General features: G+C 48.0%; 55 protein-coding genes (1 of these 55 only partly in view). 19 read left to right on the top strand and 36 right to left on the bottom strand.

Going from position 1 to position 57671, the window contains the following annotated elements:
- Positions 1-101: 101 nt before the first annotated feature.
- Both ACN08X_RS01305 and ACN08X_RS01310 read right to left on the bottom strand, forming a co-directional pair.
- Positions 102-2756: a sigma-70 family RNA polymerase sigma factor gene (locus ACN08X_RS01305; protein ID WP_419107680.1), complete on the bottom strand. Its 2655-nt coding sequence runs from the start codon at positions 2754-2756 to the stop codon at positions 102-104.
- 462 nt (positions 2757-3218) lie between these two features.
- Positions 3219-3497: a hypothetical protein gene (locus ACN08X_RS01310; RefSeq protein ID WP_419107681.1), complete on the bottom strand. Its 279-nt coding sequence runs from the start codon at positions 3495-3497 to the stop codon at positions 3219-3221.
- A gap of 81 nt (positions 3498-3578) precedes the next feature.
- On the opposite strand from ACN08X_RS01310, the gene ACN08X_RS01315 reads away from it, so the two are divergent.
- Together ACN08X_RS01315 and ACN08X_RS01320 are read left to right on the top strand one after the other, a co-directional pair.
- Positions 3579-4088, top strand: a complete 510-nt coding sequence (locus ACN08X_RS01315; RefSeq protein ID WP_419100927.1) for a Fur family transcriptional regulator — start codon at positions 3579-3581, stop codon at positions 4086-4088.
- A gap of 78 nt (positions 4089-4166) precedes the next feature.
- Entirely contained in the window at positions 4167-5630 is a 1464-nt protein-coding gene (locus tag ACN08X_RS01320; RefSeq protein ID WP_419100928.1) for a catalase, read from the top strand.
- A 220-nt stretch (positions 5631-5850) separates the two neighbouring features.
- Here the strand turns inward: ACN08X_RS01320 and ACN08X_RS01325 are convergent, their stop codons facing one another.
- A complete protein-coding gene (locus ACN08X_RS01325) occupies positions 5851-8259 on the bottom strand; it encodes an MMPL family transporter (protein ID WP_419107682.1) in 2409 nt (802 codons plus the stop codon).
- Positions 8260-8414: 155 nt separating this feature from the next.
- Positions 8415-9740 (bottom strand): SseB family protein, encoded by a 1326-nt coding sequence (locus tag ACN08X_RS01330; RefSeq protein WP_419107683.1) that lies wholly within the window; start codon positions 9738-9740, stop codon positions 8415-8417.
- Positions 9741-10114: 374 nt separating this feature from the next.
- Here ACN08X_RS01330 and ACN08X_RS01335 point away from each other — a divergent pair, with 374 nt between their 5' ends.
- Together ACN08X_RS01335 and rarD are read left to right on the top strand one after the other, a co-directional pair.
- Entirely contained in the window at positions 10115-11386 is a 1272-nt protein-coding gene (locus ACN08X_RS01335; RefSeq protein ID WP_419107684.1) for a DUF6882 domain-containing protein, read from the top strand.
- 101 nt (positions 11387-11487) lie between these two features.
- Positions 11488-12441, top strand: coding sequence for an EamA family transporter RarD (gene rarD, locus ACN08X_RS01340; RefSeq protein WP_419100932.1), 954 nt, complete (start codon positions 11488-11490; stop codon positions 12439-12441).
- Between the two features lie 125 nt (positions 12442-12566).
- Here the strand turns inward: rarD and ACN08X_RS01345 are convergent, their stop codons facing one another.
- From ACN08X_RS01345 to ACN08X_RS01360, 4 genes are all read right to left on the bottom strand, one after another.
- Positions 12567-12683: a methionine/alanine import family NSS transporter small subunit gene (locus ACN08X_RS01345; RefSeq protein WP_419100933.1), complete on the bottom strand. Its 117-nt coding sequence runs from the start codon at positions 12681-12683 to the stop codon at positions 12567-12569.
- A 4-nt stretch (positions 12684-12687) separates the two neighbouring features.
- A complete protein-coding gene (locus ACN08X_RS01350; RefSeq protein WP_419107685.1) occupies positions 12688-14280 on the bottom strand; it encodes a sodium-dependent transporter in 1593 nt (530 codons plus the stop codon).
- Between the two features lie 232 nt (positions 14281-14512).
- Positions 14513-15550, bottom strand: coding sequence for a polyprenyl synthetase family protein (locus tag ACN08X_RS01355; protein ID WP_419107776.1), 1038 nt, complete (start codon positions 15548-15550; stop codon positions 14513-14515).
- A gap of 78 nt (positions 15551-15628) precedes the next feature.
- Positions 15629-16381, bottom strand: a complete 753-nt coding sequence (locus ACN08X_RS01360) for a demethylmenaquinone methyltransferase (RefSeq protein ID WP_419107686.1) — start codon at positions 16379-16381, stop codon at positions 15629-15631.
- Positions 16382-16566: 185 nt separating this feature from the next.
- Here ACN08X_RS01360 and ACN08X_RS01365 point away from each other — a divergent pair, with 185 nt between their 5' ends.
- The 3 genes from ACN08X_RS01365 (at position 16567) to ACN08X_RS01375 (ending at position 19012) form a co-directional block, all read left to right on the top strand.
- Positions 16567-17352, top strand: coding sequence for a transporter substrate-binding domain-containing protein (locus ACN08X_RS01365; protein ID WP_419107687.1), 786 nt, complete (start codon positions 16567-16569; stop codon positions 17350-17352).
- A gap of 75 nt (positions 17353-17427) precedes the next feature.
- On the top strand, positions 17428-18222 hold the full coding sequence (locus tag ACN08X_RS01370; protein WP_419100937.1) for an amino acid ABC transporter permease: 795 nt from the start codon (positions 17428-17430) through the stop codon (positions 18220-18222).
- Positions 18223-18241: 19 nt separating this feature from the next.
- Positions 18242-19012, top strand: coding sequence for an amino acid ABC transporter ATP-binding protein (locus tag ACN08X_RS01375; protein ID WP_419107688.1), 771 nt, complete (start codon positions 18242-18244; stop codon positions 19010-19012).
- Between the two features lie 26 nt (positions 19013-19038).
- On the opposite strand, the gene ACN08X_RS01380 is transcribed toward ACN08X_RS01375, so the two are convergent.
- The 4 genes from ACN08X_RS01380 to ACN08X_RS01395 form a co-directional block, all read right to left on the bottom strand.
- On the bottom strand, positions 19039-19413 hold the full coding sequence (locus ACN08X_RS01380; RefSeq protein WP_419100939.1) for a cupin domain-containing protein: 375 nt from the start codon (positions 19411-19413) through the stop codon (positions 19039-19041).
- Complete coding sequence (gene menD, locus ACN08X_RS01385; RefSeq protein WP_419107689.1) at positions 19368-21143, bottom strand: 2-succinyl-5-enolpyruvyl-6-hydroxy-3-cyclohexene-1-carboxylic-acid synthase; 1776 nt, start codon at positions 21141-21143, stop codon at positions 19368-19370. The genes ACN08X_RS01380 and menD overlap by 46 nt, the downstream gene beginning before the upstream one ends.
- 190 nt (positions 21144-21333) lie before the next feature.
- On the bottom strand, positions 21334-21471 hold the full coding sequence (locus ACN08X_RS01390) for a hypothetical protein (RefSeq protein WP_419100941.1): 138 nt from the start codon (positions 21469-21471) through the stop codon (positions 21334-21336).
- Between the two features lie 487 nt (positions 21472-21958).
- Positions 21959-22996 (bottom strand): o-succinylbenzoate synthase, encoded by a 1038-nt coding sequence (locus ACN08X_RS01395; RefSeq protein WP_419107690.1) that lies wholly within the window; start codon positions 22994-22996, stop codon positions 21959-21961.
- A 168-nt stretch (positions 22997-23164) separates the two neighbouring features.
- On the opposite strand from ACN08X_RS01395, the gene ACN08X_RS01400 reads away from it, so the two are divergent.
- Positions 23165-24229: a phosphatidic acid phosphatase gene (locus ACN08X_RS01400; RefSeq protein WP_419107691.1), complete on the top strand. Its 1065-nt coding sequence runs from the start codon at positions 23165-23167 to the stop codon at positions 24227-24229.
- 71 nt (positions 24230-24300) lie between these two features.
- On the opposite strand, the gene ACN08X_RS01405 is transcribed toward ACN08X_RS01400, so the two are convergent.
- Positions 24301-25215, bottom strand: coding sequence for an MBL fold metallo-hydrolase (locus ACN08X_RS01405; RefSeq protein WP_419107692.1), 915 nt, complete (start codon positions 25213-25215; stop codon positions 24301-24303).
- Positions 25216-25347: 132 nt separating this feature from the next.
- Here ACN08X_RS01405 and gluQRS point away from each other — a divergent pair, with 132 nt between their 5' ends.
- From gluQRS to ACN08X_RS01435, 6 genes are all read left to right on the top strand, one after another.
- Positions 25348-26316 (top strand): tRNA glutamyl-Q(34) synthetase GluQRS, encoded by a 969-nt coding sequence (gene gluQRS, locus ACN08X_RS01410; protein ID WP_419100945.1) that lies wholly within the window; start codon positions 25348-25350, stop codon positions 26314-26316.
- Between the two features lie 5 nt (positions 26317-26321).
- Positions 26322-27302: an EamA family transporter gene (locus tag ACN08X_RS01415; protein WP_419107693.1), complete on the top strand. Its 981-nt coding sequence runs from the start codon at positions 26322-26324 to the stop codon at positions 27300-27302.
- Between the two features lie 214 nt (positions 27303-27516).
- Complete coding sequence (gene putP / locus ACN08X_RS01420; protein WP_419107694.1) at positions 27517-29004, top strand: sodium/proline symporter PutP; 1488 nt, start codon at positions 27517-27519, stop codon at positions 29002-29004.
- 116 nt (positions 29005-29120) lie between these two features.
- On the top strand, positions 29121-30074 hold the full coding sequence (locus tag ACN08X_RS01425; protein WP_419105663.1) for a 1,4-dihydroxy-2-naphthoyl-CoA synthase: 954 nt from the start codon (positions 29121-29123) through the stop codon (positions 30072-30074).
- Positions 30075-30181: 107 nt separating this feature from the next.
- Positions 30182-31381, top strand: coding sequence for an AMP-binding protein (locus tag ACN08X_RS01430; protein WP_419107695.1), 1200 nt, complete (start codon positions 30182-30184; stop codon positions 31379-31381).
- Positions 31382-31501: 120 nt separating this feature from the next.
- On the top strand, positions 31502-32419 hold the full coding sequence (locus ACN08X_RS01435) for a 1,4-dihydroxy-2-naphthoate polyprenyltransferase (protein WP_419107696.1): 918 nt from the start codon (positions 31502-31504) through the stop codon (positions 32417-32419).
- A gap of 21 nt (positions 32420-32440) precedes the next feature.
- On the opposite strand, the gene ACN08X_RS01440 is transcribed toward ACN08X_RS01435, so the two are convergent.
- Positions 32441-32728: a DUF4229 domain-containing protein gene (locus ACN08X_RS01440; RefSeq protein ID WP_419107697.1), complete on the bottom strand. Its 288-nt coding sequence runs from the start codon at positions 32726-32728 to the stop codon at positions 32441-32443.
- Between the two features lie 191 nt (positions 32729-32919).
- Here ACN08X_RS01440 and ACN08X_RS01445 point away from each other — a divergent pair, with 191 nt between their 5' ends.
- On the top strand, positions 32920-33267 hold the full coding sequence (locus ACN08X_RS01445; protein ID WP_419107698.1) for a PLD nuclease N-terminal domain-containing protein: 348 nt from the start codon (positions 32920-32922) through the stop codon (positions 33265-33267).
- 99 nt (positions 33268-33366) lie between these two features.
- Here the strand turns inward: ACN08X_RS01445 and ccsB are convergent, their stop codons facing one another.
- The 9 genes from ccsB to ACN08X_RS01490 all read right to left on the bottom strand — a co-directional run bounded on the left by ccsB (position 33367) and on the right by ACN08X_RS01490 (position 42074).
- Entirely contained in the window at positions 33367-34437 is a 1071-nt protein-coding gene (gene ccsB, locus ACN08X_RS01450) for a c-type cytochrome biogenesis protein CcsB (RefSeq protein ID WP_419100953.1), read from the bottom strand.
- Between the two features lie 38 nt (positions 34438-34475).
- Complete coding sequence (gene resB, locus ACN08X_RS01455) at positions 34476-36083, bottom strand: cytochrome c biogenesis protein ResB (RefSeq protein ID WP_419107699.1); 1608 nt, start codon at positions 36081-36083, stop codon at positions 34476-34478.
- A gap of 16 nt (positions 36084-36099) precedes the next feature.
- Positions 36100-36852: a cytochrome c biogenesis CcdA family protein gene (locus ACN08X_RS01460; RefSeq protein WP_419107777.1), complete on the bottom strand. Its 753-nt coding sequence runs from the start codon at positions 36850-36852 to the stop codon at positions 36100-36102.
- Positions 36849-37463, bottom strand: coding sequence for a TlpA family protein disulfide reductase (locus ACN08X_RS01465; RefSeq protein WP_419100955.1), 615 nt, complete (start codon positions 37461-37463; stop codon positions 36849-36851). Before ACN08X_RS01465 ends, ACN08X_RS01460 begins: the two co-directional genes overlap by 4 nt.
- A 64-nt stretch (positions 37464-37527) precedes the next feature.
- Positions 37528-38208: a histidine phosphatase family protein gene (locus ACN08X_RS01470; protein WP_419100956.1), complete on the bottom strand. Its 681-nt coding sequence runs from the start codon at positions 38206-38208 to the stop codon at positions 37528-37530.
- A 79-nt stretch (positions 38209-38287) separates the two neighbouring features.
- A complete protein-coding gene (locus ACN08X_RS01475; protein ID WP_419107700.1) occupies positions 38288-38575 on the bottom strand; it encodes a glutaredoxin family protein in 288 nt (95 codons plus the stop codon).
- A 106-nt stretch (positions 38576-38681) separates the two neighbouring features.
- Positions 38682-38780: a 30S ribosomal protein bS22 gene (locus ACN08X_RS01480; RefSeq protein WP_005504750.1), complete on the bottom strand. Its 99-nt coding sequence runs from the start codon at positions 38778-38780 to the stop codon at positions 38682-38684.
- 288 nt (positions 38781-39068) lie between these two features.
- Positions 39069-41129: a FadR/GntR family transcriptional regulator gene (locus ACN08X_RS01485; RefSeq protein ID WP_419107701.1), complete on the bottom strand. Its 2061-nt coding sequence runs from the start codon at positions 41127-41129 to the stop codon at positions 39069-39071.
- Positions 41130-41162: 33 nt separating this feature from the next.
- Positions 41163-42074, bottom strand: a complete 912-nt coding sequence (locus tag ACN08X_RS01490; RefSeq protein ID WP_419107702.1) for an ArsR/SmtB family transcription factor — start codon at positions 42072-42074, stop codon at positions 41163-41165.
- Positions 42075-42437: 363 nt separating this feature from the next.
- Between ACN08X_RS01490 and ACN08X_RS01495 the strand changes: the two genes are divergently transcribed.
- From ACN08X_RS01495 to ACN08X_RS01505, 3 genes are all read left to right on the top strand, one after another.
- Entirely contained in the window at positions 42438-43793 is a 1356-nt protein-coding gene (locus tag ACN08X_RS01495; protein ID WP_419105872.1) for a TrkH family potassium uptake protein, read from the top strand.
- Positions 43786-44454 carry a potassium channel family protein gene (locus tag ACN08X_RS01500; protein ID WP_419105671.1) on the top strand — a complete coding sequence of 223 codons (669 nt, stop codon included), beginning with the start codon at positions 43786-43788 and terminating at the stop codon, positions 44452-44454. Before ACN08X_RS01495 ends, ACN08X_RS01500 begins: the two co-directional genes overlap by 8 nt.
- A gap of 602 nt (positions 44455-45056) precedes the next feature.
- Positions 45057-45353: a hypothetical protein gene (locus tag ACN08X_RS01505; protein ID WP_419105672.1), complete on the top strand. Its 297-nt coding sequence runs from the start codon at positions 45057-45059 to the stop codon at positions 45351-45353.
- Positions 45354-45601: 248 nt separating this feature from the next.
- Here ACN08X_RS01505 and proC read toward each other — a convergent pair whose 3' ends face one another.
- The 5 genes from proC to ACN08X_RS01530 all read right to left on the bottom strand — a co-directional run bounded on the left by proC (position 45602) and on the right by ACN08X_RS01530 (position 52478).
- Positions 45602-46447, bottom strand: coding sequence for a pyrroline-5-carboxylate reductase (proC, locus tag ACN08X_RS01510; protein WP_419107703.1), 846 nt, complete (start codon positions 46445-46447; stop codon positions 45602-45604).
- A gap of 160 nt (positions 46448-46607) precedes the next feature.
- Positions 46608-47408, bottom strand: a complete 801-nt coding sequence (locus ACN08X_RS01515; RefSeq protein WP_419107704.1) for a sugar phosphate isomerase/epimerase family protein — start codon at positions 47406-47408, stop codon at positions 46608-46610.
- Positions 47409-47454: 46 nt separating this feature from the next.
- A complete protein-coding gene (gene topA, locus ACN08X_RS01520; protein WP_419107705.1) occupies positions 47455-50286 on the bottom strand; it encodes a type I DNA topoisomerase in 2832 nt (943 codons plus the stop codon).
- A 131-nt stretch (positions 50287-50417) separates the two neighbouring features.
- Positions 50418-50849, bottom strand: a complete 432-nt coding sequence (locus ACN08X_RS01525) for a pyridoxamine 5'-phosphate oxidase family protein (protein WP_419100965.1) — start codon at positions 50847-50849, stop codon at positions 50418-50420.
- A gap of 9 nt (positions 50850-50858) precedes the next feature.
- Positions 50859-52478 (bottom strand): DUF7059 domain-containing protein, encoded by a 1620-nt coding sequence (locus ACN08X_RS01530; protein WP_419107706.1) that lies wholly within the window; start codon positions 52476-52478, stop codon positions 50859-50861.
- A 323-nt stretch (positions 52479-52801) separates the two neighbouring features.
- Between ACN08X_RS01530 and ACN08X_RS01535 the strand changes: the two genes are divergently transcribed.
- Positions 52802-52951 carry a hypothetical protein gene (locus ACN08X_RS01535; RefSeq protein ID WP_419100967.1) on the top strand — a complete coding sequence of 50 codons (150 nt, stop codon included), beginning with the start codon at positions 52802-52804 and terminating at the stop codon, positions 52949-52951.
- A 109-nt stretch (positions 52952-53060) separates the two neighbouring features.
- On the opposite strand, the gene ACN08X_RS01540 is transcribed toward ACN08X_RS01535, so the two are convergent.
- The 8 genes from ACN08X_RS01540 to ACN08X_RS01575 all read right to left on the bottom strand — a co-directional run.
- Entirely contained in the window at positions 53061-53564 is a 504-nt protein-coding gene (locus tag ACN08X_RS01540; RefSeq protein WP_419100968.1) for a GyrI-like domain-containing protein, read from the bottom strand.
- A gap of 118 nt (positions 53565-53682) precedes the next feature.
- Positions 53683-54561: a rhodanese-related sulfurtransferase gene (locus ACN08X_RS01545; RefSeq protein ID WP_419100969.1), complete on the bottom strand. Its 879-nt coding sequence runs from the start codon at positions 54559-54561 to the stop codon at positions 53683-53685.
- Between the two features lie 65 nt (positions 54562-54626).
- Positions 54627-55052: an Rv3654c family TadE-like protein gene (locus ACN08X_RS01550; protein ID WP_419107707.1), complete on the bottom strand. Its 426-nt coding sequence runs from the start codon at positions 55050-55052 to the stop codon at positions 54627-54629.
- A complete protein-coding gene (locus ACN08X_RS01555) occupies positions 55039-55404 on the bottom strand; it encodes a TadE/TadG family type IV pilus assembly protein (protein ID WP_419105678.1) in 366 nt (121 codons plus the stop codon). Before ACN08X_RS01555 ends, ACN08X_RS01550 begins: the two co-directional genes overlap by 14 nt.
- A gap of 112 nt (positions 55405-55516) precedes the next feature.
- Positions 55517-55765, bottom strand: a complete 249-nt coding sequence (locus ACN08X_RS01560; protein ID WP_419107708.1) for a DUF4244 domain-containing protein — start codon at positions 55763-55765, stop codon at positions 55517-55519.
- Positions 55766-55814: 49 nt separating this feature from the next.
- On the bottom strand, positions 55815-56294 hold the full coding sequence (locus ACN08X_RS01565) for a type II secretion system F family protein (RefSeq protein ID WP_419107709.1): 480 nt from the start codon (positions 56292-56294) through the stop codon (positions 55815-55817).
- A gap of 68 nt (positions 56295-56362) precedes the next feature.
- Positions 56363-57091, bottom strand: coding sequence for a type II secretion system F family protein (locus ACN08X_RS01570; protein WP_419107710.1), 729 nt, complete (start codon positions 57089-57091; stop codon positions 56363-56365).
- Positions 57076-57671 carry the final stretch of a CpaF family protein gene (locus ACN08X_RS01575; RefSeq protein WP_419105679.1) on the bottom strand. The gene runs 640 nt beyond the window's last position, so 596 of the gene's 1236 nt are visible here — the last part of the coding sequence; its start codon lies beyond the right edge, outside the window — the gene reads right to left on this strand; its stop codon occupies positions 57076-57078. The genes ACN08X_RS01570 and ACN08X_RS01575 overlap by 16 nt, the downstream gene beginning before the upstream one ends.

Here is a 57671-nt window from a genome sequence, read left to right on the forward strand (position 1 = left end):
TTCAAAGAATATATGGAAATCCTGAATATTTTATTGATTTTTCTCAAAAGATGGCGGTGTTCCCTGCAAGCGCAAGAGAACACCGCCATCTGATTAAGACGTTAAATTCTTGAGCCGACGCTCGTTCCGTTATCGATACAAGAGATTGATTCAATCTCACGGACGTTATAGAACGCAGCAAGGACGTAATAGGTGTATTCGGAATTTAGGACGGCAGAAGGCATCCATACGATATCTGTATAAATGTTTTCTTCTGGGTCGCCGAATACTGTGTAGTTTAGAACGCATTGAACGTTTGTTGGAACGTCAGTTCTTCCAAAGTCATCCCACGGAATGCTACGACTCCATTGCCTGTATTCTTCAGTGTTGTACCATCCTGGAACAAAGGTTTCTTCACCTTCATCTTCGCCTATTTCAGGCTGAGGGTTTTCTTCAGGTGTTCCGGTATCTTCACTGATAGGTTCGGGAATAAGACCATAATACGGAGGCGGTACGGTGTCATCTGGTTGTGTCGGGGTGTCATTATCTTCGTTGTCATCCCAGAAACTGTCGCCTGCTTCGGGGCGCCAGTAGCCCTCAGCTTCACCGTCTGTTCCGTTATCACCTTCATCTGGTGTGCCAGGTTCTGTTGGGTCGACTGGTTGTGTTGGGTCAGCTGGTTGTGTTGGGTCGGCCGGTTCTGTTGGGTCGGCCGGTTGTGTTGGGTCGACTGGTTGTGTCGGGTCGGCCGGTTGTGTCGGGTCGGCCGGTTGTGTCGGGTCGGCCGGTTGTGTCGGGTCAGCTGGTTGTGTCGGGTCAGCTGGTTGTGTCGGGTCAGCTGGTTGTGTCGGGTCAGCTGGTTGTGTCGGGTCGGCCGGTTGTGTCGGGTCGACTGGTTGTGTCGGGTCGACTGGTTGTGTCGGGTCGACTGGTTGTGTCGGGTCGACTGGTTCTGTTGGGTCGGCCGGTTGTGTCGGGTCAGCTGGTTGTGTCGGGTCGACTGGTTCTGTTGGGTCGGCCGGCATCATAGGATCTGATACCCCGCCACTTCTAGCAGAGCGAACAGCCCACTCATCATTACCAGCGACAGTACCTGATTCATCAGCATCCTGAGAATCTGCCGGAGTAGGAAGGACTACCTCCTCACTACGGTCTCCTCCAACAGGAGAAGGAACATTATCCTCCAAAGCAGGCTCAACAGAATGCGGTTGAAGAGTACCTGCCATTTCAGTAGTGTCTACAGTTTTAGGCTCCGAAACAGGAGAAGCGGTAGAAACAACCTCCGGTACCTTCTTGACCGGCTCACGAGGAGCTTCGGAAACAGCAGAAGAGCTCCCCCCACTACGAACTGAAATAACAGGAGCTGAATTATCGACAAAAACAGATGGCTCATCGTCTTGTTTCTGCACAGGAGCAGGCGCTTCAATCACGGGGAGTTCAACAACTCGCGGAGTCGGTGGGGTCTGCACAGCTTCCTGAACAGAGGCAGATTTTTGAGGTGTAGATGGTGCCGATACTGGTTGAGATATTGTTGCGGTACTAGCAGGAGCAGCATCAGATGTTTTTTGCTCAGTATTTGGAGACGGCGTTGAACCCCCAGCAGAAGAGGGCGATTCGTCGTTCTTTTCAGCGGAAGATTCGGGGGATGTTATTGGTTCTGCAGGTTTTGCTGGAGGTTCAGAAACATCGGGTATTGGTGTTGGTGCTGGAGCAGACGAAATTCCTTCAGCACTGATAACAGGCTCTTGAGAATCACGAGAAGTTGATTGGCTCGAGACAATAATGCCCCCACTAATCGCAACTGCGGCTACCGTTGCAGCAGCAACACCTGCCACAGCTTGCCCTTTGGTCCCCCACGTTTTAGGAGAGAGAAAGCTAAGAGTTCCAGCGCCGGAGGCTCCACTGCTATTGGCTACCGCAGCGGAGGTTCCCATAAGTCCAGCGCCGGCAGCCGTACCGCCGGCAGCAGCGGTAAAGGTTGGAGCGATAATCGCAAGACCATCGGTTCCCCAGACAGAGAGACCGGCGAGAACAGGGAAGACCCAGCTACGCATGGACTTGCTGACGTCAACAAGTGATAGATATTCACCAGTACAGTGAGAACAACCTTCAAGATGTAGGCGTAGAGCATCACTACGTTTTTGGGTTAATGAGCCGAGAACGTACGGGCTAATATGGCTTGAAAAACGTTTACAGTCTGGTGTTTGAGGAGTGTTTTGATGTGCACGTAGGAAGCCTTCTTTGAGGCTAGTTTTAGCGCGAAGAGATAGAGCAGAGACTGCGTTCGGGGACAGGTTCATCGCAGAAGCAATTTCTTGAGGTTTTTTTGCTTCGATTTCGGTTAACCATAAGACAGTCTGCCAGCGTTCCGGCAAAGAGGTGAAAGCAGAAATCACTTCGTCAGAATCATGGAGTTTAACGACGGTTTCGTCGAGGGTTCCCATAGCTTCAAGGTGTTCTTCTTCGCTAGGAATCTCACGTTGAGAGAGCAACCCGAATTCGCCAGCTAGGTGGGCGATAGTTGTGGCAAGGTAGCCTCCCATATAGGAGTGAGGTCCTTTTCCGCTCTCGAGTGCATGCAAGATCCGAGTAAAACTCTCAGAGACGATATCATCTACGCGGTGGGCATCTGAAGTATGTTTAAAAGCAATAGCTCTCGCCATGGGGTGATAACGATTATAGAGCTTGCTATAAGCTTCAACGTCTCCATCGCGAACGAGCGATAGAAGAAACTCGTCAGTTTCTTCTGGGTTGCTAAAAGTATGTTGCTTTTGCATGTTCAGTTTCCTGCATTTCAGTGCAGCGCAGACACGCCAAGTCTTGTTGCGCTGAGAACGATGGTTCTTTTCCACCACTTCTTTGAGGTATCTATTGGGGAAATAAACCGTATGTGAAGTTTCCACTTTAGATAAAGTATCTAGATTATACCTAAATATTACGGCAAATACAGCGTAAGTAACACAACCACCGGCAAGCGCATCACTCCCTAATGTGATGCTTAAGCTTGCCGGTGGCGTTTTACAGTGTTGATGAAGGAACTTTTCATAGTTCTCTCACCATATGAGTAGGTATTCCCTAAACTACATGCCCTACCATGCAGATACCTACTATTTGTTATGTGATAGACAATCTCGGTTCCCTAAAGATATTCCGACATTGCAGCCCTTTTCTTTTGCAAAGACTCTAGCTTGCGTGCAGCGTCTTTACTGTTTTCAGCAAAGTTTTAGCAAGTGGCTTCCCTAAGTTATTCCACTCTGAATCGATTCGTAACCGCCGGTGCGTACAGGCTCTGTGCCTGCTGCGATCCGAACATCGTTCTTTGCTGATTCAACGGTTTTTACGCCGTCACTTATTAAGAGCGGAAGAACGGCAAATCGTGACGCGAAAAAATAAAAAACTTTCCAAAAAAATTCTTCCCCACTAAAATAGTGCTTTTGGCTAGGCGTAATAGAGAAAAAAGTTTTTTGGATTTTCTTGTTTTCGGCGGAAAACTTCGCGCTGGAAAACTTTTTTCTCATTCTGCTATTATGAGTAAGTCATATCTGCTATTATGAAATAGTCAGAATAAAACACTCCGGTGGACCATGAAAGGTGACCTTATGCATCACACCATGCAGACCCTCGACAGAGAGTCACTCACACAAGCATGGACAGCAACGCTACGCACCAAAGGCCGTCGCGTCACAAAGCAACGCCTAGCGGTACTCGTAGCAGCACATAAGCACCCGCATGCTACCGCAGAAGATATTGTTGCAGCCGTCCGAGAAGAGCTACCAACTATCACTGTCCAGTCTGTATACGTCATCCTTGCAGACCTCGTCAGTATCAACATGCTCCGCAAATTCGAACCGCCTGGAACACCTGCACTCTACGAAACACGTACTGCAGACAATCACCACCACGCCTTCTGCATCCGATGCGGAAAAGTTCAAGATGTTGATTGCGCAATAGGTGCTTCCCCGTGCCTCACGCCCAGTGACCACCACGGGATGGCGTTAATCTCAGCAGACGTCCTCTACCAAGGAATCTGCCAAGACTGCCAAACAGAGCAAGAACGCTCCGTGGCACAAGAACAACAACGCCAAGCAGCAGAACTTCACACACACTAATCACACAACAGGAACAGAGAGGGCCTTCCCCACATATGGTCCTCTCAACACCTCACAAAAAATAAAGGAAGAAAAGTCATGACCGAAACCATCGGAACTTTTACCACCACAACCACAGGCACACCCGTCGCCTCCGACAACAACTCCCTCACCGTAGGCAACAACGGCCCGATCGTTCTTCACGATGCATACACCGTAGAAAAGCTCGCACAATTCAACCGCGAGCGCGTACCCGAACGTGTTGTCCACGCTAAAGGAACCGGCGCATACGGTGTTTTCAAAACAACTGAAGACGTCTCCGCATACACCCGTGCAGCACTCTTCCAGCCCGGCGTAGAAACCGAAACTCTCGTACGTTTCTCCACGGTTGCAGGAGAGCAAGGCTCACCTGATACCTGGCGTGACCCTCGCGGTTTTGCCGTTAAGTTCTACACCACTGAGGGTAACTACGACATCGTCGGCAACAACACCCCCATCTTCTTCATCCGTGACGCTATCAAGTTCCCAGATTTCATTCACTCTCAGAAGCGTCTACCCCAAACCGGTCTACGCGATAACGACATGCAGTGGGATTTCTGGTCACTTCGCACCGAATCAGCACACCAAGTCACATGGTTGATGGGCGACCGCGGTATCCCCAAGACCCTACGCCACATGGACGGGTTCGGCTCCCACACCTTCCAGTGGATTAACGCTGAAGGTGAACGCTTCTGGGTGAAGTACCACTTCAAGACCAACCAAGGCAACGACTTCCTCACTGCTCAAGAAGCAGAAGAACTCGCAGGTAAAGACGCTGACTACCACCGTCGTGACCTCTTCGAGTCTATTGACCGGGGCGAATTCCCTTCATGGACTTTGCATGTTCAGATCATGCCTTATGAAGATGCTAAGAACTACCGTTTCAACCCCTTCGACTTGACTAAGGTATGGCCACACTCTGACTACCCGCTGATTAAGGTTGGTACTCTTACTCTCAACCGCAACCCACAGAATTTCTTCGCTGAAATTGAGCAGGCTGCATTCTCCCCTTCAAACTTCGTTCCCGGTATCGCAGCATCTCCCGACAAGATGTTGCTCGGACGTATCTTCTCTTACCCAGATGCGCACCGTTACCGTGTTGGCACCAACTTTGCTCAGCTACCTGTTAACTCTGCAAAGGCGGCACCCGTCAATAACTATTCTCAAGATGGAACTATGCGTTACAGCTTCAACGATCCATCAGTACCTTCTTACGCGCCAAACAGCCTAGGTGGTCCTCACGCTGATGCTGAGCGTGCAGGCGAAGGTTCTTGGGAAGCAGATGGTGAGCTTGTTCGTGCGGCAGCATCCTTGCATGCAGAAGACGATGATTTCGGTCAGGCACGCTCTTTGTACGCTGTAACCATGAACGATGAGGAACGTGCACGTCTCGTTTCTAACATCGCTGGACACGTTGGCGCAGTTCGCAATGACGATATCCGCGAACGTGCGTTGAAGTACTGGGATTCTGTTCATGAGGAACTTGGAGCACGCGTTCGTGAAGCGATTGCTCAGATGAGCTAAGCTCGTGTACTCACCCTAACCGTTTAGGGTAAAAGGAGTGGCTGTCACAAGATGATTCCTTGTGACAGCCACTCCTTAGTTTAACTTGTAGTTTTGGTAGTTCTTGTTGACGTTAGATAGCTGTTTTTGTTTTCGCAACCAAGACGTTTGAGCATGCAGTAAGAGCCAAGGGCCTTGTCGTTGGCACAATCTATCGGCAGGCTAAACTTCTTCCGGTAATCTAGCCCTTGAGATGTCGAGGTTTATTTTCTCGTACGTATTCGTCGAGATTCTCAAAGCTCTGTGACGTAACTTCTGCCGTTCCCAGAACCTTCTTGAGAGATGCTGGTAGCCACCATGCTTTTTCACCCAGCAGATGCATTGTTGCGGGGATGAAGGTTGTGCGTACCAAGAATGCGTCCATTGCCACGCCAATAGCTAGAGCAAAACCGATAGGACGAACAACCGTCAGGTGAGAGAAGACGAAACCTGCGAATACAGAAATCATAATAATTCCGCAAGCCGTAACAACTTTGCCGCCTTGAGTGTAACCAACTTTGACAGCTTCACGAGCGGTGAAGCCCTCACGATAAGCGTCTCTCATTCCTGAAACAATAAAAATTTGGTAGTCCACAGAGAGCCCAAAAAGTACGCCCACCAGAAGAATCGGTAAAAAGGCAAGAATTGGCCCAGGATGTGTAACACCGAAAAGCATTCCAAGCCAGCCCCATTGGTAGACCAACACGACTGCCCCAAAAGCAGCCAAGGTAGACATTAAAAATCCGACGGTTGCCATTAGCGGTATGAGTAAGGATTTAAACACTACCGTCATGATGATCAGACACAATAACAAGACAACTGTCAGATATAGGGGTACTGCCTGAGAAATACGATCAGATATTTCGATGTTGGCAACGGTCTGCCCGCTTAAACCGATTTGTGTTCGAGTCAGGTTCTCTACCTGTGGTAAATCCTTATGTAGCTGATGAACTGTTGAGACTGTTTGTTCATCGGCAGGGCCAGTTTCAGGAGTCAATGCCACTACGACAACTGAAGAGTCTTTACTAATGGCTGATACTGCTGCGGAGCGAATACCAGATATTTTGAGGTGTTCGGCAACGTCAACGCCAATAGCATGAGCACCAGCCGCATCTGTGCCTACAGGCGTTGTTGCCACAGCATAGATTCTTCCATTTGCGCCAGGGCCAAAAGTGTCAGCAATTTTTTCGTAGCTTCGGTATGCGGTGCTATCTTGACTCTGATATGAGCCGTCCGGCAGCCCAAGGCGCAACGTCCCCATGGGAATAATAGCTAGAGCAAGCAGAGTCAATGATAAGACGGTCATCATAACAGGGTGTCGAGTCACGAATGCGCCCCATCCGCGCTCAGCTTTCACGAGTTTTTCTTCTTTATTATCGTGAGGCTGGCCCTGCCCTAAGGTCTTTTGTTGTTGTGCAGAGAGAATACGCACACCAACAAGAGCTAACAGTGCGGGGGTAAGAGTAATTGCTACCAGTACGGTAACGCCTACGGTAAAAGCACCAGCTAGCCCCATAATGCTCAAGAAAGGGATACCTGTCAGGCTCAACGCAGATAGAGCAACGATATTCGTTGCACCAGCAAATACGACGGAATGCCCAGCGGTCATATTAGCTTTAACAGCTGAAATGATGAGTGTGTTTCCTTCAGTGAGGAATTCTCGATGTCGATGAATGATCAACAATGCGTAGTCGATACCAACACCTAGCCCGAGCATTAACGCGAGAACGGGGTCTGTTGAGGTCATGGGGATGATGAGTGTGCTGGCAAAGACTAGTAGCACTCCAACACCACAACCTACTAGCGCAATGAGAACAGGAAGACCAGCAGCAATAACAGACGCTAAGGTGGCGAGTAGGACAATAGCAGCAACAACTAAGCCAATAGTTTCTGAGGCACCAAAGACCCCAGAGACGTCTTGTGCTAGTTCGTTGCTGTAGTCGACATCAATTCCATAGTTTTCTAGGGTGTTGAAGATGTCGAAGATTTTTTGACGTTGTTTGCTAGAGAGCGCTTGGACGTCTTCGGTAAAGGTGAGGGTGATAAGTGCAATATTGCCTTCTTTGGAGAGAACTCGTTCGCCGTTGGCAAGGTTGAGTTCTCGTTGAGCTTCAGCAAGTTTTTGTTCTTCTGTTTTGATACGGTCACGGCTTTGTTCTAGCTGTTGCTGCTGTTGAGCAAGCTCAGGGGCATTTTGTGTCACCCATTCGGGTGATGAGTCAGGAAGCTGTGAGAGCGCTCCGGCAAGGGCTTGTTGTCCTTGTGCTAGTTCTTCTTTAGCGTGTGTGAGCTGTTGTGTGCCTTGGGCTAGTAGTTCAGCGCCATCGTCTAAACTTTCTTGCTGTTCGAAGGGGTTTGAGGCTGAAGCGACTTCAGGGAGGTCTGTTACTTCAAGAGAGAGTTGGCGAATCTTCCGACGTTCTTGATAATCAATGGGTTTGCCGTCGCGTCGAGAGAGCACGATAGAAGCAGAGCTGGTGCCAGCTTCTGGTATTGCATGGTGAAGTTTTTCGTTAACTTTTTCGAATGTGGCACCGGGGATAGCGTAGTTACTTTGAGCGCCTTGAGAGAAAGTCGCCGCAAAAATACCGGCCACACCTAAGATGAGCACCCAAACAATGATAACTAGTTTTGAGTGGCGAAAACATGTTATGCCTAGCCACCTTAGTATACTTTCCACAAACCGCCCCTAATAGTTTTTAACTGCCATTTTTTGGCCTAGCATGATGGTATATGTTTTTGTCCCCAAAAGAGCGGTATCACGCGCTAATTACTGATATGTTGAGCCGAACGTACAATCTCGAGCAACTCTTGAATCTGAGACATCGGCAACGTAGCTGACGGACTCAACGCGTTAATACGAACACCATCAGCACCCAGAGATTGAGCAAATTCCAAAACCTCCATCGCAGGAGCAGAACGCACCTGTAATTGAGGGTCGACTGAAGCCACCTCCGCAGCCGAGGTAAATACCAACATTGTCTGAGGTTCTTGCCCTTCAGGAACAGGAACGAAGAGAGGGGCTTCTTCTCCGGCTCTTACCCCCATCAAAAGGACAGAGCTGGGTGCGGTGAGCGCCGCCAATAGACGTTGCATATCACCATCTAACAGAGCACTTTTGACGTGAATGTTGTGAGGAGTACTCAGTACCCACGCAACCTGTGGTTTCTCAATAAATGTCTCGTGTTCAGTGCCCGGATCAATCACAACCACATCACAGGTTTTATCAGCTAAAAAGTCAAGATATACCTTGAAAGCGTGTTCTCGAAGAATCTCGGGCTCAGAAGAGGATTCAGTGAAGTGAGTATGGAATTCCTTAACATATTTAGAGCTGGAATAAAGGCATAAAGCACGCATATCGTTTGCAAGGCGTAGCACACGATAACGGATTGTAGAACGTGGCCCTATTTTCTGTGACCCAGCAGGAACAAAAGTTGAGTCACTAATATCTAGCAGGAAGTCCCCGCCTAAAGATGCGCGGAGGACGTTGACCACAATAGCGTCGCTACGTTCTTTGCCTCGAACTTGAGACAGAGCTTCGCTCAGGTAAGGGTTAGGAACCTCACAAGAGTCCGTGTTGGGTTCGTGGTCTCTTTTAAGTCGTCCTGATAAGCGCAATTGTGCCCATTGTGGAATCTGGCTTGCGTGCCGAGGGAAGTGTTCGAGGTGATATCGCACGTCTTGGCGAGACATGCGCCCCTCCCCCTCCCAGTCTTGAGGCTCATCTTGACGATTATAGGCCGCCCCTATCTGATAGTCAGGTTCGGGCCAGTTCTCTGCAGTCACAATAACGGTGGCAGTAAACCATGTACCTTCGTGTTCATCATAGGCAGCGTGTTGCAGGTTCTCAATTTCAGGGATAACGATGGAGCCTTCTTTAATGGGCCCAACACTGCCGACGTAATCTTGTTCGTCACGAGTTTCTGTAATACGAGCAAAGATGGTTCCGCTCAAGGGTTTGAGTTCAAAGACAAGTTCATTCCACCCTGGCTCAGTTTTAACCGTGTTCAGAAGCCAGCTACCAATACGGGTGAGAGCTTCTTGAACTTTCGCAGGGCGTTCTTCTCTGCGAAAACGAGGTGTGTTCGTCATAGGTGGTCTTTCTTGCTCAGTGCGCAGGTGATACCGATAGGGGAAGTTCGTATTCCTTGCCTTTAAAGTTTCTCTATCTCATTTATTAAAGCAATGTTTTGAGTAGTTTTTCTCTTTTTGACGGAATCTACTCATTGTTGAGTCTTCATAAGATTTTTAAAATGGGGACAATTCCCCTCATAATGGAGTGTTCTTGCGTACTCTTTCAGCATGGGGCGGTGGTGGTGATACCCCGTAGGTGTTTATCCATATATGTCAGATATTCTTCATAATTGTGTTTCTCTTTCTAAAAAATGATGAAAACACTGGTTCTTGCAGAGATAAATACCAAAAATAGGGGCTCAGTAGACACAATTTTTGCTAGCCTTAAGCACATGACTAAAACACTGCAGGATTTGATTGACGAATCAATCTTTATTTCCACCGAATACCAGGCACGCCTAGCCGAGCTCAGTGGCGGATCTGAGTGGTCTGTGGACTTTTCAGCACCGTCTTTCACCCTCCAGTCTGATAGCTCGGTCAAACTCACACCATATCTTTTAGGAACTGAATCAGAAAACCGCGGTTCTTGGATTTGGTCATGGCAAGAACTGGGACATTTCCCCGATTCTGTAGTTTCGGCAGCTATTCAGGCACGAGAGTCGGGAGCGCAGCACTCTATAGGTGAGCTGACCACAGATGAACTTCCACTCGCTGACGGCATTGCACGCCAAGTAACTCTTGCTGCCAAGGCCCTCACCGGTATCTACGCACACTACCCCGTCACCGCTGGTGCAGGTGTTAAGGCGTGGATTCTTCTCGATGGTGATGCTTTAGAGCTCGAAGCGCCAACGATTAACCGTATGGGACGAGTCATGGCTCAAGCTCTCCAAACAAATACCGCTGTTAATCATCAGCGTGCCGTAGACTCCTATGCTCGTCTACGCGGTGCTCATATCGCGTGGGATACCGAGGCTACCGCTGTCATCACCACCACCGATGGGGCGCTCCGCCTCTGGTTTGACGGCCAAAAAATCTCAGGTATTGAAGCAGCTGAGCCAGTTGTCGATTCTGCAGAGCTTAACCGTTGCGCAGCTCAAGCAATTGCATTACGTGAACAGGCTGCAGCAGAACGCCAAGAAGTTGAGCGTATTGCCGCTTCTGAAGCAGCTGCTCAAATTGCTGCTCGTGAAGCAGAACAGCAACAAGCGGTTCAAGAACAAGCAGAACGCGAGGCTCAAGAACAGCTGGCACAGTCCACTCAGACACAAGAAGTTCCTCAAAACCTTGAAGAATCTTCTGAGCAGGTTGTTGAAGAAACTCTCGAAGAGGTGGAAGGCGTTGTCACTACTGACCGCGTTTACCCTCATACCGAGAAGCCTTACGACCAAGATCCGAAAGAGGACGCTCAGCCTGGTCGCGTTACAACTTCTGCAATTGCAGAAGAAGAAATTATCAGCGACGTAGAAGAAGAACGTCCTGTGGCAGCAGAACCTATCGACGATAACGATGCTGACACCGCAGAGCATGAAGAACGTCCAAGTGCATTCCGTGTTGCAGGTTCTGCTCCAGACCTTGAAGAAGAACAACACGAAGAAGCACGTCGTCCACGACGTAAAGAACAGCAGGAGAAAAAAGGTTTCTTCTCTCGTTTCTTCGGGCTCTAGTCTTTTTCTTCTTTGTACAGTACCCCCGGCTCATATTTATGAGTCGGGGGAACTTTTTCCCCGTTTCTATTCACCCTCTTTTATAGAAATACGCACCTTTTATGTCTTCTCCTTCGATGCAGCAGGTTTCCTCTGCTTCTCATACTTCAAGAACTCGTTCTGGTTTAGTCTCTGCAATTAGTGCATATCTTATCTGGGGTACGTTTCCGCTGTACTTCGCATTGACATTGCCAGCTACCCCCTACGAGATTGTTTCAATCCGTGTTATTTTTTCTTTGCTTTTATGCGCGGTCATTCTATGTTTTATACCGCGCGGGTACCAGAAATTTTGGCAGGTTCTTAGTAACCCTAAAACGCTTCTTGTGCTTTCTATTGCTGCGGTGTTGATTGGTGCCAATTGGTTGTTCTACGTTATTGCCACGACCACCGGACATACGCTGGATGCTTCTCTGGGGTATTTTATTAATCCGCTGGTTAACGTTCTTCTAGGGGTGTTCTTTTTACAGGAGAGGTTGCGTTTACTTCAATGGGTTGCAGTGGCTATCGCAGCTGTTGCAGTGCTGGTGATGAGTGTACTTTATGGGCAGATTCCGTGGTTGGGGTTGGGCCTTGCTTTTAGTTTTGCGTTCTATGGTCTTGTCAAAAATAAGTTGGGTGGGAAAGTTCCACCTATTGCAGCATTTACTGTTGAAACGTTAGCTTTAGCTCCCGTAGCTGTTGTGGTGTTATCTGTTCTATGGAAGCAACATCATTTGACGTTATTTTCAGAAGGTATTACTCACTTTTGGGTTCTTGCCGCTTCAGGTGTTTTGACGACGCTGCCCCTTTTGCTCTTTGCTGATGCTGCATCAAAACTGCCGTTGAGTCTTGTTGGCATTATTCAGTATATGACTCCTACTATTCAGTTCTTCCTTGCAATTTTGGTATTTCATGAGCAGCTCACGGCAGAGCGCTGGATTGGTTTTATGTTGGTGTGGATCGCAGTTGCGTTGTTTACTGTTGACGCAATTCGGTATTCACGGGTGAGAAGGCGTGCTGTTCTTAAAGCTGCATAGAGAGTGTTAAAAGTGGCAGAAGCTGTGCGTATTTAGTGTTCTTTTGCTTGTCATAATGGTGTGGGTGGGCTCTCTGTAGAGAGCCCACCCACACCATTTAATGTGCGTTGAATTCGCGATGATAATTAGATGTTATCTTCTTCTTCCTCGGGGTGACGAGAGAGGTTAATTGCTGCGGCAACGAGTCCTCCCCAAATCATGAGGATTGAAGTTGTCATCATCATAACGGCGCTAGTTTCCATTATTTTAGGCCTCTTTCTGTGCGTTGGTACGGGTGGGGTCGACGTATTCGGTCATGACCGCACCACCACTAACAGGCTGAGCTGGTGGCTGTAGCGCAGCTCGTGAGCTATTCGACCAGGGCAGACGAGAGATAACGACAGCAACGACGACGAGCAAGATGGACATGACCCACCCGAAAGGAATCAGTAGTGAGTCGGGGTAGCCTTCGTAGGGGGTATTGATGAGTTTGATGACGGTAGTAATCAACGCGTATCCCAGCACTAGCGGGGTAATGACTGCTAGTAGTGCCATCCATAGTCCACCAACTTTGATAGAACCGTGTTGGTTGAGGTGGTCACGCAAAGTCGGCAATCCACGAACGAAGTAGGCGACCGTAACGATCGCGACAAGACCTGCAGCAAGAATGCCGAAAGTGTTGACGAAGTTATCGAGGATGTCGAGCACGTATAACGCGGAGGTTGTAGACATGAAGACGGTGGAGATGAGCGCAAGAGGCACGATAACTAATGCGGTAGCGTTGCGTCGAGCCATTCCGAATTTATCTTGAACACCAGCAACAATCACTTCCACAATGGAAATCATGGAGGTGAAACCGGCGAAAAGAAGCGAACCGAAGAATAGCAGTCCAATGATGGTTCCGCCAGGTGCTTGAGAGATGATGGTGGGGAAAGCAATAAATGCAAGTCCGATGCCTGATGTCGCTACCTCAGATACGGCAGTTCCTGCAGCATTTGCCATAAAACCTAATGCCGCGAATACGCCGATGCCGGCTAGAAGTTCAAAGCCAGAGTTTGAGAATCCCACAACAGCGCCAGAGCCGGTGAGGTCAGCTTTAGGTTTGAGGTAAGAAGAGTAGGTAATCATAATGCCGAAACCTACAGAGAGGGAGAAGAAAATCTGCCCGTATGCGGCAACCCATACTTGGGGGTCTGCCAATGCTGCCCAGTTCGGAGTGAAGAGTGCGTTAAGTCCTTGGAAAGCTCCTTCAAGGGTGAGAGAGTATGCGACAAGGACAACGAACATGATGATCAGTAGCGGGATGAAGAGAACGTTTGCTGCTCCGACACCTTTTTGAACGCCGAGGGACATCACCATCAGTAGAACAGCCCAAATGAGTGCTAAAGGAATGAGAATTCCTGGAACGAAGTCAAAGGATAGGGCGGGGTCTCCTACGTGGAGGAATTCTCCCGTAAAGAATGAGGCTGGGTCCTCTCCCCAACTGCTGTTGAGGGAGAAGAGCATATAGCGCAAAGACCATGCGAGAATAGCTGCATAGTAGATGGCGATGATGAAGTTGATACCCATATGCCACCAACCAATGAACTCGGTTTTGCGATTGAGTCGGCGGAAAGCGAGTGGGGAGGATGCGCGTCCGCGGTGGCCGATAGAGTAGTCGAAGAAGAGGAAGGGCAGACCCGCCGTAAGTAGTGCTACGAGGTATGGAATCATAAATGCGCCGCCGCCGTGATCGTAGGCGACGTAGGGGAAACGCCAAATATTGCCCAGTCCAACTGCTGAGCCGATAGCGGCGAAGATAAATACTTTTCGGCTAGAGAAACTTTCGCGTTTCTTTGGTGCCTTTGCGGTTGCTCCCATGGAGTAATCCTCAAGTCGTTGTGTCAATGTGTGTATGTGTGTTTTACGTGAGGTTGCCTGAAGATGACGCGCTTACGTAAAAAATTTACTCTTTACAATGCCAGATTTATTGTCAAAATAACGACAATCTACGGTATTTCTCATTATTTGAGACTTCAGGGGATGGTACACACCAAAGACTCCCCTCATCCGCGAATGAGAGGAGTCTGAGTATTAGAGGTTTGGTATTCGTTTAAGAATCACGGCGAACAACAGCGTGAGCGAAGGAGATGAGCGCTTCTTTTGCTGTCGAATCAGGTAAGGATTTAAGCACCTGAACAGCGTCGTCAGCCCATTGGCACGCGATGCTCCACGCTCGCGCCGTTACAGGATGAGCAGATAATGCTTGTACCGCCCGTTCTAAGGCTTCGTCACTCGAGAGATCTCCACGAATCATCTCAAGGATTTCTTGTGCTGAGCTGTCTTGACGTTCAGCTTCTTGCTCTAGAAGAATAGTCGGCAATGTGGGAACGCCTTCTCGCAGGTCTGTTCCTGGAGTTTTACCAGATTTTTTACCTTCGCCGGTAATGTCGAGTACGTCATCAGCTAGTTGGAAAGCTACACCGACAAGCTCTCCGTATCGTGCAAGAGTTTGAATGGTAGATTCTGGCGCTTCTGAGAGGATACCGCCATAAGAACCGGCGGCAGCGATGAGAGAACCAGTTTTACCCTCAATAACTTTGATGTAATGGCTGAGGATATCTTCATCTGGTTCGGGGCCTAAAGTCTCGAATAGTTGCCCAAGGACGAGGCGTTCAAAGGTTTGAGATTGAACAGACATGGGGCGAGAGCCAAGGTCGCTGACAATCAGAGAGGCACGGGAGAAGATGAGGTCTCCGGTGAGAATAGCTACAGAGTTACCCCAGATGTTTTGTGCAGTATCTACACCACGGCGTTTGGGTGCGTCGTCCATGACGTCGTCGTGGTAGAGGGTTGCAAGATGTGTGAGCTCAACGACGACTGCGGCATCAAGGACTTTGTCGTTGATTCCACCACCTGCGGCAGCTGCCAGTAGTGTCAGTAGGGGTCTGATGCGTTTTCCGCCGGCGTTAAGTAGGTGTCGCGAGGTGACATCTGCGATACGGGAGGTTTGTGTTACGGCTTTGGAGAGGCGTTGTTCGATTTCGCTGAGGGATTCGAGAATCTGAGGCCCGAGATTCTCATCTTGAGCGATGATGTCGAAGCCTTTAGGGAGGTTGTAGGAGATGTCATTGAATAGTTCGTTTACCATGCTAGGCTCACAGGTGTTCGTCTCAGGGGACTTATTTTGGTCTGTCACGGTAGATAGTCTCTTTTTTCTCACGGAGTGTTATTTCTCAATAGTAAAGCCTCGACCAGGTTTAAAACCACGGTGTATGGCCACGATGCCACCGCTGAGGTTGCGGTATTTTACGTTTTCCCATCCGGCTGTTACAAATTCTTGTGCTAGTTGGTCTTGTGTGGGCCATGCCAAGATGGATTCTGCAAGGTAGACGTAGGATTCTGGGTTAGATGAGATGACTCGCGCTACCGGCGGAATGGCTCGCATAATGTATTTTTGGTAGATGGTGCGGAATGGCTTCCACGTGGGTGTTGAGAATTCGAGGAGTACGATTCTGCCCCCGGGTTTGGTGACTCGGTAGAGTTCTTGTAGTGCACGCTGGTATTCGGCGACGTTGCGTAATCCGTATGACATGGTAACGGCGTCGAAGGATTCGTCGTCGAAGGGTAGTTGGGTGACGTCTGCTTGCATAAAGCAGATGTCGGGTCGGCGGCGACGTCCGACTGCGAGCATTCCTTCGGAGAGGTCTGCCGCGATGACTTCTGCACCGCGGTCGGCGAGGGGTTCAGAGGAAGTTCCGGTACCTGCTGCGATATCGAGTATTTTTTGTCCTGGTGCAACGTTGAGTGCAGCGACGGCTTGTTTTCGCCAGTAGATGTGTTGACCTAGGGATGCGATGCCGTTCATGAGGTCGTAGCGGTCGGCAACGTCATCGAACATTGCGGCAATATCTGCTGTTTTCTTATCAAGATCTGCTCGGTTCACATCTGCTATTGTTTCATGGTTTCGTTGAAAGCTCATCTCGGCACTCGTATGTTCTTGCTAAAGGGCTGAAAAACCTTATGATTACGTTATCCTCGACACACCCCTCACTATTGCATGTTTTTACACTACTATGCATATTTTTGCGCTAGGATGTTTAATACCGTTGAGCACACACCATGCATAACGCGTCAAACAACATAACCCGTCGCAAGGAACACACCATGAAAAAGACCCTCTCTAGCACAGCCGCCATCCTCACACTCAGTGCTCTAGCACTCACCGGATGCCAATCCACAAACTCAACTACTGCAGAAGGCAGCCCAAAGCTCATCACGAACGGCGAGCTCACGGTGTGCACCAACAGCCCCTACAAACCCTTTGAGTTCGAACAAGACGGAAAAATTGTTGGCTATGACATGGACATTGCACAAGCTATCGCCGACAAACTCAAACTTAAACTCAACATCTCCAACACCGGCTTTGAAGGACTCGACTCCGGAGTAGCTCTCTCTTCTGGACAATGTGACATCGCCATTTCCGGCATTACTAAAACCGAAGAACGAGCCACCAAAATGAGCTTCACCGAACCGTATCTCAACGATAATCTCGGCATTCTCGTACCTAAAGATTCAACAATCGCCAACGCCGACAACCTCAAAGATCAAAAAGTTGCAGTACAACAAGCAACCTCTGGAGAAAAATACGCTACAGAACATCACGCAGACACCGTCCAATACGAAGACGCAGCGCTGATGATTCAAGCTCTACAAACAGGTCAGGCACAAGCTGTCATCGCCAATATCTCCGTGATTTCTCAAGCACTCACCTCAGATGATTCCTTGAAACTTGCAGAAGAAATTAACACGCACGAAGAAATTGCTGCAGCGGTCGCCACCGATAACCAAAAACTTCTCGACGAAGCGAACAACGTTATCACCACCCTCAAAGAAGACGGCGAATTAGCAAAGCTTCAAGAAAAATGGCTCGGAGTCTCCACACAAAAGTAGCCCGCGAACCACACCATTTTCAGATTGGTGTGCTCACGCACCTCACTCTTACGCACGGGGAATAAAGGACATTCCATGGCATTGACCTTACGTCAAAAACAGACCTACAGCAGATACGCTCAATATGCAGCACTAGCAATCATTATCTTAGTGCTCGCTGCCCTAGCAGACTGGCATACCCTCTACAAACAGGTTTTCAACCCAACTGTTATCGCAGAGCAATTCCCATCGGTCATCACCATCGCGCTCAAAAATACTATTATTTATACGGCGTTAGGATTTAGCTTAGGACTGTCATTAGGTGTGGTCTTGGCCTTGATGAAAATATCATCTATCGCGCCCTACCGTTGGATAGCATCAATTTATATTGAACTTTTCCGCGGAATACCAGCACTATTAGTATTCCTCGCGTTCGGATACGGCATTCCCCTTGCATTCCACGTAAGGTTCAATAGCTATATCACTATCATGCTGGCGTTGGGTATTGTCTCTGCCGCATACATTGGCGAAGTGCTCAGAGCAGGGCTACAAGCAGTACCTAGTGGACAATATGAAGCAGCGCGCTCACTTGGAATGTCCCACCCCCGTGCAATGGTAACCATTATCATCCCTCAGGCCTTCCGCATCGTGCTACCACCGTTAACAAACGAAATTATCCTCCTGACCAAAGATTCTTCACTGGTCTATCTATTGGGGATGTCTATTTCCGAATACGAATTAGCCAAGTTTGGCAGAGAAGGGCTCTCCGCCGCAAATGCGGGGCTGACACCTCTTGTCGTAGCAGGGTTCTGCTATCTGCTCATTACTATTCCTTTAGGCTTCCTCGCCCGCTATTTTGAATCTCGTTTCAAGACCACCACACGACGCTAACTCGTATCGGAAAAATACTATGACGACTCAATACCCTGCATCCTCAGTTCATATTTCTAATCTGCATAAATCCTATGGTGCTGTAGAAGTGCTCAAAGGTATCAACCTCGACGTTCAGCCCGGAGAAGTCCTTTGTCTTATTGGACCTTCAGGCTCTGGTAAATCAACACTCCTACGGTGCGTCAACCTTCTCGAAACTCCTGAACAAGGAGAGATTGTTGTCGCCGGACATAATGTGTTAAGCCCAGATGTTGATATCAACGCGCTACGGCAAACGGTGGGGATGGTTTTTCAGCAATTCAACCTCTTTCCTCATCTGACAGTCCTTGAAAATTGCACTGTTGCACAACAAAAAGTTCTTAAACGAGACAAACAACAAGCCAAAGATATCACGCTTAAAAATCTTCAGAAAGTCGGTCTGGCAGATAAAGCACAGCGATACCCAGAACAGCTATCTGGCGGACAACAACAACGAGTGGCTATTGCTAGGGCGCTCTCGATGAACCCTCAGCTTATGCTTTTTGATGAGCCAACCTCAGCGCTAGACCCCGAAACAGTTGGTGAAGTACTCACCATCATGCGAGAACTTGCTGAAGAGGGTATGACCATGATTGTGGTAACCCACGAGATGGACTTTGCACGAGATGTAGCAGACCGCGTCATTTTTATGGATCAAGGCGTCGTTGTCGAAGAAGGTCCAGCTTCACAAGTCATTGGTTCCCCACAACAAGAGAGAACTCAAGACTTTTTATCTCGTGTTCTACACCCAACGCAGACTCGAGCTCAATAGTATTCTTGAACAGCTATCAGCAATGGTTATAGTTGCTCAGCAGGAACCTGAATTTTGGGGTCAGGGTTCTCGCCCGTAAGCATAATAACCATCACCGTCGCTGGTGTATCAGCGTCTACTTGGTGAAGAAGGTGGTCTGTTAGATGAATTATCTGCCCAGGAATCAAGGTGCGGCTCTGCCCGCGAACGGTCAACCGCACTTTTCCTTTGAGCACTTGCACAATAATGGGGTGAATACTGTGATGTTCTTTCCAGCTTTGTCCTTGTGCTAGTTCAAGAAGCGTCACGCTAGCGCCCTGAGCATCCACAATTTTTTGTGCTCTACCCTTATGTTCTAATGGTTGCAGTAATTCTGTTAATCCTTTGAAGATGAGGGCTTGCCCTTGATGTGTTCCTGCCATGAGTCCTCCACGTGATGGATTGTAACGCTCATTCCCTCAGGGAGCTGATAAGCATGAGCAAGGTCTTCGAGTCGAACACGATGAGGTGTTCTAAAGAATCGTTCTACGGTGTGAGTATAGGCAGGGTCTTGCGCAAGTTCTCCGTGTTCAAGCGTTGAGAAGATACCGCCTCCGCAATCGTCAAGAACATCAATATGCAGTTGAGGAGTCAGCTCGTATGCGCCGATGTTCAAAGAAGACACATCATAAAGATACGTTAAATCTCCGCAGATAAGGTGCACGGGGTCAGCAGATTCAGCGGTAGAGAATTCTGTTTCTCTCCCATATCCGCCCAAAGAAATGCCACTTGCGGTAGCTATCATCCCATCAATTCCAGCTAATCCACGAGATGCATAAACTCTCGGTGTTTTTGAAGCGCTGGGGGCAATAAGGTCAAGGTCACGGATGATGTTTGATGATCCGCATACAAGAATTTCATGATGTTCAAGAGCCTTATTCCATGCTTCAAGAGCTAAAGACATTCCGCTTAAGCGTTCGTGAGTTTCTCCATTATTGCGGTAGTTTTCGAGAGAATTCAGCAATTGTTGGCGAGATTCTCTACCTGAGTCTTTCCAACGTTGTAGCCAGCTTTTAGCCGATTGAGCAGTTTCTGTTACTCCATGCCCTGAGAATTCTGCTAGTTCGACGAGAGTGGTGTATATTGTTTCGTCTCGTTTTGAGGTTTCACACCAGCTAGCAGGTTTTTCCATATATATGGCTTTGCGGATGTCTTGACGCTGAAGTAAAGAACTAATTTGGCGAGTGAGAGTCGGGTGCCCAAAGAGCACGACCCGTTCTATTTCTTCGCTCAAAGAGGTGTCAAGCACTTTCGGGTATGCCTCGATAGCGGTTTCTCCGTAGCGAGCGTGCGAGGATGGTTCAGCAAGAAGAGGTAAAGAAAGTTTTCGCGCAAATTTTTCAGCGATTGAGCCGGCTCCGTCTCCTGCAATAACAACTGTTTTATAGGAGTTTTGGGGGCGGTATTCTTCAGCTAAAAAGGATTCTGCTGTTGTATCGACGCGAGAAATAGGAGAGTATTCTTGGCGGTTTTTAAGGGTGTTAGCCCATTGGTTCAGCAATGGTGCGCTGCCGGCAGGCGGTGTTAGCGGAGTGTCAAAAGAAAGATTGATATGTGCAGGCCCGATGGGTGTTTGAGAGGGCTGATTCCAATTTTGTGGGTCGCGTCCACTGAGGGCTGCAAGGACTTCTGAAAAATATTGAGTTTGTTCTCCAGCCGGTGATTCTGGGTATTGCGTGAGATCAGCTTGAGCACGTACAAATGCAGTAAAAATACCAGGTTGGTAGGTGGTTTGGTTAGCGCCAGTTCCGCGGAGGCGTTGAGGACGGTCTGCGGTTAAGGCGAGGAGAGGGATTCCGCTGTGGAAGGCTTCCATCATTGCAGGCAGTAGTTCACCGACGGCAGTTCCTGATGTGGTGACTACGGCGACAGGGCGTTGCGTGGCTTTGGCTATTCCGAGCGCAAGGAAACTGGCACTTCTTTCGTCGAGACGGACGTGTGCGTGCAGAATATTTGCTTGTTCAAGGGCAGCAATGGCGTAGGCGAGGGGTGCGCTACGTGAGCCGGGGCAAAGTACGATATGTTCCATACCAGTACGAACGAGCGAGTCGAGAACGGAGATTGCGCTGATAAGCGATTCTGGGATGGGAGCATTTTCGTCGGCTGAAGTCACGTTGCTATTCTACTGTCTCTGGTGAGAGTGCGCGAAAAGTTGAGTTTTTCTTAAGAACTATTGTGGGTTAGTTCATATGTAAAAAATGTTTTTAATCTACGTTAGGGGTGCTTTATTAAAGTTTCTTTACTTTAATAAAGCACCCCTAATCATGGATTAAAGTGCTAGTGATAATGTTGCCAGTCCTGCCTTATGAAGAAGCAGTTTTGGCAGTTACCGCAGAGTAGTCGTAATAGAGGTTCCAGCGTTCTTCTTCAGTGAGTTCGGGAGTCATGAAAATCTGTTTGAAGTTCTTGACAATCTTGGTGCTTACTGAGTGTGATTTCATAGTTTTAGGGGAAGATTGCAGTAGAAACATTTTCTTTACCTCTAATATCGTGGTTGACGCATTGGCGCTGGTATTTGGGGGCATCCAACTTCGAATGCGTCCAAGACCTCTTTGCCGTGAAGCATTTATCTTGCGAAAACCACAGTAACACAGTTATGCGTCCACCTGTAGACCTCTATGGGGACAAAAATACCAAAAAAGCGGAGCGTAAGGCGACATTTGTCCCCTATTCATAAGAAACTTATGCAAGTTTAAATAAAACAAAAGTCCTCAAGACACTAAATATCACCATAAAACCTTTCGAATTAGAGCTAAAAACTCAACATCAAAACATTTCAATGAAAAATAATAGACAAATACATAAAACAATGTAGCTATCAAAAAAGATTGAAAAACTACCCTTTTACGCGGGCACAAAAAGCACCACACCAATAAAAGTGATTTTATTCACACAAGCGGTGTCGTGGTGCTACCGCGCGAGACAATGTCACAAACGTTCTTCTAACACCCGATAACAACGACGCACCCTCTCATGCCACCAACGACGTACATCTTCGTCCACCGACAAAGAAGAAACTAACGCTTTATCCACCTCAACATCACGCACAGGAATCACCCCATCGCGAGCGCACAGCGAATCTCGTGTCACGTCCGAAGACATCAAAGAGACCGTCCCCAGACCACAGCCAAAAGGAAGCTCCGGTAAAGAGGCCGCCAAAGCAATACCCGAACGAATGCCAACCGAACTTTCCAAAGCAGAAGAAACGACCACCGGCAGTCCGGCTTGCTCACACACCTCAAGAGCGCGTCTGACACCGCCTAAGGGCGCCGCTTTAAGAATCAATACATCGGCAGCGCCACGCTCAGCCACTTGCAAAGGATCTTGCGCTTTACGCACCGATTCATCCGCAGCGATAAGCGTACCGACACCTTGCTCACGTAACTTCGCGTGCAAACGCGCCATCTCATCGACCGATTGAACAGGTTGCTCTACATACAACACGTCAAACTCTTCAAGACGTTGTATTGCCTCAAACGCTTCATCCGTACTCCAGCCTCCGTTAGCGTCAACTTTTAAACGCGCATCAGGAACATACCGGTGTACAGCACTAATTCGTGCAATGTCCTCGGCTAAGCTCTGCCCTCGCTCCGCAACCTTAATCTTCACCTCGCGGATTTTCCCCTGATAACGGCCAAGAACCGCAGGAACCTGCCCAGCGTCCACCGCTGGCAACGTTGAATTGACAGGAATGGTAGAACGTATCGGTTCGGGGAACCCTAGCCATGCAGATTCTAAAGCTGATGACAACCAATACGCAGCTTCTTCCGGTGGATACTCAAGAAACGGAGCAAATTCACCCCAGCCAGATTCTCCTTCAAACAACATCGTCTGGCGAAAGTGAACCCCTCTAAACTTCACTCGCATTGGTATTTGCACCACAACGCTATGAGCAAGCACCTCCGATAGTTGTGGCAAAGTACCTGTCTTCCAGATAGAGGACGCAGAAGGTTCCATGAGACTCATTTCGTACACCAAAGAGAGAATAGTTCCGTATCCCCATCATAACTAATCGCCGAAAAACTAAAATTTCCGTTAAATACAGTACCTAGGAGCAGGGTTCGTGAAACGCACACCATTTTGTCAGGAAAACTTCAAAACTTTCTGCAACAATAATGATGGCTCTCAAACACAATGACCACAACCGTAGACCAGCAGAAAGGCAGTTCGTACGCTCTTATGTACAGAGAAGAACAGCCCCGCCAATCCCATCATGGCGACCAGACAACTCAGGTTCTACCCACCACACCAACAGCGCGTTTTCCCACAGAGCACACATCTGCCCTGAGCACGTCAGCACTTAAAGAACTGACGCCAAGTCACCTTCGACGGACACGGCCCACCTTCTGGGCAATGGTGCAACACGTATTTGTTTTTCTTCTTCTCAGCACTGCGTTGACTGGCTCTTTTTATTTCTTCGTTAAAACAAGTATTGGCCAACGTCTCGACGAAATCGCTTTTACAGAGTTTTCTTACCAACTCACCGATTATCAACAACCTACCGAGAGAATACTCAACTTCATTCCAGCTGTCGCTGTAATAAGTGCTATCATCGGACTGATTTTTGTCGTTATCTGGAAACATCGTTTTGTGCCTTCACTCATAGGCCTCGGTATTGCGATGTGCTCCTATCTCTCAGCCTATCTACTCAAATACCATCTCATTACCAAACCTAACTACGGTATCCAAGAAGCCGTTCTGAACTCTGCACCGTCGGGGCACACCACCGTGGCAGCAGCTGCAGGCTCTGCACTTTTTCTAGCAGCTCCTAAAAAACTTCGGCCTCTAGTCGCTCTGATTTCTGCAATTCTTACCGCAGCGACAGGGTTTTCTACTATCGTCAATGGGTGGCACCGCCCAGCGGACGTTATCACGGCAGTTCTCTTAGTGTCCCTCTGGACTGTTATTGGCCTTGCCATTCTACGTTTTGTGCGTTCTGAGGAACTCGATATGAGTAACACTCAACGGAGCGGTTTAATTCTTATCCCCCTGTTAAGCATTGCTGGTTCTTTTCTTGGGTTCTGTTCTTTAGCGCTCTACGCCATTACGATTTATTCGCCTTTTCCCGGTTGTGCTCTTAGCGCAGCAACCTGCATGATTCTTACGGTTATCTCGTTTAGCACATCATGGCTTGTTACTCTTTTGAGACCACAGAATAAGATACGTTCCCCCTATTACACGAAGGTGTGGACCTACTAAAAAACATGGGGTGGGATAGAACAAGAATGTTCTATCCCACCCCATGCGCATTAACAGCTCAAGAGCTCACGCTATAAGCTACGTCCTGTGGTGATAGGTCCGGTAAGTCCACTCGGATAATCGTCAAAAGTCGTCTGGCTCAAGCCTTGGCCTTTATGTTCCTGATTCTCTAACCACTTCATGCGGTCTAGAAGAATACGGGTTGCTCCACCAGAGTACGGTAATTGGTACATTGCAGCGGTGGTTACGCCGGCACTTGTATTGAGAGCAGAACCTTTAATACGGTCAATTGCATCTTGCATCGTATCTGCCATACGAACAATAAAAGTACGTTCTACGGGGATACCATGTCCCGGAACAAAAACCCGATATCTATCAAGCTCAGCTAAATGACGCAGAGTCGATACCCATAGTTGCGGGTAAGAGTCGTCAAAAGCGGGGTCAGAACCTTGTTCTACGACGTCTCCGGTGAAGAGAACGTCATCTACACCGACCAACACGTCCGAATCGGTATGTGCCAGTCCCAGATAGAAGAGTGTTACCGCACGATCCCCTAACTCAACTCGAGTAAATGAAGCGCGGGTTCCGTCTCCCGGTAAGAGTCGTTGAGGAACAACAAGGTGTGTATTAGGGCCTTCTTGATGGGCCATCTCTGGTTCAAGAACTTCAACATATGAACGCTGTAGATTGCCATAAAGCTCAATAGCTCGTGCAGCTCGAGGGTGCGCCCAAAAATCTTGTGCACCATCAGCTTCAAAAACAGCATTTCCCATAAAACGGTCAAAATGAGCGTGTGTGCTCACAATCGTCAGAGGAAGTTCAGTAATGCGTCGAACAGCACGCAGAATCTCTGCTCCCTGACGGGGCCCTGCTCCCGTATCGACGAGCATAGCTTTTTCCGCACCGACAATGAGACCCGAGTTCAGCCGGTAATTATCCGTGCTAATGAGGTACACACCGTCTGATATTTCATTTGTACGTGCCATGTGTTCTACGGTACTTGCATTAGGTGGTATATGTTGTGTTCTATACCCATAAAAGACCATGTCGCAATACATCTCACAGCATTTTATGAGGCTTTACCGCCAATTATTCATAAGACCGATACCATATAGACCGTGATAGACTTCGGCAATTTTCCTTCAACAGATACAACATCGACGCCCCCTATACGAGGACGATACGCTCCTTCCCCCTCTGGAGATTTACATTTAGGGAACTTGCGAACCGCTCTTTTAGCGTGGCTTATGGCTCATAGCCAAGGCGGAGATATGGTCATGCGTGTCGAAGACCTTGATCGTGTTCGTGAAGGAGCTGCACAACGACAATTACAAGACCTCACCCAATTAGGTATTACCTATACCGGTGAGGTGCTTTACCAGTCCACACGCCAAGAAGCCTATCTTCAAGCAGTCGAAAAGCTTAAAGAACAGCATATGGTCTATGAGTGTTTTTGTACTCGTAAAGAAATTCAGCAAGCAACCACGGCACCTCATGCTGCCCCAGGTGCTTACCCTGGAACGTGTCGCTCCATCTCAGATGATGAGCGTGCTGCCCGACGAGAGGTTCGCACCCCGGCTTTAAGGTTACGTTCTCAATGCTCTCAATACACGGTTCATGACTTTTTTTACGGAGAATACACAGGTGTAGTTGATGATTTCGTCTTAGTGCGCAACGATGGAACTATTGCATATAACCTAGCGGTAGTAATTGACGATGATTTTCAAGGGGTCACGCAGGTTGTTCGAGGTGATGATTTACTTCCTTCAGCCCCACGACAGGCGTATCTTGCGCAGCTTTTGGGATGTTCTCCGGTGCAGTACGCGCACGTTCCTTTAGCGCTCAATAGTGCCGGTCAGCGCCTTGCAAAACGAGATGGTGCTGTTACTATCCCCGAGTTGTATCGTCAAGGTGTGAGCATTGATGAGATTGGACGGCTTATTGCTTCTTCTATTCCGCTTCCACGGTTAGAGCCTCAGCATGGGGGCCTTTTACCAAAGAATGCTTCAGAGATGCTCACAGTATTTTCTCCCCAGCTGATACGTCAGCAGCCCTGGGTTGTTATTGACCCGTTTGTGAAAGGATAGTGGTATTGGCTAAGTTCACCGTAGATGCCCTAGCAGCAAAAATCCCCTCTGAGCACCGCGGAACTGCTGCTCTAGCTCTCGTGATGCTCGGCTCAATCAGTCTGCAGGTGTCTACTGCTTTCGCCTCAGACCTCTTTCAGCAGTTCACTCCCATTGCGGTCACGGGAATGCGTATGGCAGTTGCGGCAGTTATCCTCTTTTTGATTGTTCGCCCTAATCCGTTCGCACTTAAAGCTTCTGACTGGCCGCAGGTGTTGCTTTATGGTCTTGTTGTGTCTCTTATGACCGGCAGTTTTTATATGGCTGTTAGTTATATCCCGTTAGGAATTGCGGTCACTGTTGAGTATCTGGGTGCTTTTGCTATTTCTCTGTTAGGTGTCAAACGTGTTCGAGATAGTTTCATCTCGTTAGGTGCTTTAATCGGTGTTGCCCTCATTGCTGGGCCGACTTTTGAAAGTAGCCATCTTATTGGCTATCTTTTTGCGGTGATGAGTGCAACATGTATGGGTGGATATACGTTCTTGTCAGCTCACCTTGGCACTAAAGGCTCTCCGGCTGTGAGTGGGCTCAAGGGTCTGTCACTCTCGATTTGTTTTTCAGCATTGTTGCTGACCCCGTGGTCTGCACCGTCATTTCCGAGAGTGGACTTCAACGGTTGGTTCTTATTAGTCATGGTTGGTTTCTTAGGCGTTGTCGTAACATATTCTTTTGACGCGATTGCTGGCCGTATTACCTCGCCTGCTGTTATCGGAGTGTTGTTTAGTTTGGATCCGGTGAACGGCGCAATTATTGGGACGCTTCTTTTGGGTCAGGTACTCTCTATTTGGTCCTATGTTGGCATCGTATTGATTGCATGTTCCGGCGCATTATTGGTCTGGCAGACGAACAAATCGGCTATTAAGATTTCTGCTAATACGGCGATACTTGATGTGGTGGTTTCTACACGTACTCAGCAGTTACCAATCATTAGTAAGGACCTCAAATAGTTCTAGGTCGAAGAAGAATGAAGCAAACGCGCTGACTTATAGAAAGAGTGTCAGCGCGTTTCTCATATACTAGAATTAAGTTTTTCTTAAATATCATGCTCGGTTATTCTTAACAGTAAAATTGACCCGAACACCTATTGGTGAACTGTTAACCACTCAGGTCTAGCGCTATTATTACGTACATCACATACCCAATTCTCTAGGGGGCTCCTCAATGAGCAATACTACATTCCAGATTGCCGCGCTGGTCATCTACTTTGCCGGCATGATAGCCATCGGACTCTGGGCAAAAACTAAAAACAACAATCTCGACGACTACGTCCTCGGTGGCAGGTCACTCTCCCCCACCACCGCCGCACTCTCTGCAGGTGCGTCTGATATGTCAGGATGGCTCCTCATGGGCCTCCCCGGCGCACTATATATCTCCGGACTAGCAGAAGCATGGATTGCCGTCGGGCTCACCATCGGTGCGTGGATCAACTGGAAAGTTGTCGCTCCACGACTACGCAGCTACACCGAAATTTCCCGAAATTCCGTCACTGTACCAGTCTTTTTCCACAACAGGCTACGCGATAACACTAAACTCCTGCGGATCTTTTCATCCCTCATCATCCTCATTTTCTTTACCTTCTACGCATCCTCCGGCATGGTAGCCGGCGGAAAATTCTTCGCATCCTCCTTCAACTTAGATTTCCACGTCGGAATGCTACTCATCGCAGGAATTACCGTCCTCTACACTCTCTTTGGTGGGTTCCTCGGCGCATCCTACACCGACATGGTTCAAGGATTCCTCATGTTAGGTGCGCTCATCCTCATGCCTATCTTGGCGCTGTTCTACGTGGGTGGGCCCAGCGGTGCATACGAAACTATTTCAGCGGTCAACCCCACCGCGCTCTCACTGTTCGCAGGAACATCTTTCATCGGGATTCTCTCTGCATCAGCATGGGGCTTAGGGTACTTTGGGCAGCCACACATTATCGTGCGCTTCATGGCACTACGCACCCCTAAAGACGCAATCGCAGGACGACGTATCGGCATCGGCTGGATGGTTCTCACCGTTATCGGAGCTTGCTCATCCGGATTAATCGGCATCGCATACTTTGCAAAACACCCCGATGCGGCACTCACCGACACAAAAAACGCAGAATCCGTATTCCTCGACATGTCACAGATACTGCTACCTTCTTTCGTGTCAGGTTTCATTCTTGCAGCCGTTCTTGCCGCAATTATGTCCACGCTCTCTTCACAGCTCGTTGTCTGCTCTTCAGCCCTTGCCGAAGACCTCTACGGAGTTGTCACACAAAAACCACTCGAAGCAGCAAAAGGACTATGGCTCGGACGCATGGGCGTGCTCGTAGTCTCCATCATTGCAGCAGTACTAGCATGGAACCCCAATAGCTCTATCCTCGAGTTAGTGTCCTTCGCATGGGCAGGATTCGGTGCAGCCTTCGGCCCCATCGTTTTGCTATCCCTCTTCTGGAAAAAACTCACCAACTGGGGAGCTATCGCCGGACTCATTGCAGGAACAATTACCGTATTTGTCTGGGGAAATAACGAAGCTCTCTCTAGCACTTTCTACGAAATTGCACCAGGGTTCATCGTTAACCTTGTATTTGCTGTAACCATCTCTTATGCAACATACTCACCCAACCCAGAGATTGAAGAAGAGTTCGAAGCAGCAGCGCTAGCGGCAAAGAACTAAAACTTCTCATAATACAGCTCAGGCGGTTACCACTAAACACCAGTGGTAACCGCCTGAGCTGTTCTTTATCCTTCATCTTCCAGCCAAGATACAGAACGCAACGGTACACTAAACCCATGACCTATACACTGCCCGAAACTGTATCTGATATTTTTGACCCTCAACAATGGCGTACCGTCGAAGGGTTTGAAGAATACACCGACATCACCTACCACCGGCAAGTACTCCGCGACGAAAACGGCAACTACATCAAAGACCTCCCCGCTGTACGTATCGCGTTCAACCGCCCAGAAGTACGCAACGCCTTCCGCCCACACACCGTTGATGAGCTCTACCGTGCACTCGACCACGCTCGAATGACCTCCAACGTCGGAACAGTGCTGCTCACCGGTAACGGGCCCTCCCCCAAAGATGGTGGATGGGCATTCTGCTCCGGCGGAGACCAGCGCATCCGAGGACGTGACGGCTACCATTACGCAGACGGAGACACCGCAGAAAGCATCGACCCTGCACGCGCCGGACGACTCCACATCCTCGAAGTTCAACGGCTTATTCGCACCATGCCCAAAGTCGTTATCGCCCTCGTCTCGGGGTGGGCTGCCGGCGGAGGACATTCCCTCCACGTCGTCGCAGACCTCACGATCGCGTCCGAAGAATACGGCAAGTTCAAACAGACTGATGCCACCGTCGGTTCCTTCGACGCCGGTTACGGCTCTGCCCTATTAGCACGTCAAATCGGCCAAAAAAATGCTCGTGAAATATTCTTCCTCGCACGCGAATATGACGCTCAACGCATGTATGAAATGGGTGCTGTTAATGAAGTTGTCCCACACCAAGAACTAGAGCATAAAGGACTAGAATACGCGGCACATATTGCACGACAATCCCCCCAAGCTATCCGCATGCTCAAATTTGCTTTCAACCTTCCCGATGACGGTCTACTCGGACAACAAGTCTTTGCAGGAGAAGCAACCCGCCTAGCCTATATGACAGATGAGGCTGTAGAAGGACGAGATGCATTCCTCCAAAAACGTGAACCCCGCTGGGAAGAGTACCCTTACTACTTCTAAAAGAACGAAACCTTAACGGCAGTCTCCACCGCTAAACGTTGGAAAAGACTGCCGTTGAGGTCTTCTTCTATCAACACGTCTAGAAAAACATTGCAGAAAAACACTCTATGACTGTCTCTTTTGACCCATCACAACTGCAGCCTTTTAGGCTACCAACCCCCGATATTTCACGAGCATTGCGTTTAGAGGCACAACATCCACGCGCGTATTCGCCAACAGACGTCCTACACTTTTTTGACAGATATTTCGCCGCAACACCTCACACCTCAGAAGATATTGCGCTTTTAGTGGGCACATCAGGCTCTACAGGCGCACCTAAAATAACGGTTCTTAGTCGTTCAGCATTAGTCCATTCTGCTCAAGCGACAGCTCAAGCAACAGGCTCTCGGCAATCACAATGGTTGTTATGTTTGCCCGTGCACTATATTGCCGGAGCACAGGTGCTCATTCGATCGGTACTCAACGGCACCACCCCCGTCATCACTGGTGCCATCATGCACAACAGACACTTTAGTAGTGAAGATTTTCTACAAAGTGCTCGCACTATGACAGCCAAGACGAAAATGGTGTCACTTGTACCAACCCAGTTACAACAGCTTCTTGATGATGCACAACGGTTTCCAGAGCTCCTTGAACTCTTACAAGAGTTCTGCGGCATTCTTCTAGGCGGGGCACCAGCTTCGCGCTCATTACGTGAAAAAGCGCAAAAGTATCAGCTTAAGATATTTACCACCTATGGAAGTGCAGAAACAGCAGGCGGTTGCGTCTATAACGGTCTCCCGCTGTCCTCGACTCAACTTCGTATTGAAACACAGCATCCAGAAGATACAACAGGAAGAATCTGGTTAGGTGGAGAACACGTTGCCCACGGATATCTTGATCAGCCGCAGCGTACCGCTGAACATTTTTGGTACGAGAACAACGGGACACGATGGTATCGTACCGACGATATTGGTTCTTTATCACAAGGGTTTTTAGAGGTTCACGGTCGAGCCGATGACATCATCATTAGCGGTGGAGTAAAAATTGCTCCCGCCCCTATTGCACAATGTTTAGAAGCTCATCCTGCGGTCGTTTCTGCTTTTGTCTTTCCAGTTCCTCACCGACGATGGGGGCAAGCGGTAGGGTGCGTCGTCTACGCCCCTGAAGAATCGCCGGCACGATTATCTCCCCAATTACAGCAGTTATGCCAGAATCTAGAACCTGCACAGCGTCCTAAATATCTCCGAGTTATCAGCACTTTGCCTCTACTTTCCACAGGAAAACCAGATCGAGAAGCGCTCCATACGCTATTGCGTGAAGGATGAGGTCAATAAACTTTTTCTTCATCAAGGATTGCAGAAGAACAACTCCTGTTTCGTTCAGTATGAGAGAATGAGAGGTGCTCTAGCACCACTAGATGTTGTACCGCAAGAAAGGAATAATACGTGGCTACTCCGGCTCAATGGATTGAGGGGGCGCGTCTACGCACCTTGCCACTAGCTGTGGCACCCATTATTGCCGGTTCAGTTGCAGCTTTTGAATTAGGAAAGTTTAACCCGTTCAGAGCTTTTCTCGCTTTTCTTGTCGCCTTTTTTCTCCAAGTAGGCGTCAACTATGCCAATGATTATTCAGACGGTATCAAAGGAACAGATGAAGTAAGAGTTGGCCCATTACGTCTGGTAGGTTCAGGTGTAGCGAAACCGAGCCATGTTAAATACGCGGCTTTTAGTTGTTTTGCGTTATCTATGGTTGCTGGATTCTACCTTGTCTTCCTTGCGCAACAATGGTGGTTTTTAGCTATTGGAGCGTCAGCTGTCTTTGCAGCATGGGGATATACCGGAGGTAAACGCCCCTACGGGTATATGGGGTTAGGGGACCTCTACGTTTTTATCTATTTTGGTCTTGTTGCTACAGTTGGTACGCTCTTTACCCAAAGCGCACATTTAAGTACTACCGGCTGGGTGAGCGCAATATCTATTGGATTATTCTCTTGCGCATTATTGATGGCCAATAATATCCGAGATATCCCAACCGATAAAGAAAGCGGAAAATATACTCTAGCTGTACGTCTTGGGCAGAAGTGGTCGCGCAGAATCTATGTTCTTGAAATGCTCTGTGCCTTAGCTATCACTCTCATACTTGTTCCAGAGAATCCTTGGTACATGTTAGTTTTTGTACTGATAGGGCCCGTACTTCACTCATGTTTTGTGGTATTAGCTCCGACTCATGGCAAAGAGCTCATCCCTGTACTCAAACAAGCTGGGCTCGTCACCCTTGCATATAGCCTGCTTCTGGTACTTGCTGCTTATTTAGGAACTCTCGATATATTCATCGTAGAGGCACCCACCTTTAACGGTTTCTAATACGAGGGGCATCATACGAGACTAAAAATCTAGTCCCTGTGATTTTTTCATCTGCTCTACATACTCGTCTTCAACGAGAGTATCTTCATGTTTAATGTTCTTTGTTGGAAAGAGTTTCCTCCACAGTTGTGCAACCTCAACCCCTGCGGCTTCACGAAGTTTCGGGAAAAACAGATACGACAACGATAAAGACATAAGAAGCGCAAAAATAATAGAGAGCAGCACCGCAATTTTAAGGACCCAAACACAAATCAGGCTGATACTAAAAACGAGTGCAAGACGGAGAAAAGTGTATTTGAGCAGATTCATAGATACTAGTCTAACGGAGAACGCTAACGGTTCGATAAGCACCAAATTTTGCACTGCTCACACTCATACAGGTGTCAAGATTCATGAGAATACCCTTACAAAAGGCACTATTCTGAGTTCATCCTGTTCTTCCAGAAATTTACGTCCCATAAAGTAGATATTATTCAGTTATCCATGGAACACTAATATCTATGGTTCGCGCAATAATGATTATCGGCTCTATCGCCCTGCTCATCGGCATCATCATCTATTCCTTCATAGATTGCATCCGTACAGACAACGAACGAGTCAAAGTATTCCCTAAACCCGTATGGTTTTTAGCTATCCTTATCTTCCCTCTTGCTGGAGCCTTATTATGGTTGTTCTTTGGAAAACATGCCAGTTCACCGGTTTCTTCTAACGCCCCCGATAACGATGAGGAATTCCTCAAATATCTTGAAGCGCGTGCCAAACGTCAGATGAGAGAAAAAGACGACAAGACTACTCCCCCAGAAGATACGAATGGTGAAGACACTCACGAGGATTCTGCTGAGCAGTAGCCTCATCAAGACCTTCAGTTAAAGCTGTTGGGCTACCACTTACATCAGTGGTAGCCCAACAGCTTTAAACACGGATAAAAACCCTATAGGTAGTACCAGTTATAGGCCGGAATAGCTGTGCAAACCGGAGAAGAAAATATTGACTACCGTAAAGTTAAAGATGATGCATAGATAGCCCACGATAGAGAGCCATGCAGAAGGTGCACCAGACCAGCCGCGTGTTGCTCGAGCATGCAAATAGGCGGCATAGACAACCCAGATCACGAAGGTCCATACTTCTTTAACGTCCCAGCCCCAATAACGGCTCCACGCTTTCTGCGCCCAAATAGCGCCAGCTGCCAGAGTAAACGTCCACATCACAAAACCAACAGTGTTAAGACGAAACGCAAAATTCTCTAGCGTCTGAGACGAAGGAACCATCGTCATAAACGGCATCGAAGGCTTCTTCCCAGCAATAATTTCTTTTTCGCGACGAGACTGCAGAAGCTGAAGAATAGCCATCGCAAAGGTAATAGTAAAAATACCCGAAGCAAGAACAGCAATAGAAACGTGAATAACAAGCCAATACGACTGCAAAGCAGGTTTGAGATGTCCAACAGGAGTAGGGAACGCAATCGTTGCCGCGCACATCATAATAAGGGCAAGACCCGACACTAACATTCCCACAAAACGTACGTCACGGAAAATCAGAAGAATCAAAAAGACGGTAGAAACAACTAACGCACCAGTTGTGCAGAACTCATACATGTTTCCCCACGGAACACGATCAGCAGCAATACCACGAGTCACTACACCAACAGCATGAACTAATGCACCGATAATCATGATGGCAACTGCGATACGAGCGGCACGGCGGGGGCTCGTATCAGTACCCCAACGCATTGAACTATCGGCAACTTTACCTTCAAGTTTGCGTTCTGCAGCGCGCTTATAGCCAAGTCCGCGAGCGCCCGTGCCTTTCTCACTGCTGTCAATATAGGAGGCACGTTTGTGCGCTGTTGTGGCAGCTTCGAGAGGTTTATCTGCGGTGTTGTCCTGTTGTTCTAGTTGTCGGACAGTACGCGAATGAGAGGCAATATCTGCGGTGAATAGGATAAACGCTATCATGTAGATAATTGCTGAGATGTACATGAACAGCTCGCTCCATTGAGCGAGGGATGCGTTAATCATCTGCTAGTTCTTCCTTCAGGTATGGGGTGTGAAGTGTTTTATGCTTCGGTGTCTTCTGCTTCACTAAATTCTAGTTCCCAACAGTGAGCGAAAGCTTCTGTGAGCTTATCAGCTTCCGGTAGGAGTCGTGGGTCTTCTCCTCGTGCTAGTAGAGCATATTCTACGGTGAGGTTCTGGCCGTCTCGATAAGCACGTACCCAGACACGACGTCTAGGAACGAATAACGAGATAATCAGTCCGGTGAAGGCTAGAACAAATGACCAGAAAACAATACCTTTTCCAGGGTCATAGTGAATGTCTACACCAATATAACGCTTATACCCCTCAAAACTGATTTTTCCTCGTCCATCTGGCAGATTTTCTTCGGTGTGCGTAGCTGTGAGGATAATACCGTTTTGTTGGGCCATCGAGTTCATTTCGGTCAGTTTTGAGGTATCGAGAATATACACGTTCTGTGGGGTGCCGTTATCTAGCCCTAAGTCGCCATAGTAAGACTGCAGGACGAGTGTAGGGTTATAGGGTCCGGCGTCAAGAGAGACGGGAACTCCAGAGCTGTTGTATCCACCTGTGGGGAGGAACATTCCGACGAAACCGAGCTGGTCGGGATGTGCGTCAGGAACTTTAAGCACAATAGATGAGTTGTATTTAGGGTCAGTGGTTAGGCCTACAACGGGACCTTCAAAAGCGATGGTTCCATCGGGGTTTGTCACTTTGATAACGGGTGCATAACCGTTACCGGCAAGGTTAATATCGGTACCGTCGACGGAGAGTGGTTCGTTCACTTCGAGTGTTTCATTCCGGTGTTCTCCAGAGCGGTCGGTAACGCTGAAGGTTGCTTTGTACCCAATATCAGAGCCGTAGCTAGCAGATTCATGTTGTCTATCGTATTGAACTTCAAATTTTTTAAGTGTTATCGAGTAGGGTGTAAGCCAGTCTGGGTTGTAGTTTGTTCCAGGTGTGAAAGAGTCATAGCTGATGAGGGAGTTGACGAAGGTGTCTCCTTCAACCAAGATTTTTTGTCCTCGGTATCCCAGGAGAGATCCAATAGCGACACCGATGAGAATACCAATCATCGATAGGTGGAAGAGAATATTTCCGACTTCGCGTAAGTACCCGCGTTCTGCTGCGACAGAGTAGTACCCGTTCTCTTCAAGATGGGTTTCTACTCTGTATCCGCGTCGTGAGAGGACGCGGGAAGCATCGTTGATTGCTTCTTCTGCGGTAAATTCTTCGAGGGATACGGGTATTTCTAAGGTGCGGTGTACGGGTAGTCGTGAGAGGTTCTTGGGTGTACGTACTGGGGGTTTACGCCACATCTGGTAGTGTTTTTTGGCTCGTGGTAGGACGCATCCGATGAGGGAAATAAAGAGCAAGAGGTATATTGCGGAAAACCATGCGGAGCTGAAGACGTCAAAGAGCTGAATTTTATCTGCGATAGGTCCCCACGTGGGGTGGTTTTCGATGTAGTCGTTAACTTTAACGGGGTCTTGTATTCGTTGTGGGAAGAGTGATCCTGGAACTGCAGCTACTGCTAAAAGAAGGAGCAGAAATAGTGCGGTATTCATTTTTGTGAGCTGTGTCCACGCCCATTTTGTCATTCCCCAAACTCCAAGAGCTGGTGCTTGAGATGTTGTTTGTTCTCCCATAGTGTGCCCTTAGCTTTTAGATTGGTAGTTCGTAGGTAGGTAGTGTGGCTTGTATCCATGTGATGATGGAGTTCCATAGACCAGTTATCATGAGCGTTCCGATAAGAATCAGTAGTATGGATCCGCATTGTTGTATGCGTCGATGATGTTTTTTAAGCCACCGTAGGCGTTGTGTTCCGCGAAGAATGCCTAATGCAACGATAAAGAATGGGATACCTAAACCTAGGCAATAGGCGAAGGTGAGAGTTATTGCTTTTGCAGTATTAGCTCCGTCAAGGTAGACCAGTGTTTGTACTGCGGCGAAGGTTGGGCCGATACATGGTGCCCACCCTAGACCAAAGGTTATTCCCAAAAGTGGTGCACCCCAAAACCCTGAGGGGGCTTGTGTATGGATGAGTTTGCGTTCTCTTTGTAGCCAAGGAATTTTGCCCCAGAAGACCAGCCCGAGCAGGATGACAAACATACCAAGGAGTATTTCAACCCAGCGTTGCCCTCGAATCCAGGGGGCTGCACCTAGTTGTGCGAAAACCACGCTCAAGAGAATGAAAATTGTTGAGAAGCCAAGGATGAACAGGGCGACGGCGCCTAGTGCGTATCGGGTACTGGTGTTTTTGGTGTGTCCAGATAATCCTGTTACGTACCCGATGTACCCTGGCACGAGGGGTAGCACGCAAGGGGAGGCGAAGGATACCAGACCTGCTAATACGGCTAGGGGTATGGCTAACCATAGCGACCCGTCAATAATGATTTCTCCGAAAGTGTTCACTATTTTTGGGCGTCCTCGAGGAGTGTTCTCACGATGGATTCGTCAATTTGTCCTAACACTCGTGAGGTGACATGTCCTTGTGCGTCAATGATGAGCGTGGTGGGAACAGCTTGTGCGGGGACAACTTGTGATAGTTCGTAGAGGACGTGACCGGTTGAGTCTTCAAAACTTGGGTATTCAATGGAGAAGCGACGTTCGAAGGCCTCTGCTGTTGCTTTTTCGTCTCGGACGTTGACACCATAGAAATGTACTTTGTCCGCAAATTTTTTGTGAAGTTTAGCTAAGGTGGGGGCTTCTGCTCGGCAAGGAGCGCATCCGGCATACCAGAAGTTCAGTAGTAGGGGTTTTCCGCGTAATGATTCTGCGGTGATTTCGGTGCCGTCGTAGAGTGTTCCGGTAAAGTGTACCGGTTCTGTTCGTTTTTCTGGAGGAAACTCTGTGACCGACCCATCTCCTGCAATGTATCCTTTGGAGTCCCCCGCATCTGCTTGGGCAGAAAGAGAATCAGACGATGAGCATGCACTTAAGCTTAGGAGGCTGGCGGCGGCTCCTAAGCTCAGCAGATGACGGCGTGACAGTCGCTGTTCATATGGTCTTTGGTAGGGGTCTAGCATGGTGTTCTTTCGGGTGTGCTCAAGGTCTTAGGCTTCGGGGAAAAACGAGGTAAGGTTTTTTCTGTCACGTTCCAGGTAGCTGTATAACACCGTTGTAGAGTGCTGCGGCGGGTTCGCTATAGCTAATCCGTGGGCGTTCTTTGCCGTCTAAATCACTAAATGTGCAGGTTGTGAGTGAGGCAAGGTTGCATTCTCGAGTTCTGGGGTCGTGAGGGAGCATTTTCCCTTCGATGCTACGTCGTACTAGCCAGATGGGAAGTTGATGAGAGACGATGACAGCTTCGGCGTTCTCTCCCCCGATATCGTAGGCGTGCTGAGCAGTTTGGCGTACGGCTTGTGCCATACGTTTGACTTGTTCTCGGTAAGGTTCTCCCCAAGAGGGACGTAATGGGTTAAAGAGTTTAGACCAGTGTTTTGGGTGAGTGATCAATTCTTGGGCGTTGACGTGGAGCCCCTCAAAATAGTTTTCTGCTTCGATTACGCGAGGGTCATGGTGTGCTTCTAGCCCGAGGAGTTCGGTAATCGGTTCAGCTGATTCTTGGGTACGTGTTAGTGGTGAGCAGGCAAGGTAGACGATATTCGCGCCGTTGTGTGCTTGGCGTGCGAGTTCTTCGGCAGTTAGACGAACCATGTGGCGTCCACGTTGACTCAAATGGTAATTGGGTAGACGCCCGTAGACGATACGTTGAGGGTTTTCGACTTCCCCGTGACGCATAAGGTGGACTTTAACCTGAAGTGAGCTCATTGTTCTAGTCTCTCAAATAGTTTGTCTCATTCCCAATTCTGCAACCTGTGAATTGTCAGAACAAGTGGTGAGTTATTTCTTAACGTTGGTGATTTTGGGTAATTTTTTGGTGCAGTATTTTCTCTAGGCGTCGTGGATTAATCTGCCAGAAGTCTTTAACTTCTCCGTCGACGAGAACTACCGGTATTTCGATGGCGTGGCGGGCTTTGAGTTCTGGAAAGTTTTCGATGTTGAGTTCGGTGAAAGTGAGCCCGAGGCGTGCGGTGACGTCATGAACGACGTGACGAGCTTTATCGCAGAGGTGACAGCCTGGTTTGGTGAGTAAGGTGATGTCAATCGGTGTTTTAGCGGGTTGTTGTTCGCTCATCTGGGGTCTTTTCTGGGCATGGGTTTGTCATAAGAGGTGTGTTAAAAACAGTGCCTCGCCCCTACTGTTAGCAGTTGAGGACGAGGCACATAAAGCTCATAAGAACTTACTTCTTATTGCGACGCTGGTGGCGGGTCTTACGAAGCAACTTACGGTGCTTCTTCTTGGACATGCGCTTACGACGCTTTTTGATAACTGAACCCATAGGATTCACCTCACTTACATTCGATACCCGGCATCTCTACCCATCGTAGATATGAGATGTTAGCTATCCGGGCGCGGTTTATACCGGTATAAACGCTTCTTAAAGACCAATTCAGGCATAAAAATGCCTGAACGGAAGAAAACGCTCTCTGTATAGAGTACAAGCATTCTCGAGATTTTCCGCATTCTGAACCAGATTCATGAACATTTTCTCGGATAAAAAGCTAAAATCTGGGTCTGCACCTTCAAGAATGAGATGCAGACCTCAGATTTTAGGGAAGCTGAGATGTTATCGTTTCTTCTTCTTTTTCTTTTGAATTTTTTTGTTAATGGTGTACACCTTGGTGCTCAGCTCTGGTTCTTCAGTATGCGTTGTTGAGCTCTGCGGTTCGTGAGGCTCTTCAGAGCTGGAGTCCGCGGAAGAAGAATAATGTTCTTCTTCTAGGGCACGCTGTTCTTTTCGTGATAGACGCGGTGTCTCATCAATAATTTGAGGCTCTTTAGCGTCGTCAAGTGCTAGCTCATATCCTTCGGGTGCTAGCATCTGAGGGTCAGCATCAGCAGATAATGATTCTGCTTTTTCTTCGATTTCATCAATAGCTGCGACGTGTTTGCGCCCCTTTCTCAAAGTGAGCTTTGTGAAAATACTCTTTTTTTCGGCAGAGACGACATCCGTTGCACATTGTTCAGATGTTTGTTCTTGAGTTTGAGTTTTCTGTAGTTGAGGCTGGGTATCTGCAGTCTGCGTGTCAGCAGATGGTGTTGCGCTATTGTCTTTAGCTTGTTCTGTTATTTTTTGTTCAACAGCGAGTTGAACCTGTTGAGTGCGCACACCGAAACCTAGCCAACGACCGATGGCATTTCCTTTTTTCTCTGGTTCAGAAGAAGACAGATACTGCGAAGTTGACTCTTGAGGTTCTTCAACTCTCGGATGTGATCCGGGTACAACTTTTCGTGCCGCCGGTTTTGCCCTTAAAGTGTCTGACGAGGGCTGCGTCCAAGACGTATCGCCATTTTTACGTATTTTTATGGGCGTTTCACCGTGTGGGGTGCGATAAATAGGTTTGATAACCGTCGCATGGACAGGAACGCTTACTGTTCCTCGTACTTTACGTGTACGTCCTGCTGTTGGAGCACGCAAAACATTGTGAACAGGTGGTTGAGGCTCGTTCTGGACAACAGATTTCTCCTCCGATACAGCGGCAGAAGAGTGCTCAGAGCTGTGTTCAGCGGTTGAGGTGTTATCTGCTTCAGATGTTTTGCTAGGGGAGGGAGTTTCTTCTTGCGCAGAAGTCTCTGAGCTGTTTTCTTCACCGGTACTTATTGAGGTGTGCTCTTCAGTTGAGGTTCCCAGTTCTTGTTCTTCGGCAGAAACCTCATCTTTGCGTTGTTCCTTAGCGTACTCTTGTGCAAGAGTCCACCTTTGAACTTTCGGCCGTTCAGAGGAAGGTTCGCTCTCAAGATTCTCTGAAGCAGTATCCCCCTGTGGACTCGTTGTTTCTGCAGTAGTTGCCGGTGTAGTTCCAACATTTTCAAGAGCTTCGATGAGCGAAGGCGCGATAGCTTCTTCCCAGTGATCGGGAATCAGGTCGTCATCATCAATTTCGATAGGTTCCATTGCTACCACTGTTCCTGGCAGTTCATGAGCAACAGCGGTTTCTTCATTGAGGTCAAGACTTGCCTCAGTGTATTGGCGTTCGATATTGGCGATGAGTAGTTGTTTCGCTAGCGTTGTGTCACGGTATCGGATAGCTTCAAGTAGCGCACGGTATTCTGCGCGTAGTCGAGTTGCTGTTGCGCTCCAAAGAGGGACACGTCCCATAATCGAGAGTAGATAGTCCGTAAGCGAAGTTCTCAGAGCCGTCATAAGCCCTGTTATGAGCTGGTTACCAGAGAGTTTCGTGAGAGCGATATGAAAATCTACTTCTAGTTGATGGAAGGTGTGAGGCGTGGTCCCCTCGTATTGCATCTTTTCGAGGATGCGTTCTAGCTCGTCCATCGCTGGGTTTGTAGGGTCTGCGTTCTCAACGGCGAATGTTTCAAGCAGAATACGTGCTTGAATGAGGTCACGAACCGGATAGCGAGAGCTTGCCATATGTAGACGTAGAGCGGGGGTGACGGAGGCTGCAGGCTCGCTGACGAGGTGAGCAATGATAGTTTTTCGCTTTCCCTCATAGAGTCTCAAAACCCCCATTGTTTCAAGGTATTTGAGTGCTTCACGGGTACTTGAGTGACTTGCACGAATGATATCGGCAAGTTTTCTATCATCGGGCAAGCTTTGCCCAAGGTGCAGTCTTCCTTCAAAAAGCTCTGCTTCAAGCCAGTTAAGAATTTTCTGGTACACAGACATGGATAGCTTCTACGTATTCTTTCAATAGTGATTCTAGTGAGGACGGCGACGACCCCAACGGGTCAAGGTTGCGAATAATCCGCGCGAGTCCTGTGCGGAGTTATTCTGCGTTTCTGAAGAAATCTCAGCGGCGGTGGGGAGCGCTGGAAGAACCTGCACCTGAGAATCTTCTGTTTCAGATTCTGTGAGGTGTTCTGATTCTTGTTGTTTCCAAGCTGGAGGATGTTCTTCGGTGGTTTCTTCTAAGGTGTTAGAAGATGCATACTCCGTGGAGGTGGGTTGTTCTTCGTTCTTCTCTGGTTCGTCAAGATCCTCAGGTGGAGGGTCTAGTGGACGCGGAACAAAGGGCATTAACGGAGTAAAACTAATAGCGCTATGAGATTCTGATGTGCGTACCCGTTGTCGGGGGTCTCCAGGTTCACCGAATTCAAAAATATCAGGTGTGCACTCTTCATCAGGTGTTTGCTGTTCGTGTGATACGTCAGAGGACGCTAAATCTTGTTCTGTTTTCTCAAAGGGAGTCTTTTCATCAGCTGAGGCTACTGGTTCGGGGTCAGATTGTTGATCTGTATGCTCACTATTATTTGTAGCTGTTTGCGCTGGTTCAACAGTGTTTGAGACCTCATCGGTTTGCTCTTTGTCTGTTGTTTTATTCCAAGGGGTCAGAATGTTCAGTGTTTGGGTGTGGCATTGGTTGAGGCTTCTAATCCATTCCAAAACATTTTCAAGTGGCTCCGGTGTGAGCGAGTAAAAACGTTTCTGCCCCACAGCTTGGGTATCAACGAGTCCAGCATTTCTTAGGACTTTGAGGTGCTTAGAGACCGTAGGCTGACTTACGCCTAACTCATCTACCAGATCCCCAACTGGGCGTTTGCCTGCGGCAAGAACTCGTAGGATCTGACGACGGGTAGGGTCTGCGATTACAGCAAAAACGTCATCAATCATACATACATCATGACATATATACCTGTGGGCGAATGTATCGACACTAAGAGAGTGAGAATTCTCAGCAGGATTCAGCATATTTTGAGCTTAAAACCATGTATTCCACCCTATAAATATAGGCTTTGACCAGTGTTATTAGCAGATTTCCACTCGTGTTTTTACCCCTCGAGGTTCTCAAACTCAGAAAGAAAAGCATCTATTGTTTTGCAGGTTCTTAGCCTATATCACAAGGATAATCCGGCTGAGTGAAAACATTACGACTAAGCTACATATAGTCCCTTCATCCGAAGAAAGAGAGCAGCGTTGCGAGAATCAACATCTGCACACCCTAAAGAGACCGAGGGTACACACACTTTATCGGCAATGCTCATTCGTCTACGTGACCTTGTCGACGCCCTCATTGGTACCTCTCCTTCGCGCGTAGCGATTCTTGCCTTCGCATTGGTTATTGTATTTTTTAGCGCAATGCTCGCGTTGCCTATCTCTTCTCAAGACGGTCATAGTGTAGCCATTCACCACGCAATTTTTACCGCAACGTCTGCGGTGACCGTGACGGGACTCACCACAGTATCAACCGCTGATCAATGGTCATTTTTTGGTCAGTTAATGATTCTTCTGGCGTTCCAAATTGGTGGTCTAGGAACATTAACAATGACCTCTCTGCTAGCTATGGCAGTCGGTAAAAAACTGGGCTTACGTTCTAAACTCATCGCCCAAGAAGCAATGAATATCGGAAAGCTCGGAGAACTCGGCTCCGTATTACGCACCGTAGCCGTGACCTCAATTTTTATTGAGGCAACTATCGCGCTCATTCTTTTACCGCGTTTTATCTTGTTGGGAGAATCAGTTAAGAACAGTATCTGGCATAGCATTTTTTATTCTGTCTCAGCGTTCAACAATGCCGGTTTTACCGCACACTCTCAAGGTCTTGTCCCGTATTCTCACGATTTATGGATTCTTATTCCCATTTGTGTGGGAGTTTTTATTGGCTCTCTAGGCTTCCCCGTTATTTTGATTATGCAACAGAATCCTCTCGCCTTTAGCCGATGGAACCTCACCACCAAGTTGACCATCATCGGAACCGTCGCATTATTTTTTATTGGCGCTTTATTGTGGGGTTTCTTCGAATGGTCTAATGATAAGACCATCGGTGAGATGTCTCTGGGCGGAAAAATTATTAACGCCATATTTGCTTCAGTCATGACACGTTCTGGAGGGTTTAACCTCGTAGAGATGAGCGATACGAACCCTATTACATTGCTCATTAGTGATGCATTGATGTTTATCGGTGGGGGCCCCGCTTCTACCGCTGGTGGCATCAAAATTACAACAATTACCGTGGTAATTCTGGCAGTTCTTGCAGAAGCGCGCGGCGACCAATTTGTGATTGCATTCAACCGCACCATTCCGGATTCAGTACTTCGTATCGCGATTTCTGTGATTATGATGAGCTTCATCATTGTTTTCTTAGGCACCTCTATTATCGTGTTTCTCACGGAGGAGCCTCTCGATATGGTAATTTTTGAAGTAATTTCTGCTTATGCAACCTGCGGGTTATCGGTGGGGCTATCAGCGAGACTCCCTCCGGCTGGCATCTATGTTCTGTCTGTACTGATGTTCATTGGGCGCATAGGTATTATTACTGTGGCAACCGGCTTAGCTTTGCGCTCTCGCCGTCGACTCTATAAGTACCCAGAAGAAAGACCGATCATTGGCTAAACGCACCATTCATAATGCACCCGTATTAGTAATTGGGCTAGGGCGTTTTGGTGCCTCTACCGCTGCCCAGCTAAGACGTCAGAATAAAGAAGTTTTGGCGGTCGAAAAAGATGCTGTCAAAGTTCAAAAATGGGCGGGTCTGCTCACTCACGTCGTTGAAGCTGACGCCACAGATATTGATGCCCTCCGACAGCTTGGCGCTGGCGACTTTACGTCAGCTGTTGTTGGGGTGGGCACTTCTGTTGAAGCATCGGTGTTGATTACCGCTAATCTTGTTGATTTAGGAATTGAACGTATTTGGGCTAAGGCCATTACCCCAGCGCACGGCAAGATTCTTTCTCGTATCGGGGCGCATAACGTGGTGTTCCCTGAGGCTGATGCTGGTCGACGGGCTGCACATCTTGTCTCGGGTCGTCTTTTGGATTACATCGAATTTGATGATGACTTCGCGATTGTGAAAATGTATCCACCGAAGGAGACTCAAGGGTTTACCTTGGCAGAATCTGATGTACGCGGAAAATACGGTGTCACGATTGTGGGTGTGAAGTCCCCTGGAGAAGATTTCACGTATGCAACGCCGGAGACAAAAGTTACCTCTAGAGACCTTTTAATTGTGTCGGGGCAGGTAGATCTTATTGAGCGTTTTGCGGCTCGTCCGTAACCGAAAAATAGGCATTTATGGGCTTTTACTAGGAGTTTTATTTAAATAATCTACAGCTAGAAGACATTTTATTTGGTAATCGTCACATTTTTGCGGGTTGAGGTTGGCATATTTAAGGAAACATGCTTATGATAGTGTCACCTCTAAAGGTGCGAGTGATTACTGGACGGATTGCGAACCCGTTCAAAACAGCTTGCGCATTTAGCAACAAGGTGGTCCCCCCTAAACCACCAGCTAAGTGAGCGTGCTGATAATACTAATATCTCTAAGATATTGGTGTTCTGGAAAACGCCGGCTGATTCCCTACAGCCGGCGTTTTTCTGTTAAGTTTTTCAACTCACCACATTTTCTGATATCCAGTGCAACGACACCAACGCCATCATCAGAATAAAGTGAAGCAACCTGTTCAAGATATCTTTCGTCATGAACGATTACAGAAAAAGCACAAAAGAAAGAGGTATTGCAAATATCTAGTACGCTGTAACTAGGTGCTTTACCCCTCCCTCCCGTTAGCGAAGTCGTAACTGGAATAATTCTCGCTATCGGCGGTACGTGGCACTGATAGATATTACGTTCAGACAATCCACGATTTAGAGGTCATCATGAGGAACCTATACAACGCTATCTGCCGTTTCGATACACAACGCGTCAGAATATTGAGCCTATCCATCATTCTTTCCTTCAACGGACTATTCCTTTTGATATCATCCGTTAAAACAGGCCTACCCATCATTGCAGTCATCTCCGGACTCATGATGGGCACAGGTCTAGGCCTGTGCTATCTAGTTGCCCAATGGGACAAGAAAACAACAACCAATATAGTTTTGAGTGTATTCATAGCCAGCTCATCGACCGCAGTCATCTCGCTATTATTCCTTGCAACGCAAGGGAATCTATAAAGGCTGGTTCAAAAAGCCCTCTCGACACCCAAATATTATTCCTATAACTGTTGCAAATCATCGACTCGTCAAAAGGTCAAAGCACTCATGTTGGTATTCTTGTTAGCGCAAACTTAGCTTCATCTAACTATTCTACTAACGTGTAAACGTTCTTCTTAAGACAGAAAAGATTCACAACGCCCTCAAAACAACTTGTTATCAACCGGTAATACGCGTTTTCTTTGACCGCACAACGTTGTTTTACGCTTCTACGAATAATCACGAGTCATCTGAGCCGATTTTTGAGCACAAGCACGCATCGCCTGCTCAGTCATTTCTTCCAGCCCATTCTGACAAAAACTCTCAATAGCCTGCTCCGTCGTACCGCCGGGGCTCGTTACCGCACGGCGTAAAGCCACAGGATCCCCGTGCGCACCCAGAAGCTCACCAGCACCACGAGCAGTCTGCACCGCTAGCTGTTCAGCCAGCTCAGCGTCAAGACCGAGTTGCACCCCAGCTTTCATCATCATCTCAGCTAACAAGAAAAAATACGCGGGGCCAGAACCAGATACAGCCGTCACCGCGTCCATCTGATGCTCAGCAACCTCAAAAACTTTCCCTACCGAACCTAAAATTTTCAACGTCAGCTCACGTTGCGGTTCAGAGACAGAAGCACCACAAGAGACCGCAAGCACCCCACAACCTACCTGAGAAGGGGTGTTCGGCATACAACGAATCACCGGCTGACCCACAGGCAACACAGCAGATAGCGCATCCAAAGATACACCTGCCGCCACCGAAATCACCAAAGTATCAGGCTCTAAAGCAGGAGCAATCTCACGCGCCATATCTAATATCGCATAAGGCTTCACACCAAGAATGACCACCTGCGCACCAGTAACAGCCCGAAGATTAGCCTGAGGATCTTCAGCCACCGAAAAAACTCTAATCCCCTCAGAACCCTCTACTCCCCATGCTGACGAAAGACGCTGGGCACTGTCCTGAGAATATACGGTTACTCGTACCGATGAAGAATCATAGCCACCGGCAATCAATCCAGAAGCTATAGCACCATTCATCGACCCTGTTCCGCAAAAAGTGACTATTGCACTCATCATGTACTCCTTGAGCTAGTGTCAGAAAAAACGCTCACGTCATATCATCTTGACGTAACTACCACACAGCTTAGCCGAGCAAGAACATAAGAACAGCGCACTCACACCGATATTTCACCATAAGACACGCACCCAATGGCTATTTGCAGAGCTCAGATGTTCACATCTGACCCAAATGGCGACGAGCAAATTGCAGGGTCTCATACAACCATTCATCGCGTTCAACAGCTCCGCGAGCGCCACGCGTCGAGACCTCAGCACAAACCACGCCGTTCCACTGCTGTTGAGCTAAATACTCGAGAGTTTGCGCTACCGGTTGAGTGCCATATCCAGGGCGTAGGTGTTCATCAAGAACTTTTGTGCCACTACCATCGGTCAAATGCACGTGGCCTAGACGGTTTCCAATTTTCTTGACGTACTCTAAAGAATCAACCCCAGCAGCTGCAGCATGCGAAAAATCCCATGTCATCCACTGATAATCAAACTCTGTTGGGTCCCACCCTGGGGAATACATCTGCACAGATGCACCACCAGCGCTCCACGGATACATATTTTCTACAGCGATTTTCACGCTCTCTTGCTCAGATATTTCACGAACACCGTGAACAAAATTTTTAGCATACAGACGCTGCCACCGAAATGGAGGGTGGGCAACGATGACATCAGCTCCAACGGCTTTCGTCATTTTTGCGGCCATCTGCATTTTGTTCCATGCACGCCCCCACACTTGTTGAGTCAATAACAAGGTGGGAGCATGAATGGCCGATATCGGAATCTGATATTTCTGAATAAGATCACGAAGATCATCTGGCTCTTGAGAGATAGCATTTCCGGTCACCATCACCTCAATGCTGTCATACCCCAAATCTGCGGCAGTAGAAAACGTTTCAGGCACCCCCAGCGGGAAAAGGCAGGACGTAGACAATGCGATACCTATATGAGGGGCTCTGTTCTCTGCCATCGTAGGTGGTCCTTTGCGTCAGGGGGCTTACAAAGATGCTCCTTGGCTAGGCCTCAGAAGTTTTCTTCGTCGTACTAGCTTTCTTTGTGGTGCTTTTCTTCGCTGTAGTTTTCTTGGTGGTGCTCTTCTTCGTAGCAGTCTTTTTTGTCGTAGAACGCTTACGCTGAACGGGCCCCTTGGCACGTTTTTGAGCTAATAGCTCAACCGCGCGCTCATGAGTGATGGACTCAATCGTGTCCCCACGAGGAACAGTAATGTTTGTTACCCCGTCAGTGATATAAGGACCAAAACGACCATCTTTAATCACAATTTTCTTTTCAGAAACAGGGTCAACACCAAGTTCCGCCAAAGGAGGCTTCGCCGCCGCACGACCACGCTGTTTAGGTTGCGAATAAATCTCTAAAGCCTGCTCAAGAGTAATCGTAAAAATTTCTTCCTCAGAGCCAATAGAACGAGAGTCGCTCCCCTTCTTCAGATACGGGCCAAAACGACCGTTCTGCACCGTGATATCTTCGCCCTCAGCATCCTGCCCAAGCAGGCGAGGAAGACTCATCAGCTGCAAAGCCTGCTCTAAAGTCACTGTTGCCAAAGACATTGAAGAGAACAAAGAGGCTGTACGAGGCTTCTCTGGTTTTGGTTTCTTCTTAGGCTTCGGGCGACCATTCTTATAATATTCCACCGGCTGAGCATCCATCCACGCCTGAATTTCTTCCTCAGACATCTGAGGAATCAACTCGGTAACGTACGGGCCAAAACGACCGTCACGAGCAACGATGGTACGCCCCGTCTCGGGATCTACGCCCAGTTCACGTCCATCAGATTTACCCTGTTCGAGAAGCTCTTTAACTTTTTCAGCCGTAAGCTCATCTGGAGCAAGATCTCTCGGAATATTTGCACGAATAGGATCTGAAAGTTCACCGGTTTCTTCGTTAACGGTTGGCTCAGTCTCGAGATACGGCCCATAACGTCCCACGCGAACGTTAACGCCATCAGAAACTTCAATAGAGTTAATGGCACGGGCGTCGATATCACCAAGGTTATCGACAATAGGTTTCAACCCGCGTTTATCGCCACCACCAAAATAGAACTGTTCAAGCCATGTAGCGCGCTGTTGCTCACCACGAGAAATACCGTCGAGGTCTTCTTCCATCTGAGCGGTGAACTCATAGTCCACATATTTACTGAAATGTTCTTCTAGCAGACGCACCACGCTAAAAGCTGTCCACGAAGGAACCAAAGAACCACTACGGTTCTCCACATAACCTCGGTCAATAATTGTTGAGATAACAGCAGCATAGGTTGAAGGACGTCCGATACCTAGCTCGTCCATAGCCTTGACGAGAGAAGCTTCCGTATAACGAGGAGGAGCAGAAGTATCGTGGCTAAGAGCTGTAACATCTTGAGCTGTTAGCGCATCTCCTTCAGCCAATTGAGGTAGGCGCTTATCTTCTTTAGCTGAGGCAGTATCTTCAGCGTTGCGTGAAGCGTCTTGCCCTTCTTCATAGGCGGCTAAGAAACCACGGAACGTAATGACTGTACCGGAGGCACCGAACTCTACTTTATGTCCGTCACGAGAAGTAGCAGAAATACGAACTGAAGCAGTAGAGCCCTTAGCGTCAGCCATTTGAGAAGCCACTGTACGCTTCCAGATGAGCTCATATAAGCGGAACTCATCTTGGCTTAGTGAACCTTGAACTTCTGACGGTGTGCGGAAAGAATCACCGGCAGGACGAATCGCTTCGTGAGCTTCCTGCGCATTCTTTGATTTAGAGGCGTACACGCGAGGCTTTGAAGGAACATACTCAGAGCCATAGAGTTCTGTCGCTTGAGCACGAGCAGCAGAAATAGCCTGTGTTGAAAGAGCAACAGAGTCGGTACGCATGTAGGTGATATAGCCGTTTTCGTAAAGACGCTGAGCTACCTGCATCGTCGAGCGAGAAGAAAAACGCAGTTTACGGGCTGCTTCTTGTTGCAAGGTTGAGGTGGTAAAAGGTGCAGCAGGACGACGCGTGTACGGTTTAGTCTCTAAACTTCGAACGCTAAAAGCGGAGCCGTCAAGTTGCTCGGCAAGAGAACGGGCTTTCTGCTCATCAAGGTGTGCCACTTTCGTCGCTACCGCAGGTTTTAATGAGCCGTCGTCGTTGAAGTCTTTACCGGTGGCAACGCGGGCGCCGTCGACTGAAACCAGTTTTGCGGAGAATGTTTCTTCAGCTGAGGTATGGAACGTTCCGCTTAGGTCCCAGTAGTTAGCAGAACAGAACGCCATACGTTCGCGCTCGCGTTCGACCACAAGTCGAGTTGCTACGGATTGAACACGTCCAGCGGATAGCCCTGGTGAGACTTTGCGCCAGAGCACTGGTGAAATTTCGTAACCGTAGAGGCGGTCGAGTACTCGTCGTGTTTCTTGAGCGTCTACAAGGTTATTGTCGATGTCACGAATTTCGTCAAATGCGCGGTTGACGGCTTCTTTTGTAATTTCAGGGAAGGTGAGACGGTAGACAGGAACAGTGGGTTTAAGAACTTGTAGTAGGTGCCATGCGATAGCTTCTCCTTCGCGGTCACCGTCGGTTGCGAGATAGAGAGCGTCAGAGTCTCGAAGCTTGTTTTTGAGCTCAGCAACTTTTTTCTTTTTATCGGCGTTGATAACGTAGTACGGTTCAAAGTGGTCTTCGAGGTCTACAGCAAACTTACCCACTGAAGTTTTTTTGAGTTTTTCAGGAAGTTCAGATGGTTGAGGGAGGTCTCGGATATGCCCCATGGAGGATTCCACCTCATAGGCGCTTCCCAAGTAACCGCTAATGGTCTTCACCTTAGAGGGTGATTCTACAATGAGCAGGGATTTACCATGTTCTGCTGTATTTTGAGCCTTGGTTGGCACTTTGCTCCTTGACCTGTGTGTCGTAAGTTCTTGAGATGATGTTCGATGTCAATGATGACTCAGCATAACAATAGCGCAGATTATCTGACATTGTTCACGAGTCAGCACCTTTTCAAAAGTTTTTGAAGTAGTTATCTGTTCATTGCATCAAGCGGCACGATGCTCATTTGTCGTCCAGAAATCTCTTCGGGGATGACCTCCACCCAGTTCATAATACGTGGGTCTGCGAGGGAAGATTGAGCCTTATGTTCGGCAGTGAGGTCAATATCGTAAGGGTACCATTGTGCGGTTCCGTGGATGATGACTGATTTCACAATATCTTGATGTACTTCACCGACTTCAAAGGCTACTTGCCTGCTGACCACAATAGAGGAAAAGGTCTCTTCTGCACGTGTTTGAAAGAATATGTGCCCGTGTTCCACCACGTATTTGACGGTGAAGATATCGATACGGTGCCCCATTTGTAGGGAGAGCCGACCGATATTGTGAGAGTTGATGAGATCCCAACACGTCTGTTCTTCAAGAGTTGTCAAAAGTTGCGGAGGGTTCGTTTGTTCTGCCATGTCGCCAGTCTAATCTGCTGAGGTAAAGCGGAGGAATCCTTTTTCGATAAGTTCACGGATTTGTTGAAGAAGTTCTTCTTGGTGAGTGTTGTCTTCCCAGCCTAGTAGTACTGCGAGCGCACCGAGTATTTGTTGGACGCTAAGCTCGCCATCGCAGGCAGAGACGAAGCCAGCAAGTTCAGTGGATTCGAGGATTGTTCGACGGAGCCCAGCTCCTTCGCGCAATAAAATCACTCCGGGGTGTTCCGCTCCGGGTCGGGCGTGTCTTTCTTCTGTAACGTCTTGTGCGACTTCTAGATGGGTGCTGAGGAATTCTTCTGAGGTGAGCTGGTTTAGCTGGTCGTAGAGTTCTACGGCTTCGGCCAGGAAGGGGGCAAGGGGCTGTTGTATGGGGTAGGTGATTTCTTCATAGCGTTGTAGTGGTTGTTGTTTTGGTGTGGAAGATGCTGGTTTTCGAAGCCATAACATGCCGAGTCCGATGGCGGTTACTCGTCGTTGCGCGAAGTCAAGCACGTAATCTTTGTAGGCTTGTTCGTAATGTTGTGGGTCTCGTTGTTCGCTGGCGTCTTTGAGCCAAGTTTCGGCGTATTGTTCGGGGCTGAGGGTTTCTCGTTGGATGCACCATACGTCAAGTTCGTTGTTGGTCCATTGGCGCACTCGATGGTCCCAATGTTTGGAGTCTTCCCAAATTTCCCAGTTAGCGAGCATTTGAGCTCGCCCGTTCGGGGCGAGGATTGTTGGCAGCTGGTTTAAGAGGGTTTGGATGAGTTGGTCTCCGGCAAGACCACCGTCACGATAGGTGAATTGGTCTTCTGGTTTTTCTTCTGCTTTGCGCGGCGTAATAACAAAAGGCGGGTTAGAGACCACGAGGTCGAATTCTTGCCCTTGTACGGGTTCTGTGAGAGAACCTTGAAGTAGTTTGACTCTGTTCTGCAGATGATGCCGATCGATGTGAAGTTCTTCGGCGTTGAGCAAGATATTGAAGCGGGTGAAGGCTAAAGCTCTTTCGGAGATGTCGGTGGCGGTGACGTGTTCTGCATGAGAGAGCAGGTGGAAGGTTTGAATACCGCATCCGGTACCAAGGTCTAAGGCACGTTTGATGGGTGCGCGTTCGGTGATTTGAGCTAGTGTTAAAGAGGCTTGCCCGATACCTAGAACGTGGTCTTTACGCAGGGGTCCAGTACGCTGGTATGCCCTTACATCGGAGCTAACCCATAGTTCGGTGCCGTCGTCTGCACCGTGGGGTCTTAGGTCGATCAGTGCACGGTATTGTTGTGGTGTTGGTTCTTCAACGAGGTTGAGAGTTTTCAGCAGAGGTAGGGAGTTCTCTCCTAATGCTTGATTGAGTTCTGTTTCGGTACATTGGCGTCCTAGCATAAAGAATCCGGTAAGGTACGCTAACGATTGTTCTTCTGCGGTGGCGTGTTGGTCGCTGAGGATTTGTTCAATGCGAATTTTTCCGGGAATAATTTGTTCGCGCGTGATGGCTTCTGTTGCTGATAGCCCTAAAAGTTCTGTGATTGCGTCGTTGTAGTAACGTGCTTGGTTTAATCTTTGCGCTAAGGTTTCTATCGCGCTGAGGTCATGGCTATGAGGTGCGTTTATCGTTTGGGAAAAGTTTTCGGTCATCACGTTCATCATTGTGGCATATCTTGAGATTTTGTGTGTTTTTTCGTACCGGTGAGTAGGTGTTTTCGTGAAGAAAAGAACAAAAATGTTTTATTTTTTAAGATATTCTCTTTGTGAAGCAACAGGCATATCATTTTCCAACAAGGAGAGATCCTATTATTAATTTTTTAATAACTTTGTTCTATAACTTTAATACCTTATAAGACACGAAAGAAGTTAAGAATTATTTATAAAATACCTAGTCAGAAAAATATTAAGAAAATTTTTTCAATATTAGTATTCTGACACTAAAGAATAGTTGTGGTTTAACGTACACTATCGGTATGGCAGATGCACAGAATATAGAAAATATCAAGAAATCTATTGCAGACTGGCAAGCAAAGCTCGACGCTGGCACAGGTTTCGCTCCAGAAGTTATTCAAGAAATCATCGCTAAGCTGCAAGAAGATCTTCGTAAGGCTGAAGAAGCCTAAATCTTGAACGGCATACGCGCCGTCAAGAAACAATAAGTCCCAGTAGGATCTACTCACCTATATGTGATAGCTCCCTACTGGGACTTTCTTTTATCACCGTTCTCAACTCTCACACGACGTTCTCTGCGAATACATCTTCCGGTGTAGCACTTATCCCTGTCACACCCGACCACACGTACATCCGGTAGTCTGAAGGATCCATATCTGCTGGCCCATACACTTCAAGACGGACACCCGTTGGACTCAAGGCTTTAGCAGGAATGAATTGTGATGCAAGAACATCAAATCCTTCATCTATGGCATTTTGCTCTGCCCCGTTGATAAGAACGGTGGCATACATCGAACGAGGAACAATCACACCGGTAAGCCCTAAAGCAGACACCTCAGCAATGCTACGAACCATATATCCAGCAGTATATGTCAGCCCTTGATCTTCAGCATCAGGCATGATGACACCAACGCGTTGCATTTTTTCTAAAGAACGACATTTTTCTGACCCCAACTGCTCATAGAGTTGTTGCCAAAGATCTCGAGTGTCGTATCCAGGAGTTAATGGAACATTTATTCCAGCAACCAAAAAGGCGTCGTATTCAATGAGCGACGGATCTGCCATATTCTTCATGTCCTTAAGTTCTCTTCCTAAAAATACCTACCATAACCAAAAGGTGTTCAAAGCCAAAGAACTTTTAGGCTTTGAACACCTTTTGGGGAACATGTGCACTATCTGCACATCATGCGTCTACTAAAGCTGATTTTCCGAGAGCTTTCTCAGAACAGTCTGCGCATAAGAGAACAAGGTCACGTTGTCCTTCAACATCTAAGTTTTCAAAAGTGTTAGACGGAGCACCACAGTGTTCGCATTCTCCAATGGTGACAGTATCTGGCGAAAATTCTACGTGCATACGCTTATCGAAAATATACATTGACCCTTCCCACAAACCAGAGTCTCCATATTTTTCACCGTAACGGACAATACCGCCGTCAATCTGATAAATCTCTTTAAACCCGCGGTTCTTCATGAGAGCCGAAAGAATCTCACAACGAATACCACCAGTACAGTAAGTAACTACCGGCTTATCTTTAAGGTCATCGTATTTACCAGATTCAATTTCACGAATAAAGTCGTGCGTAGTTCTCACATCGGGAACAACCGCATTCTTAAACTTACCGATTTTAGCTTCGAAAGCGTTGCGTCCATCAAAGAACACCACTTCGTCTCCGCGCTCTTCAACCAGCTTGTTAACTTCTTCGGGCTTGAGATGAACACCTCCCCCAACAACACCATTCTCGTCAACAACAAGTTCATCAGGTGCACCAAAAGCAACAATTTCGTCTCGAGCTTTGACTGATAGACGAGGAAAGTCAGAAGCAGACCCATCAGACCATTTAAGTTCAAGTTTTCCAAATCCAGGATACTGACGGGTCGTCTTCCCATATTGTTTAAGAGCGTTAATATCGCCACCGAGAGTACCGTTAATACCGTGCTTAGAGATAAGGATACGTCCGGTCAGACCGAGTTTCTCGCAAAGTGCACGCTGCCATAGCATCACAGCAGTAGGGTCACCAACTGGGGCGAAGCAGTAATATAAAATAATTCGTTCTTGAGCCACATCTTCATTTTAGACACTCACGGGGCTGTGATGTTGTAACTGAACGAACAAAACATACGAGCAATTTATAGGTTTTTCAACACCTCAGGAGAACCAGCACGGCTTGTCGCTTCTACCTCCTGAAGCCAAGAAAAAACTCCTCCTATTGGCACACGCACCCGAACGTCGACAGAACCGGGCTGATGCTCAACGATAACGCAACGAACCCATACCGCACCATGTGCCTGCCCAACACGTTCTGCGGTATCACATGGATCACCGGCACGTAAGCCTCGCAACGTATCTGCAGCAGCGAGAGCCGAAATATCTGCTGCACGCATTGCCTGATATTTACTGTGATAAACAGATGCAATACCGGCAACTCCCGTGAACACCATCAGCAAAATACAGATTATTCCCACTGCCAGAACCGTCCCTGAACCCCTGTCTGAAAAATCTTTGACGACAGGTGTCAGCTTATGTGGGCAGATAATTCTTTTATTCATCATCATTGGCCCACGCTTTTTCTGCTGTACCTTGAGCTTCCGCCTCAAGTACCCATCCAGTTAGCTCTCCTAAGACCCCAGGGGCAGGACGGCTCACATGCACCGTGTAGTTATATCCCTGCTGTTCTAGACGAATTGTTGCATGAGGAGCATTCTGATGAGCAACCCGCATAATATCATCATGATTTTGGCCCCGTACAACAGCCCGTAGAGCAACGCGAGCGCAGTCTTCTAATTGCATTTGGCTAAGACCAAGAGAAGACGCACCTAAAACGAGCGTCAGCACAAAAATAACGGCAGGTAATGCCACCGCAAATTCGGCGGTTACCGCACCTTCTTCGGTATGAGAGGGTTTCATAGATGTCTCAGCTTCTCCCTGCAATGATATTTTCACCGTTTTGTTGTATCGGTTGCCGTGACAGGCTCGTAGAAGAGTCTTCTTTTTTCTCTACGAACCTGCCACTTTAGGCCTAAGACATACCCGTAGACAGGGCATTCTTAACAATGCCGAAGAGCAAGGCTCTCACTTCGTCAGATTTCAAAATGGCAACAAGTAAACCAGCAAAACCAACTGCCGCTAACATGACAATTCCATATTCTGCAGTCGTTGCGCCTGCTTCACCATCATGAAGGATGTCTACAGAGTCCTCTAACTTTTGGTTTCTTCGATGGGCAGCGGGCGAAAGAGGTTGTTCGTGGGTAGAGTTCGATTCTGACATGAACATAATATTCTCCTTGAATAGATAAAGGTTGAAAAGGGGAAATGGGTTAAAAGCCCAAGGACGGAATTAAAGATATAAGCAAAGGAATCACACCTAAACAGATAAAAGCCGGTAAAGAACATAGCCCTAGTGGCAGAACAAGTCGTACACCTAGCCGGTGAGCTTGTTGCTCCGCATAACGGTATGCTTGACGACGCAACCTATCTGATACCACTTGAAGAATCTGAGCACTTGGAGCACCTGTTTCCGATAAGAAACCCAAACTTTGTTCAAGAACAGTAAAAGGTGCTCTGTCTGGTACACTCTGCCAACTCATAGCCCATGAATGACCGAGATAAAGCTGCTGGATAACCTGCCGTATCTCTTGGGCCTCATCTTCTTGGTGAAGAACTTCTTCATAGAGCTGAACAATATATTCAAGTACGCGATATAGTCCCAAACCTGCTTCTAACATCACGGTGCATAAATCGATGATTAAAGCATCTGGCACAGTAAAAGCTTCCTGAGTTTTCTGAGAAGAACACATCAACACGCTTTTTCTCTGACATCGTGAGGTTGGCCTTGAGCTATTTTCAGCAGTGGGGGATCTGTTCCTTAGTGGATTGTTGAAGAACATTTTTGACCTTTCTGTGCTTGGGCGATGAGTCTAGATGTCCACAAACGTCCGGCTAAAGCCAGCCATAAACCGATGAGGCTTATCAAAAGCCCTCCAGATGATTGTGTAAGAATCACTAGAGGTTTAGCACCCATCAACATTCCTAAGGCAATACCGAGGGCAGGAAGCCAAGAGAGAATCATCCCTGTTGTTTGTGGAGCAGCCATTGCTGAACTCCGTGACTGATCAAGATCTATTTCACTTTCATAAAAACGCGCTAAGCGTTCTATAGCCTGAGCAATAGGCGCACCTGTTTTCTCCGCGATATACCAGCAGGAAATCAGTTCTATACACCGTTGATGAGAGTAAGAACGTGCCGGAGATAAATCTTGCAGAAGCGTTACCATCGGTAATCCCGCACATGCCCTCTGGTACATACATTGCAATAGTTGTGCGGCATCTTCTAAGGCAAAGTAATAAGCTCGTTGTTCTCGCCTTAGGAATACACCATGTTTTTGAGCGTGAAGAGGATGTTCCGTCAACATTTTCGTCAGGTGTTGATGCACTATTTTGATGATGTTAGGTAGGCGTAGTCCTGCACGTAGTAGAGAGCTCATACGCCAGGTGATATCTGGCCATAATTCTTGTTCTTGGACGCTTGGTTGCGTGCTCTCTAAAAGATAGTTCGTCCTTCGAGGAGGGGAAGTACTCATCAATTTTTGCCACATAGAGCATTCCTTTGAACAATCAAAGTACCTGTTTGCGTCATGTCATGCTCAGAAGTGATGTTTTGTGCAGTGGTTTGAAGCATACGGTCGTGCCATTTGGCATATTTTTTCAGAAAGAGATGACCTTCTTCAGACCATGTTCCGCTGGTGTTCTCTCCTTCAGAAGGTGCCGTATAAAGTGAGCAGGTTCGGAGTTGCCCCTGTGCAAAAACTAGGGTTGAGATATTACTCAAGATTCGTTGTCGCCCACGACGGCTCAGATGGATGATGTAATCAATTGCAGTATCTGCTTGCAAGCATAAGGCGTTCTCATACATTTTTCCCATGGCTCCCATTGCCATTAGTCGTGCAGGAACTGCCTGAGCAGAGTTTGCGTGGATAGTTCCTCCAGCTCCTGTGTGTCCAGTGTTCATGGCGGTGAGCATATCGGTCAGTTCTGCACCACGGCATTCTCCAACGATTAGTCGGCTAGGGCGCATTCTTAAAGCGTGGCGGATGAGCGTGCTGAGAGTGACTTCTCCCCTGTTTTCGCTGTTATGTTGGCGGGTTTGGAGAGAGATAGTGTGTGGATGTGTAGGGC

Source organism: Rothia sp. P6271 (assembly GCF_048512995.1).
Lineage (GTDB): Bacteria > Actinomycetota > Actinomycetes > Actinomycetales > Micrococcaceae > Rothia.

Excerpts from the sequence above, each read along its gene's own strand:
- ACN08X_RS01305 (WP_419107680.1), bottom strand. The coding sequence starts at position 2,756 with ATGCAAAAGCAACATACTTTTAGCAACCCAGAAGAAACTGACGAGTTT.
- ACN08X_RS01310 (WP_419107681.1), bottom strand. The coding sequence starts at position 3,497 with ATGAGAAAAAAGTTTTCCAGCGCGAAGTTTTCCGCCGAAAACAAGAAA.
- ACN08X_RS01315 (WP_419100927.1), top strand. The coding sequence starts at position 3,579 with ATGCATCACACCATGCAGACCCTCGACAGAGAGTCACTCACACAAGCA.
- ACN08X_RS01320 (WP_419100928.1), top strand. The coding sequence starts at position 4,167 with ATGACCGAAACCATCGGAACTTTTACCACCACAACCACAGGCACACCC.
- ACN08X_RS01330 (WP_419107683.1), bottom strand. The coding sequence starts at position 9,740 with ATGACGAACACACCTCGTTTTCGCAGAGAAGAACGCCCTGCGAAAGTT.
- ACN08X_RS01335 (WP_419107684.1), top strand. The coding sequence starts at position 10,115 with ATGACTAAAACACTGCAGGATTTGATTGACGAATCAATCTTTATTTCC.
- rarD (WP_419100932.1), top strand. The coding sequence starts at position 11,488 with ATGTCTTCTCCTTCGATGCAGCAGGTTTCCTCTGCTTCTCATACTTCA.
- ACN08X_RS01345 (WP_419100933.1), bottom strand. The coding sequence starts at position 12,683 with ATGGAAACTAGCGCCGTTATGATGATGACAACTTCAATCCTCATGATT.
- ACN08X_RS01350 (WP_419107685.1), bottom strand. The coding sequence starts at position 14,280 with ATGGGAGCAACCGCAAAGGCACCAAAGAAACGCGAAAGTTTCTCTAGC.
- ACN08X_RS01355 (WP_419107776.1), bottom strand. The coding sequence starts at position 15,550 with ATGGTAAACGAACTATTCAATGACATCTCCTACAACCTCCCTAAAGGC.
- ACN08X_RS01360 (WP_419107686.1), bottom strand. The coding sequence starts at position 16,381 with ATGAGCTTTCAACGAAACCATGAAACAATAGCAGATGTGAACCGAGCA.
- ACN08X_RS01365 (WP_419107687.1), top strand. The coding sequence starts at position 16,567 with ATGAAAAAGACCCTCTCTAGCACAGCCGCCATCCTCACACTCAGTGCT.
- ACN08X_RS01370 (WP_419100937.1), top strand. The coding sequence starts at position 17,428 with ATGGCATTGACCTTACGTCAAAAACAGACCTACAGCAGATACGCTCAA.
- ACN08X_RS01375 (WP_419107688.1), top strand. The coding sequence starts at position 18,242 with ATGACGACTCAATACCCTGCATCCTCAGTTCATATTTCTAATCTGCAT.
- ACN08X_RS01380 (WP_419100939.1), bottom strand. The coding sequence starts at position 19,413 with ATGGCAGGAACACATCAAGGGCAAGCCCTCATCTTCAAAGGATTAACA.
- ACN08X_RS01390 (WP_419100941.1), bottom strand. The coding sequence starts at position 21,471 with ATGAAATCACACTCAGTAAGCACCAAGATTGTCAAGAACTTCAAACAG.
- ACN08X_RS01395 (WP_419107690.1), bottom strand. The coding sequence starts at position 22,996 with ATGAGTCTCATGGAACCTTCTGCGTCCTCTATCTGGAAGACAGGTACT.
- ACN08X_RS01400 (WP_419107691.1), top strand. The coding sequence starts at position 23,165 with ATGACCACAACCGTAGACCAGCAGAAAGGCAGTTCGTACGCTCTTATG.
- ACN08X_RS01405 (WP_419107692.1), bottom strand. The coding sequence starts at position 25,215 with ATGGCACGTACAAATGAAATATCAGACGGTGTGTACCTCATTAGCACG.
- putP (WP_419107694.1), top strand. The coding sequence starts at position 27,517 with ATGAGCAATACTACATTCCAGATTGCCGCGCTGGTCATCTACTTTGCC.
- ACN08X_RS01425 (WP_419105663.1), top strand. The coding sequence starts at position 29,121 with ATGACCTATACACTGCCCGAAACTGTATCTGATATTTTTGACCCTCAA.
- ACN08X_RS01430 (WP_419107695.1), top strand. The coding sequence starts at position 30,182 with ATGACTGTCTCTTTTGACCCATCACAACTGCAGCCTTTTAGGCTACCA.
- ACN08X_RS01440 (WP_419107697.1), bottom strand. The coding sequence starts at position 32,728 with ATGAATCTGCTCAAATACACTTTTCTCCGTCTTGCACTCGTTTTTAGT.
- ACN08X_RS01445 (WP_419107698.1), top strand. The coding sequence starts at position 32,920 with ATGGTTCGCGCAATAATGATTATCGGCTCTATCGCCCTGCTCATCGGC.
- ccsB (WP_419100953.1), bottom strand. The coding sequence starts at position 34,437 with ATGATTAACGCATCCCTCGCTCAATGGAGCGAGCTGTTCATGTACATC.
- resB (WP_419107699.1), bottom strand. The coding sequence starts at position 36,083 with ATGGGAGAACAAACAACATCTCAAGCACCAGCTCTTGGAGTTTGGGGA.
- ACN08X_RS01465 (WP_419100955.1), bottom strand. The coding sequence starts at position 37,463 with ATGCTAGACCCCTACCAAAGACCATATGAACAGCGACTGTCACGCCGT.
- ACN08X_RS01470 (WP_419100956.1), bottom strand. The coding sequence starts at position 38,208 with ATGAGCTCACTTCAGGTTAAAGTCCACCTTATGCGTCACGGGGAAGTC.
- ACN08X_RS01475 (WP_419107700.1), bottom strand. The coding sequence starts at position 38,575 with ATGAGCGAACAACAACCCGCTAAAACACCGATTGACATCACCTTACTC.
- ACN08X_RS01480 (WP_005504750.1), bottom strand. The coding sequence starts at position 38,780 with ATGGGTTCAGTTATCAAAAAGCGTCGTAAGCGCATGTCCAAGAAGAAG.
- ACN08X_RS01485 (WP_419107701.1), bottom strand. The coding sequence starts at position 41,129 with ATGTCTGTGTACCAGAAAATTCTTAACTGGCTTGAAGCAGAGCTTTTT.
- ACN08X_RS01490 (WP_419107702.1), bottom strand. The coding sequence starts at position 42,074 with ATGATTGATGACGTTTTTGCTGTAATCGCAGACCCTACCCGTCGTCAG.
- ACN08X_RS01495 (WP_419105872.1), top strand. The coding sequence starts at position 42,438 with ATGCTCATTCGTCTACGTGACCTTGTCGACGCCCTCATTGGTACCTCT.
- ACN08X_RS01505 (WP_419105672.1), top strand. The coding sequence starts at position 45,057 with ATGAGGAACCTATACAACGCTATCTGCCGTTTCGATACACAACGCGTC.
- proC (WP_419107703.1), bottom strand. The coding sequence starts at position 46,447 with ATGAGTGCAATAGTCACTTTTTGCGGAACAGGGTCGATGAATGGTGCT.
- ACN08X_RS01515 (WP_419107704.1), bottom strand. The coding sequence starts at position 47,408 with ATGGCAGAGAACAGAGCCCCTCATATAGGTATCGCATTGTCTACGTCC.
- ACN08X_RS01525 (WP_419100965.1), bottom strand. The coding sequence starts at position 50,849 with ATGGCAGAACAAACGAACCCTCCGCAACTTTTGACAACTCTTGAAGAA.
- ACN08X_RS01530 (WP_419107706.1), bottom strand. The coding sequence starts at position 52,478 with ATGACCGAAAACTTTTCCCAAACGATAAACGCACCTCATAGCCATGAC.
- ACN08X_RS01535 (WP_419100967.1), top strand. The coding sequence starts at position 52,802 with ATGGCAGATGCACAGAATATAGAAAATATCAAGAAATCTATTGCAGAC.
- ACN08X_RS01540 (WP_419100968.1), bottom strand. The coding sequence starts at position 53,564 with ATGGCAGATCCGTCGCTCATTGAATACGACGCCTTTTTGGTTGCTGGA.
- ACN08X_RS01550 (WP_419107707.1), bottom strand. The coding sequence starts at position 55,052 with ATGATGATGAATAAAAGAATTATCTGCCCACATAAGCTGACACCTGTC.
- ACN08X_RS01555 (WP_419105678.1), bottom strand. The coding sequence starts at position 55,404 with ATGAAACCCTCTCATACCGAAGAAGGTGCGGTAACCGCCGAATTTGCG.
- ACN08X_RS01560 (WP_419107708.1), bottom strand. The coding sequence starts at position 55,765 with ATGTCAGAATCGAACTCTACCCACGAACAACCTCTTTCGCCCGCTGCC.
- ACN08X_RS01565 (WP_419107709.1), bottom strand. The coding sequence starts at position 56,294 with ATGTGTTCTTCTCAGAAAACTCAGGAAGCTTTTACTGTGCCAGATGCT.
- ACN08X_RS01570 (WP_419107710.1), bottom strand. The coding sequence starts at position 57,091 with ATGTGGCAAAAATTGATGAGTACTTCCCCTCCTCGAAGGACGAACTAT.